Origin of the sequence: Micromonospora sp. MW-13 (genome assembly GCF_003434305.1) — a bacterium.
In the GTDB taxonomy this organism is placed as follows: domain Bacteria; phylum Actinomycetota; class Actinomycetes; order Mycobacteriales; family Micromonosporaceae; genus Micromonospora.
Genome location: NZ_QKKX01000083.1, coordinates 1 through 48,228, shown reverse-complemented (window position 1 = coordinate 48,228; position 48,228 = coordinate 1). Strand labels below are relative to the sequence as shown.

Below are 48,228 nucleotides of genomic sequence, written 5' to 3'. Positions count from 1 at the left end.
ATCGTCGCCACCCTCTTGGCCAAGGCAGCCTCACCAGCCGCAGCTCGGCCCAGCGAAGTGTCGGCAGCTTCCTCGCTGTCGCCCGATCTCTTCCGGACGGACGAGCGCGGAGCCCTTGCGAGACTCGCCATGGCCAAGGCAAGCCAGCCACAGGCACTCGCCCCCATCGTCTACGCCGACATCGCCTGCCACATCCTTCCGACGAGGTACGTTCAGGACAAGGGGTGGGGCGTGGACGCCCAACCCAACAGGCAGTTGCACATCTACCGCGACCTGTTCATCAACGGCCAGTGGTGGAAGACCACCGAGAACTGGCCCTACGCGTCGTCGAGCGGATCATGGAGCACTCCGACCGGTGACCATGCAAGTCTGCTCAGCGGTACCTTCATGTTGTGGGTGACCGCCTACTACAACTCGGATGATGCCTACATCGGTCGCGCGACCGACACCTGCGCCGCCTGACCGCCGGCAGCGGCCACCGCCGTGGAGGCATGGGTAGCCCTGGAGTGGTGATGATCGACGAGAACCCCGCCAACGACCCGACCCGTGAGTGGATCACGGGCAGGCCCGACGTCGCGTTCGACGCTCGCGCCTTGCTCCGCAAGATCGACAGCAACGGCCAGGGCCTCGTGCGCTATCTCGCCGAGCGGGCTGGCCAGCCGGTTGCCACCCACACGATCGCCACTGATCTAGGCGTCTCGACGCAATCGATCGAGGATTGCCTCGCCTGGATCAACAAGCTCGCCGAAGCCTTGGGCTACGTACCGCTCGTAATCTGGTCGGATGTCGGGCTACTCATCACCACTGACGCAGCTGTTGTCACACGTCAGGGGCTGATCGACGCCCAGCGTTGACGGATCCAGGGGCGGTGGGCTCAGTCGAGTCCACCGCCCCTGGTCTGTCGGTTCCGCCTCGCGGTAAGCCTGCGCCGGATCGCACCAAACGCCCATAACGCCGCCAGTAGCAGTGCAGCGGGTATCAACAGGCCAAAGGCGGATCTCAGCAGCGTGGGGAAGTCCATCGTCACCCCCGCTCTCGAAGCCCTCGTGGACGCTACGTTTCAGGCTACCCGTCGATGCGGTTATGGCGTCATACCTCGCAGCACTGACAGGCGTTGTCGACCGCCTGTCCGCCCACAGACCAACCGGCGCCAGCAAAAGAGATCAGTTTCGGTGAGAAGAAGACACCGTAGCGCTTTTCACCGAATCTGATCCGCTGCTGGTCAGCGCACTGCCCCGGATCACCTTGGCTGAGAACCCACAGCCGGCCAGGACGACGGCGGTGACCGCCTCCCCGGCGGGAGCGGTCGGCTGCGCGCGCATCGCGCCGCTGGCACCGGCCGGGTTCGCCGTACACCGTCACCCGTCAGCCGGCGAACTCGTACCCGGGGAACCCGGCGACCCCGGGCCGGACGCGGAACAGCGCCCCGGCCGGGGCGCGGTCACCCGGCGGCAGGCCCTCCCGGGAGGTGGTGACGTACAGGTCGGCGTACCCGGGGCCGCCGAAGGTGCACGCCGTCGGGCGGGCCACGGGCAGTTCCACCACGGCGGTGAGCGCACCGTCGGGGGCGTACCGGTGCACCGCGCCGCCGTCCCACAGCGCCACCCAGATCCCGCCCTCGGTGTCGACGCAGAGCCCGTCGGGGACGCCGCGCCGCGCCGGCACGCTCACCACCGGCCGCCGGTCCCCCAGCTCACCGGTGGCCGGGTCGTACGCGAACGCGTCGATCCGGCCGGTGGCCGAGTCGACGTAGTAGGCGGTGTCGCCCGCCCGGTTCCAGGCCAGCCCGTTGGAGACCGTCACGCCGGTGAGGACGGTGTGAACCGCGCCGTCCGGGTCCAGCCGGTAGACCGCCGCCCGTCCGGGAGCCGCGTCGTACGCCATCGAGCCGCACCAGAACCGGCCCAGCGGGTCGCAGCCGCCGTCGTTCATCCGTACCGTCGGGTCGGACCACAGCTCCGGCAGCGGCTGCACCGCGTCGTCGGTGAGCAGCGCGAAGCCCCTCTCGACGGCGGCCACGAGGCCGCCGCCCGCGCGGGGGCGCAGCGCGGCGAGCACCGGCGCGACGTGCCGGCGGGTGACCAACCCGGTCGCCGGGTCGTACGCGAGCAGGTCCCCGGCCAACATGTCGACCCAGCGCAGCCGGCCGTCGGCCGGGCACCACACGGGCCCTTCGCCGTGCCCCGCCACCGGCGGGGTGATCTGCTTGGCCCGGCTCACAGGTAGTCACCCGGCCAGTGGAACGCGCCGGGCGCGGCGGTGACCCGGGCCAGCCGCTGCGGGTCGGCGCGCACCGGGCGGACCATCCCGGTGTCGTCGGTGGCGAACTCCGGGTCGCGCAGCAGCCATGGCAGCGCCCGGGTGATCGCCGGGTCGGCGGGCAGCCGGGCCTCGCAGCGGGTGAGGCCCGCCGCGTCGGCGTCGCGGGCGACGGTGGCGAACAGGGCGGCCAGGGCGTCCTCGGCGCCGGGCCGGACGGCGACCTCCAGCACCCGGACCCGGTCGGCGTCGCGGCGCGTTACCAGGTACCCGTCGACCTCGCCGGCGCCGCGGTCCGCGCCGGCCGCCGCGCCGTCGAGGCGGGCGAGGTCCCGGTCCGCGCCGCCCGGCGGCGGGTCCGCGCGGCGGGCGAGCAGCAGCCGGGCGGGCGGGGCGTACCAGACCGGCACCCGGCGGGCCCAGTCGTCGGCGGCGCGGACGGTGCTCAACGGCCGGTCGGCGTCGAACGCGTCGTGGACGCCGGCCAGCGCTGGCCAGTCGGCCGGTGACCCCGGGGTCACCGCCCAGCCCGGGGGCGGCGCAGCCGGCCGGGCCGGGCGCCCGACCGGGTACCGCAGCGCGAAGGTGCGGAAGCCGCTGCCGGCGTACACGGCTGGGGTGCCGGTGAACAGCAGCGACCAGGCGCAGCCGTCGGCGTCCATCGCGGCGAGGGCCAGCTCCAGCAGCCGCCGCACGTGCCCCCGGCCCCGGGCCGCCGGCAGGGTGGCCACGTTGGCCAGCCCGCCGACCAGGTCGACGCCGCCGGCACCGTCGCGCACCCGCCGGGGCAGATAGTAGACGGAGGCGAGGACGGTGCCGGCCGCCACCGCGACGAACGTGCGCGCGAGGCGACCGGGGTCGCCGTCCCACAGCGCCGGGACGTGCGGCTCGCCGAACGCGGTGTCCCACAGGGCGTGCAGCGCCGGCCCGTCCGTCGGCCCGGCCGGCCGGTACGCGGCGTCGCCGCCCGGGCCGCCACCGCGTCCGGGACGGGCCCCGCCGCCGGCCTCGCCGGTCACGCCGGGGACAGCACAGTGCGCTGCCGGCCGAGCCCGCCGATCTCGACCTCGACGACATCCCCGGCGGACAGGTACGGGAACCGGCCGGACAGCGCCACCCCCTGCGGGGTGCCGGTGTTCAGCACGTCCCCGGGCTCCAGGACGGTGAACTGGGACAGGTGCCAGATCAGGTACGCCACCTCGAAGATCATGTCCGCGGTGCCGGAGTCCTGGCGCGGCTGGCCGTTGACCCGGGAGCGCAGCCGCAGCGCCTGCGGGTCGGCCACCTCGTCGGCGGTGACCAGGCACGGGCCGAGCGGGTTGAACGTCTCGCAGGACTTGCCCCTGGCCCACTGCCCGCCCGGGTCGGCGAACTGCCATTCCCGCTCGGTGACGTCGTTGCTGACCGCGTACCCGGCGACGTGGGCGAGCGCGTCGGCCGGGGAGTCGAGGTAGCGCACCCGCGCCCCGATCACCACGGCCAGCTCCACCTCCCAGTCCGTCTTCACCGACCCGCGCGGGATCAGCACGTCGTCGTACGGGCCGACGACCGTGTTCGGGGACTTGTGGAACAGGATCGGCTGGGCGGGCGGGGCGACGCCCGACTCCCGGGCGTGCGCGGCGTAGTTCTGCCCGATGCACAGCACCGCGCCGGGGCGGGCGATCGGGGCGCCGACCCGCTGGCCGGTAACGTCGACGCGGGGCAGCGCCCCGGCGGCCCGGACCCGACCGACCGGGTCGGCGGCGAGGAACGCCCCGTCGATGTCGGCGGTGACGCCGCTCAGGTCGTAGTGCGCGTCGCCGTCGACGAGCACCGGCCGCTCGGCACCGACCGGCCCGATCCGCATGAAACGCATGATGTTCCTTCCTCGTTCGCTACTCGTCCCGGCCCCGGTCAGCCCATCCGGGCGAGCAGGTCCGGGGTCACCGCGTGGGCGAGGGGCCGCCCTGCGGCGTACCGGGCGATCTCGTCGACGACGATCTCGCCCTGCCTGCGGCGACCCTGCACCGTCGCGGCGGCCTGGTGCGGGGTGAGCAGCGCGTTCGGCAGCCCACGCAGCGGGTGCCGCTCGGGCAGCGGCTCGTCGTCGAACACGTCCAGCGCCGCGTCGATGCGGCGGGTGGCCAGCTCGGCCACCAGCGCCGCCTCGTCCACCAGCCAGGACCGGGCGGTGTTCACCAGCCCCGCCCCGTCGGGTAGCAGGGCCAGCTCCCGGGCGCCGATCAGGTGCCGGGTCTCCGGCAGCGTCGGGGCGTGCAGCGCGACGATCCGGCTGCCGGCCAGCAGCTCGTCCAGGCTCACCAGGCGGGCGCCGAGGGCGGCGGCGTCCGCCGGGGTCAGCGTCGGGTCCGCCACCGCGACCTCCGCGCCCAGCGCGCGCACCAGTTCCAGGTACGCCCGTCCGGTGCGGGACGCCCCGACCACCCCGATCGGGCAACCGAGGATCTCGTGCCGGGGCGGGGCCTGCTCGGCGACGTACCAGTCCACTCCGAGGTGCAGGGCGTGGTCGAAGCGCGGCACCCGGTGCAGCAGGGCCAGGGTGAAGGCGAGGGCGACCTCGGCCACCGACCGGGCCATGCCCTGCCCGGCCTGGGTGACGGCGACGCCCCGGGCGAAGACCTCGTCGGTGACGAACGGCTTGACCGTCGCCCCGGTGTGCGCGACCAGCCGCAGCGCCGGGGCCCGGTCCAGCAGCGCGGCGTCGAGCCGGGGCACACCCCAGGAGGTGACCAGCACCTCGGCCCGGGCCAGCACCGGCGCGAGGGCGCCCCCGGTGAGCGCGTCGTGGGAGTCGACGAGGTGGCAGTCGACGGTCGCGGCCAGCCGCTCGCCGACCGGGCCGGGGAAGAACTGGGCGCGCAGCGCGGGCGGCACCGACACCACGGCGACCTGCCGCCGCGCCGGGTCAGCGGAGCCAGTCATCGCGGTGCTCGGCGACGAAGTCGTCGTCGGTCAGCCACGGGTACGCGGCGGCGACCCGGCTCAGCTCCGCGGCCTGCCCGGGGGAAAGCCCCTCGTTGGTGTCGAGGCACCACACGCCGTCGAGCAGCCCCTGCCGGCGCAGCACCTCGTGCACCCCGGCGATGCAGCCGTGGAAGTCGTGTGCGGCGTCGAAGACCGCCGCGTTGGCATCGGTGACGGCCGCCGCCCGGTCGGTCAGCTCGGCCAGCGCCGCCGCGTCGCCGCCCCGGGCCGCCCGGGCCCGCTCGAACAGCGCGACGGCCGCGCGGGTCCACACCGCCCACTGGCCGAGCAGGCCGCCGGCGAACCGCCGCCCAGCGAACTCGCCGAGCAGGTCGCCGACGATGTGGTCGTCGTTGCCGGTGTACAGAGCCACCTCGGAGCCCCGGTCGGCGGCGGCGATCCCGCGCACCGCCTCCAGGGTGCGGTACCGGTCGAACGGGGCGAGCTTCACCGCGACCACCGACGGCAGGTCGGCGAACGCCCGCCAGAACGCCGTCGACAGCCGGGGCCCGCCGATGGCCGGCTGCAGGTAGAAGCCGATCACCGGCAGCACCTCGCCGACGGCCCGGGCCCGGTCCAGCAGGTACGCCTCGTCGGTGCCGGGCACGACGGGGGACAGCAGCACCGCGTGGTAGCCCAGCCCGGCGGCGAGTTCGGCCTCGGCGACGGCCTGCGCGGTGTCACCGCACGCCCCGGCGACCTTCACCACCGGCCGGCCCGCCTCCGCGTCGACGGTCTCGGCGGCCAGGGCGAGCACCGGCCGCAGCAGCCCGGCCTCGCGGATGGCGAACTGGGTGGTGTGCACGCCGACGGCCAGCCCGCCGGCCCCGGCGGCCAGGTAGTAGCGGGTCAGCGCCCGCTGCCGGCGCTCGTCGAGGCGGCGCCCGGCGGTCAGCGCGAGCGGGTGCGCGGGGAGCACCGTCCCGGCGCGCAGCAGATCCAGGGACACGGTCAGAACCTTCCGTCGCGGACGGCGAACTTCGTCGGTTTGCCGGAGGTGGGCAGGCCGGCGGCCAGCCAGTCGGCCTGCCAGTCGACCAGGGTGCCCAGCGGCACGTCCGGGTAGCCGAACAGCGCGTGGCAGCGGGTGGCGTCGTTGAGCAGCGCGGTCGGCGCCTCCGTGCCGGCGTACGTCACCGGCCTGCCCAGCCGTGCGCCGAACCGGGCGGCGATCCGGCGCACCGGGGCGGTCTCCGGGCCGGTCAGGTTCAGCGTGCACACGTCGGCGCAGGCGTGCCGCAGCGACCGTAGCGCGACCTCGTTGGCGTAGCCCTGCCACACCACGTTGACGTGGCCGGTGGTGACGTCGACCGGGTCGCCGGCCAGCACCGCCTGCCCGATGTCGGCGAGCACCCCGTAGCGCAGGTCGACGGCGTAGTTGAGCCGCAGCACCGCGACCGGGGTGCCCCGGGTGGCGGCGGCGTGCGCGAAGACCTGCTCGCGGCCGAGGCAGCTCATCGCGTAGTCGCCGACCGGGCCGGTCGGGTCGGTCTCCGCGCAGCCGCCGGAGGTCACCGGCACCATCGGGTAGACGTTGCCGGTGGAGAACGCGGCGATCCGGGCGGCCGGGTACCGGCGGGCCACCGCGGCGGGCAGCACCGCGTTGACCACCCACGCCAGGTACGGGGCGGTGGCGGTGCCGAACTTCGCGCCCACCATGAAGATCACGTCGCTGGCGTCGGGCAGCCCGCCCAGGTCGGCGTCGCCGAGCAGGTCGAACGTGACCGGCTGCACCCCGTCGGCGGCCAGCGCGTCGGCCGCCGCCCGGTCCGACCAGCGCGACACGGCGTACACCCGGTCGCCGGTGCGGCCGGCGGCGTCGAGCCCCCGGCGGGCCAGCCGGCACAGCGACGGGCCCATCTTGCCCCCGGCGCCGAGCACCACCAGGTCGCCGGAGCCGCCGGCCAGGTCGGCGACGAGCGCCGCCGACGGCCGGGCGAGCCGCTCCTCCAACTCGGACTCACTGTTGAACACTGAACTCATCCCTTGATTCCGGACATCGTGACGCCCTCGGTGAAGTACCGCTGGCCGACGAGGTACGCGGCGAAGATCGGCACGAACGCGACGACCGAGCCGGCGAGCATGACATTGAGCGGCACCTGCTCCTGCTGGAGGGAGGCGATGCCGACGGTGAGCGTGCGCATGTCCCCGCTCTGCCCGATGATCAGCGGCCAGAGCAGGTCGTTCCAGTGCCACAGGAAGACGAACACGCCGAGGGTGGCCAGGATCGGCTTGCACAGCGGCAGCACGATCCGCACGAACATCCGCCACTCCGACGCGCCGTCGATCTTCGCCGCCTCGAACAACTCGTCGGGCAGGCCCTGGATGAACTGCCGCATCAGGAACACCGCCTGCGCGTTGGCCAGGGTCGGCAGGATCAACCCCCAGTAGGTGTCCACCCCGCCGACCTTCGCAATCAGGATGAAGGTGGGGATGAGGGTGACGTGGTACGGCACCATCACCATCGCCAGGAACGACCAGAACATCGTCTCCCGGCCGGGGAAGCGCTTCTTCGCGAACGCGTACCCGGCCATCGCGGCGAGCGCCAGCACCGCCACGACGCTGACCACCGAGTAGATGGTGGTGTTCAGCAGCCAGCGCAGGATGCTCCGCGAGTCGAGCACCGTCGCGTACGCGTCGAGGTTCACCGGCCAGGGCAGCAGGCTGCCGGGGAACTCGACGGCGGCGGCGGGCTTGAGGCTCAGCACCACCATCGCGTAGAACGGGAACAGCGTGACCACGCTGGCCACGGTGAGTAGCACGTAGCGCAGCACGGTGCCGCCCGGTCCCGGCTGCAACGCCCGGTACGACCGCCGCCGCCTCGTCGGCGGGGGTGGCGTGCTGGGCGCGGACGTGGGGGCGGTGGTCGTGGTGGTCACTTGTCTCTCCCGAGGGCCAGCCGCTGGATCAGGGCGACGACCAGCGTCATCGCGAACAGGGCCGCCCCGATCGCGCTGGCGTAGCCGAGGTCGAAGTACTTGAATCCCTGGTCGTACAGGGCCATGACGAGGGTGTAGCTGGCCCGGGCCGGGCCGCCGCCGGTCATCGCGTACACCAGATCGAAGACCTGGAACGAGGCGGTGGTCTCGATCACCAGCAGGAAGAACAGCACCGGCTTGAGCTGCGGCAGCACGATCCACCGGAACCGCTGCCAGGGGCCGGCGCCGTCGGTGAGGGCCGCCTCCTCCTGCTCGCGGGGCAGGTCCTGGAGCCGGGCCAGCACGATCAGCATGCCGTACCCGAAGTGCGACCAGACCCCGACCAGCGCGAGCGCCGGCAGCACCAGCGTGCTGGAGGCGAGCCACGAGTCGTCGGGCAGGCCGAGCCAGCCGAGGATCCGCGACCAGGGGCCGGCGGAGGAGAACACCCAGGAGAAGATCGTGGCGACCAGCACCAGGCTGGTGACCACCGGCAGGAAGAACACCGACCGGAAGAAGCCCACCCCGCGGAAGCCGCGCCGCACCAGCAGCGCCAGCCCGACCGACGCGGCCACGGTCAGCGGCACGTACAGCACGGTGTAGACGACGGTGACCCGCAGCGACTGCCAGAACACCGGGTCGTCGGCCAGCCGGCGGGCGTTGTCCAGGCCGGTCCACTCGGCGTCGCCGCCGATCGTGTACTCCATGAACCCGAGCACCAGCCCGGCGATCGCCGGGCCGAAACGGAACGCCAGGAACAGCAGGAACGCGGGGAGGACGAAGAGCAGACCCCATCGCGCCTCGCGCCGGGCGATCACCCGCCGGGCCCGCCGGGCCGGCAACTGAGCTGATACGGCCATCTCGCCATCCTCTTCGCAGGTTCGGCACCGGCCCTGGGCCGGCGCTGGGGGTGCCTGGCCCGCCGCCGGGTCGCGACGGCAGGCCGGCGTGCGTCAGAGCAGCGCGTCGGCGGCCTTGGCCGCGTCGGCGAGAGCCTGCTCAGGGGTCTTCTTGCCGATCAGCGCGGCCTGGATCTCGGGGGCCAGGACCCCCATCACCTCGCGGCTGGATTCGTTCAGCGACCCGACCGTCATGCTCGGCAGGGTCTTCTCCATCTCGCTGTTGACCGGGTCCTGGGCGTAGAGCGAGCCGGCGGACTTCTTGGTGGAGAAGTAGCCGCCCGCCGTGTCGTACGCGGTGGCCACCGACGGCTGGGTGGCGAAGCTGATCCACTCACCGGCGGCCTTCTTGGCCTTGCTGCCCTTGAGCATCGCCAGGCTGCCCACCGCGCCGTAGCCGACGCTCTTGACGTCGGACAGCGGCGGGAAGATCTTGATGTTCTCCTTGCCCCAGAACGTCTCCACGTCGGCCGGGACGTGCTGCCAGGTGCAGGCGACCTTGTTCTTGGCGACGTTGGTCTGCTCGAACGCGGGGATGCTGGTGAGCAGGTCCTTCTCCACGAAACCGCCGTCGGCGAGCTGCTTGAGGAAGGTCAGCGCCCGGACGCCTTCGGGGCCGTCGAACGCCACCGACTTGCCGTCGGTGCCGAACACGTCCCCGCCGGCCTGCCACAGCAGCGGGTAGAAGGACTGGTTCAGGGTGGCGGTCGGGTCGGCGTAGTAGTTGGTCACGTCGAAGCCCTTGGCCTTGAACGTCGGTGCGAGGGCGAGCAGGTCCGCCCAGGTCTTCGGGTACTCGCTCACCCCGGCGGCGGCGAACACCTTGGCGTTGCACATCAGCGGGTTGGTGCTGGTCAGGATCGGCGCGCCGAGCATCTTGCCGTCCTGGGTGACGGCCTCGCGGAGGTTGTCCAGGTAGTCGGCCTTCGCGTCGGCCGGCAGGTACTCGTCCACGGGCTCGATCATCTTGCCGAACTTGCCGAGCTGGTCGGGGATCAGGTAGACCACGTCCGGGCCCTTGCCGCCGGCGATCGCCGTGGTCAGCGACTCCTCCCGCTTGGCCCACGGGAAGATCTCGACCTTGACGTCGGTGTTCGGGTGGTCCGCCTTGAAGGCGGTGACCTGCTTGTCCCAGAAGCCCCGGTGGGTGGCCTCGTCGGGGATCACCGGGTAGATCCACATCGTGACGGTCTGCTTGTCGTCGCCGGCGTCGGACCCGCCGCCGCACGCGGTGAGCAGCCCGGCCGCCAGCGCGGCGACCGCGACCGGCGCGAACCTGCGAACTCGCATGTATCCGTTCCTCTCTGAGTGGTTCACTGCGCGGGCACGGTGACGACCGTGCCGGTGTGCCGGGCCGCCTCGGCGGCGAAGACCGCGAGGTGGCTGGCGAGGGTCTCGTCCAGTCCGGACCGGATGTGCCGGCCGTCACCGGTGGCGACGGCCCGGACGAAGGCGTCCATCAGCCCGGTGTCGCCGCCGCCGTGGTCGTCGGCGGCGGTGGATCCGCCGACCGTGCCGGCGTCGAGGGTCTCGATCCGGTCGGTGCGGAAGTCGTGCACCCGGACCCGCTCGCCGTCGCCGGACAGCGAGCCGTGGGTGCCGAACAGTTGGGTCTGGCGGTGGGTCTGTTCGGTGAAGGCGGCCATGGTGAAGGTGGCGGTGACGCCGCCGGTCAGTTCCATCGCCACCACCTGGTGGTCGACGACGTCGTTGTCGCCGGCGTAGACGCAGCGCCCGTACGGGCCGGTGCGCAGCGCCTCGACCAGCGCGGCCTCGTCGGTGCCGTCGGTGACCACGCTGACCGGCCAGATCGGCCCGTGTTCGCGCAGCACCGGCAGGTACAGCTTCGGCGCCGAGTACGGGCAGCCCGGCTCGGCCGGGCAGTCCAGGCACCGCTGCGCGGCCCCGGCCGGGGCCTGGCCGGGCCGGAAGTGGCGCAGGCCGCCGAAGCTGGCCACCCGCTCGACGCGCCGGCCGGTGACGTAGCCGATCCAGTCCAGGTCGTGGCTGGACTTGGCCAGCAGCATCGGGGTGGCCAGGTCCTCCCGCCGCCACGGCCCCCGCACGTAGGAGTGGGCGTAGTGCCACCAGCCGACCGGTTCGAGGTGCTGGACGCTGACGATCTCGCCCAGCACCCCGCTGTCCACCACCCGCTTCACCAGGTCGGTGTAGGGGGTGTACCGCAGCACGTGGCAGACGGCGAACAGCACGCCGGTGGCGCGTACCGCGTCGACGATCTCGCGGCACTGCTCGGCGGTCGGGGCGAGCGGCTTCTCCACCAGCAGGTGCCGGCCGGCCTTGGCGAACTCCACGGCCGGCTGCACGTGCATCCGGTCCTGGGTGGCCACGACGACCGCGTCGGCCGGCACGTCCGCCGCGAGGAGGTCGCGCCAGTCGGCGTACGCCGCCGCGCCGGGGTGGGCGGCGGTGATCAGCCCGCGCTGGTGGGGGCGGGGGTCGGCAACCGCGACGAGGCGGGCACGACCGGGGTTGGCGGCCACCCACCGGGCGTACGTCTGGCCCCGGTTGCCGGCACCCACCAGCGCCACCGTCACCGGCCGGTCCTGCTGTTCCACCTGTTCCTCGCTTCCTCTCGCCGCTGCGTGGTCAGACCGTCAGGTTCCCGGCGTCGCGCACCCGGGGTGAGGCGGCGGGCAGTTCCCGGGCCACGCCCTCCTCGACGCACCCGGTGTGGTGCAGGTACGACCCCGCCCCGAAGCCCCCGTCGGCCAGCCGCAGCTTCCCGCCGGTGAACTGGGCGCCGACGGCCGAGTACCGGTTGGTGCCGGCGTCGACGCTGACGTGGGCGGTGCCGGCGTCGGCGGTGGAGCTGAGGTAGCCGCCCAGCTCCCACCGCACGACACCGGCGGTCCCGGCGCGCGACAGCAGCGCCCTCGCCGCGTTCGTCCCGCTGAGCACGGCCCCGCCGCCGATGCTGATCCGCTGGTCGGCGGCCCCGGCAAGGCGGATGCCGGTGTCGGTGAGGGTGCCGCCGTCGACGCGCACGTCGGCGGACTTCACGGTGACCGGGGCGGCGCCGGGGGCGCCGAGCAGCGTCACGTCGGTCAGGTGCAGCGGGCCGGTGCCGTTGAACGCGTGCCCGTTGACCCCGCGGACGGTGGTGCGGACCAGGTGCACCGGCGTGGTGACGCTGGCCTGCACCACCTCCGTGCCGGCGGTGGCGAGGGTGAAGGAGCAGCCCTCGATGACGTTCGGCCGCCCGGAGCGGGTGGACTGCTGGGAAATGATCAATGTGTCGTCGGCCGAGCAGCCGCGGAGCTGCACGCCGTCGGCGTTGACCCAGATCATCCCGGAGCCGGCCAGGCCGGCCTTGCGGATCACCTGGACGTCCTCCAGGGTCAGGTCGGTGACCTTCACCCGGGCCACGAACCAGGAGCAGACGTGCTTGCGTACGGTGATCCGCTTGGCCGCGGAGCCCCACGCCGCGCCGGAGTTGGCGAAGGTCATCAGCCCGGAGTTGCCGGTGTAGACGAGGTCGTGTTCGTACTGCCCGTGGGTGACGAACGGGCCCTGGTCGTCGCCGTCGCCGTGGCAGTTGGTGACGTAACCGTACGCCGAGGCGGTCCAGTCGTTGAGGTGCCGGGCATTGGAGGTCCGGCAGTCCTCGACGTGCCCGTACAGGCAGTAGATCTGCTGGGTGAGGTAGCCCGCGCCGCCCCAGGTCACCGAGGTCGGGTTCGTCAGGGTGCACCGGGCGGTGTGGAAGTACGTGCACCAGCGCCGCATGATCACCGGCCAGAAGGTGCCGGTGGCGTCGACGTCGGCGACGTCGCAGTGCACCGCGTACTCGTAGGCGATCGGGTGGGAGCCGGTGTACTGGTCGGCGCCGTTGCCGGTGAAGACCAGGTTGCGCACGTGCACCCGACTGACCGGCTCGACCCGGGTCCAGGTGAGGACGCGTCCGGCGGCCAGCTCCCAGCCGTTCTTGTAGTTGACCCGGATGTGCGTGCCGTCGACGATCTGGGTGACCTGGACGAGCTTCTGCAGCTCCCGCTCCCAGCCGCCGGCGAGCCGGTTGACCTCCACGGCGTACCACTGGCCGACGGTGAACGCGCCGGAGTCGGCGACCTGGAACGAGTCCCAGCCCTCCTGCACCACCTCGGTCAGGGTGTGGGTACGCACGTCGTCGGTGACCTTGCCGCGGAAGAACAGCACGGCGGCGAACGGGTCGTCGCGGCCGGCGTCGGCGATGCCGTCGGTGGACATGGTGTGCCCGCCGAAGTCCAGCACCAGGTCGCTGCGGGTGAACGTGTGCCGCTTGACGAAGTGCAGGTCGGAGTGGGCCTCGATGCGGTGGATCGCCGGGTCGGCGACCATCGCGTCGAGTGCGGCGTCGGCGGGGGTCCTCGCGTCGAAGATGCCGAAGTGCCGGAACTCCACCACGCCGTCGTGCAGGTGCAGCCAGCGGCCGGGCCGGTCGCCGTCGGGGGCGAGCACGGTGCCGCCGTTGCCGGGAGCGGTGCTGGCCGGGTCCCAGCGGAGCATGCGGGCGGCGCCGTCGCCGGCGGCGTGGTAGCCGTCGACGTGCACGACCTGCCCGGCGCGCAGGGTGTTGGTCGGCACGCCGAGCAGGGCGGCGACGGTGCCGACGTGCAGCACCGCGTCCCGGCCGGGGGCGAGCGGCTGCGCCGCGGTGTCTGGCTCGGGGGCGGCGGACGCGGCGGTGCCGGGGGCCAGGGCGAGAGCGGTGCCGGCCAGCGCGAGCCCGCCGAGCCCGGAGGCGCGCAGCAGCGTGCGGCGGGAGGTCGGTTCGGAGCGGTCCATGGGGGGTGTCTCCTCTTCCAGGGCCGGGCGGTCAGAGAACGAGGTTGTCGGTGGTGCTGACCCGGGCGGAGTCGACGGGCAACTCGCGGGCGACCCCCTCCTCGACGCACCCGGTGTGCAGCAGGGTGGACGCGGCGCCGAAGGCCGCGTCGGCGAGCGTCAGCCGGCCCCCGGAGAACCGGGCGCCGGCGGCGCGGTACCGGTTGACCCCGGTGTCGAGCCGCACGTGCGCGGTCTGCGCGTCGGCCGCCGTGCTGCGGTAGTCGCCCAGCTCGACGCGGACCGCGCCGGTGCCGGCGGCCCGGGTCAGCAGCGCCCGGCGGGCGTTGGTGCCGGTGACCACCGCGCCGCCGTCGACGACGAGGCGCTGGTCGCGCACGGCCGACAGTTCGATGCCGGTGTCGGTCAGCGTGCCGCCGCGCACCACCACCTCGGCCGCCCCGACCAGCAGGGGTGCCGCCCCGGGGGTGCCGGTCAGCGTGCAGTCGGTGAAGTGCACCGGCCCGGCGCCGCGCAGGATCGCGCCGTCCAGGCCGCGGAAGGTGGTCCGGACGAAGTGCACCGGGTTGCTGACCGGGGTCTGCACGACCACCGTGCCGGCGGGCTGGTCGAAGTCGCAGTCGGTGATGGTCGTGGGCCGGCCCGAGCGGGCCGAGCGCTGGGCGATGCTCAGCGTCCGCGCCGAGCATCCGCGAAGCTGCGCCCCGTCGGCGTTGACCTGGAGCGTGCCGGCCGGGTCGAAGGTCGAGCGGGCGATGACCCGCACGTCCTCCAGGGTCAGATCGGTGATCTTGGTGCCGGCGACGAACCAGGAGCAGACGTGCCGGCGGACGGTGATCCGCTTGGCGCTGATCCCCCACTGGCCACCGCTGTTGGCGATGTCCATCAGGCCGGAGTTGCCGGTGAAGACGAGGTCGTGCTCGTACTGCCCGTGGGTGGTGAACGGGTTGCCCCCGGCGTCGTCGCCGTCGCCGTGGCAGTTCTCCACGGTGCAGTACGCCGAGGCGGTGAGGTCGTTGAGGTGCCGGGCGTTGGAGCTGCGGCAGTCCACGACGTGCCCGTACAGGCAGTAGATCTGCTGGGTGAGGTAACCGGCGCCGCCGTACATGACGGTCGGCGGGTTCTTCAGGGTGCAGTTCGCGGTGGTGAAGTGGGTGCACCAGCGCCGCATGATCACCGGCCACCAGGTGCCGGTGGCGTCGATGCCGGAGACGTCGCAGCGCACCGCGTACTCGTAGGCGACCGGGTGGGAGCCGCTGTACTCGCGGTCGTCCGGCCCGGAGCCGGGGTACTCGCCGGTGAAGGCGACGTGGCCGAGGAAGACCATGTTGCGTACGTGGGCGCGGCGGACCGGTTCGACCCGCCGCCAGGTGATCGTGCGGCCGGGCTCCAGGGCCCAGCCGTTGAGGTAGCCGACCCGGATGTGCGTGCGGTCGACGATCTGGGTGACCTGGACCATCTTCTGCAGCTCGCGCTCGTCGGCGCCGGTCAGGGCGTTGCTGGTGGCGGTCCACCACTGGCCGACGGCGAACCTCCCCGAGTCCGGCACCTGGAACACGTCGGTCAGCTCGGGGACGGTCTCGGTGAGGGTGTGGGTGATCACCGTGTCGGTGGTGGCGCCCCGGAAGTAGAGCACCGCGCCGAACGGGTTGTCGTGGGTGTTGCGCTCGATGCCGTCGGTGTGCACGGTGTGCCCACCGAAGTCCAGCTCGACGTCGCTACGGCCGAAGGTGTGCCGCTTGACGAAGCGCAGGTCGGTGTGGGCCTCGACGCGGTGGATCGCCGGGTCGGTCACCATCGCGTCGAGCGCGGCGTCGGCGGGGGTGTCGCGGCCGAAGACGCCGAACATCCGGAAGTCGCCGATCCCGTCGTGCACGGCCAGCCACCGGCCGCGCCGGTTGCCGCGCCCGGCCGGGTACGGGTCGTGCACGGTGCCGCCGTTGCCGGCGGCGGTGCTGGTGGGGTCCCAGCGCAGCAGGCTGCCGCCGCCGTCGCCGGGGGTGCGGTAGCCGGCGACCCGCACGAGCGTGCGGGCCGTCAGCGCGGCGGGGGTGAGGGCGGCCAGGTCGGCGACCGTGTTGACGCGCAGTAACTGGTCGTGGGGGAGGTTCGCGGACGTGCCAAGTAGACCCATGGAGAGCCTCAACCTTCGCGGTCCAGCCGGACGGCGGGGCGCCGGACGGCGGTGCTGGGGGCCTGCCGGCGCCACGGGGCGTCGCAGGGCGGGGGGAAGGTCGGGCAAACGCGCGAGGCGCGCAGGCGGCGGAGCTGCTGACCGGAACGCCCGGCGCCGGGGCTGCGGCGCGACGGGAGTCAGCTGTTCGCCCGAGACGGCCGCGGCCGGGGGCCGCGACCCGCCACGGCCTGGGCTGTGACGTTGGCGGGAACGTTAAACAGCAGGTGAACCGGCTGTCAAGAGGTCACCTCCGGCGGGATGTGGCCGAGCCGCACGGAGATGCCCTCGGCGGCCTGCCGCACCTGACGGCCCAGTTCCTGGTACCGCCAGCTGGGCAGACCCAGTTTCAGCCCGGTCACGCTGATGGCGCCGCAACAACCGCCGGTGTGGTCGCGCAGGGCGCTGCCGATGCAGAAGACCCCGTCGGCGTCCTCCTCGTCGTCGAGGGCGTAGCCGGCCTTGCGGACGTCGTCCAGGTGGGCCAGCAGTGAGTCCAGGTCGCAGATGGTGTGGTCGGTGCGCCGGGGCAGCCCGACCCGCCCGATCAGCTCGGTGACCTGCAGCGGGGTCATCTCGGCCAGCAGGGCCTTGCCCAGCCCGGTGCAGTGCGGCAGCTCGCGGGTGCCCATCCGCAGCTCGATCTGGATCCGTTCACCGTTGCTGACCTGGTCGATGACGACCGCGTGGGACCCCTCGGGCACGGCCAGCCGGGAGCTGAGCCCGGTCTCGCGGGTCAGCTGGCCCAGCACGGGGCGGGCGATGTCGCGCAGCGAGAGTTGTTCCTGGGCCCGGACGCCGAGGCGGGCCAGCGCCATCCCGAGCCGGTAGCGCCGGTTCATCCCCTCGCCGTCGTCGGCGGCCAGCCCGTGGTGGCACAGGGTGTGCAGGGTGGCGAACGCGGCGCTCTTGGACAGGCCGCAGGCGCGGGCGACGTCGGTGACGCTCAGCCCCCCGCCGGGGTCGGCGGTGGAGAGCGTCTCCAGCACCTCGGCCGCGCGGCTGACGCTGCGCACCAGGTAGCGGGAGGTGTCCCCGTCTTCGGTGGTGGTCATGGTCCTTCTTTCGGTCGAGCCGGCAATCTGTTCGCCAAGACCGAACAGCCTAACAAATCTGTTCGGAATTCGGCGCGCCGACGTGTTGACCTCCGCGATCAGGCGTGCCTAATATGCCGAACATCGTTTGGCAATGCCGAACAATGTTCCGGAAATTTGGCAAGTTCCTCCTGCGGCGGACAACACCGCGGCGCTGCGACCGGGCTGGGTCGCCGCGCCGCACCGATGAGGAGTTAGGTGTGAATCCACGATCGGCCCCGTCCGGTGCCACCCTCGCCGAGCGGGCGCGCCGGGTCATCCCGGGCGGCGTCAACAGCGGGCAGCGCAGCATCCCCGGCCTCACCGAGCTGGTGATCGCCCGGGCCTCCGGCGCGCACTTCTGGGACGCCGACGGACGCCAGTACACCGACTACCACGCGGCCTTCGGGCCACCCCTGCTCGGTCACAACGACCCCGACGTCAACGCCGCCGTCACCGAGGCCGGCAAGCGGCTGGACCTGTGCGGCGTGGCCGTCACCGACGGCGAGGTACAGCTCGCCGAGACGCTCGCCGAGCTGGTCCCCAGCATCGACAAGGTGCTGCTCACCAGCACCGGCAGCGAGGCCACCTTCCACGCCCTGCGGGTCGCCCGCGCCGCCACCGGCCGGCGCCTGGTGGTCAAGTTCCAGGGCTGCTACCACGGCTGGCACGACTCGGTCAGCCTCAACGTCATCTCCGCCCCGGACAGGGTGGGCACGGTCGACCCGATCTCCACCGGCATCCTGCCCGAGGTCCTCGACGCCACCCTCGTGCTGCGCTTCAACGACGCCGCCGCCGTCCGGGCCGCCTTCGCGGAGCACGGCGACGACATTGCCGCCGTCATCGTCGAGCCGGTGCCGCACAACATCGGCTGCGTCCTGCCCGAGCAGGAGTTCCTCCGGGCCCTGCGCGACGAGTGCACCCGGGCCGGCAGCGTCCTGGTCTTCGACGAGGTGATCACCGGTTTCCGGCACGACCTCGGCGGCTGGCAGAAGATCAGCGGGGTCACCCCCGACCTGACCACCCTCGGCAAGGCCATCGCCAACGGCTACCCGATCGGGGCGCTGGGCGGCCGGGCCGACCTGATGGACCTGTTCAGCACCCGTCCCGGCGCGCCCGCGTTCTTCGCCGGCACTTACAACGGCCACCCGGCCGTGGTCGCCGCCGCCATCGCCACCCTCGGCAAGCTGCGCGCCGAGCCGGTGCACGAGCACGTCTACCGGCTCGGCGAGCGGACCCGCGCCGGCATCACCGACGCCCTCGCCGACCTCGGCGTCCCCGCCGTGGTCGCCGGGCACGGCTCCGTCTTCGTGACGTACTTCATGCCCGGACCCGCCCCGCGCAACTACGACGACCTGCTGCGCAACGATGCCGGCATGTTCATCGGCTACCGTCGGCGGATGCCCGAGCACGGCATCTTCGAGCTGCCGCTGAACCTCAAGCGCAACCACATCTCGTACGCCCACACCGACGCCGACATCGACCACCTGGTCGAGGCGACCCGGGCGGCCGTGCGGGACACCCTCGCCGCCGGCGGGGTGACCGAGCTGGCCGGCACCGCCACCATGGGCGGCGCGGCCCCCGTCCGGGGAGGACGGCGCTGATGCTGACCGTCGACAGGACGCGTCCCGTCGGCCCGGCCGGGCGGATCAGCCGGGTGGAGACCCGCACCCTCGGCACCGCCTGGCGGGACTTCTCCTACGTCCGGGTGCACACCGACGCCGGGCTGACCGGCGTCGGCGAGATCACCCACCCGTACCGGGGGCGGGAGACCTGCCAGCTCGCCGAGGCGATGGCCGGCCGGCACCTGATCGGCGCCGACCCGTTCGACGTCGAGGAGATCTGGCTACGGATGTACCAGGGCGACTTCCTGCGCGGTGGCGACGTCGGCGGGATCGTCGTCTCCGGCGTCGACCAGGCCCTCTACGACCTGATGGGCAAGGCGCTGGGCGTGCCCGCGTACCGGCTCACCGGCGGTGCCTGCCGCGACCGGGTCCAGGTGTACGCCAACGGCTGGTACACCGGCGACCGGGAGCCCGCTGCGTTCGCCGAACGGGCCGTGGCCACCGTCGCCAAGGGGTACTCGGCGCTGAAGTTCGACCCGTTCGGGGCCGGCCTGGGCGAACTCTCCCGCACCGAGCTGCGCCGCTCCGTCGACATCGTCGCCGCCGTGCGGGCCGCCGTCGGCGCCGACGTGGAGCTGTTCGTCGAGGGGCACGCCCGGTTCGCCATGCATACCGCCGCCCGGCTCGTCCGGGAGCTGGAGCCGTTCGACCTCGGCTGGTTCGAGGAGCCGCTGCCGTGGACCCACATCGAGCGGTACGCCGAGCTGCGCGCCCGCGCCAGTATGCCGATCTCCGGCGGCGAGCACTTCCACAACCGCTACGAGTACGCCCGGCTGTTCGCCACCGGCGCGGTCGACATCATCCAGCCGGACCTGTCGATGGCCGGCGGGTTCACCGAGGTGCGCAAGCTGGCCGCCATCGCCGACCAACACGCCATGGTCGTCGCCCCACACAACTCCAACTCGCCGCTGTGCACCACCGCCTCGGTGCACGCCGTCCTCGGAATGCCCAACTTCAAGATCCTGGAGACGTTCGACGGCCTGCTGGAGGACTACGTCTTCGACGCGGTGCGCGGCGCCCTGCCGGTGATCGACGGGCACATCGCTCTGCCCACCGCCCCCGGCCTCGGCGTCACCCTGGTCGACGAGGTGTTCGTCGAGCACCCGCCGAGCCACGGCTTCTGGAACATGTTCGCCGAGGGGTGGGAGAAGCGGGACCGCCGATGATCATCGACGTGCACTCGCACCTGTTCGACTGCCCGGACCACGTCGGCGACCCGTTCGCCGCCGAGGCGGCCCGGGCGCACGGCGGCGAGGTCGACCTGACGGTGCGGTGGTCGCAGTACGCGGCCACCGCGCCGGCGGACACCCGCACCATCGTCGTCGGCGGCAAGGCCCGCCGCTCCGGGCTCTGGGTCGACGACGCCGCGGTGGCCGCGTACGTGGCCGCCCGGCCGGACCGGCTGATCGGCTACCTCGCCCTGGACCCCACCCAGCCCGGCTGGCGCGACGAACTGGAGCACGGCCACCGCGACCTCGGCCTGCGCGGCATCAAGCTGATGCCGATGTACGCCGGCTTCGACCCGGCCGACCCCGCCTACGACGACCTGTACGCGTACGCCGAGCGGCACGGCCTGCCGCTGCTGGTGCACACCGGCACCACGTTCGTCTCCGCCGCGCCGCTGCGCTACGCCCTGCCGGTGCACCTCGACGAGGTGGCCATCCGCCGCCCCGGGCTGCGCATGGTGCTCGCCCACCTCGGCCACCCGTACGAGGGGGAGTGCATCGCGGTGATCCGCAAGCACCGGCACGTCTACGCGGACGTCTCGGCGCTGCACTACCGGCCGTTCCAGCTCTGGCACAGCCTGCGCCTCGCGCAGGACTACGGGGTCTGGGACAAGCTGCTCTTCGGCAGCGACTACCCGTTCACCACCGTCGACGCCTCGATCGAGGGGCTGCGCGCAGTGGGCCGGGTGCCCGGCATTCCCGGCCTCGACCCGCTCGACGTCGACGAGGTCGAACGGCTGATCCACCGCCCGTCGCTCGACCTGCTGGGGCTGGCATGACCACCGACCTGACCTCGTTCGACCTGACCGGCCGGCTGGCCGTGGTGACCGGCGCCGCGCGCGGGCTCGGGATGGCCTTCGCCACCGGGCTCGCCGCCGCCGGCGCCGACGTCGTGGCCGTCGACCGGCCCGGCGTCGACCTCAGCCCGGTCGCCGCCGCCATCACCGACCAGGGCCGGGCCTGCCACCGGTACGCCTTCGACCTGGCCGACACCGAGGCCATCGCCGGATGGGTCGACGACCTGCGCCGGGCCCACGGCCCGGTGCACGTGCTGGTCAACAACGCCGGGGTGGCCCGGCTGGAGCACTTCAACGAGATCACCGTCGCCGGCTGGCGGGAGCTGATGCGGGTCAACGTCGACGCCGTCTTCTTCCTCGCCCAGCGGATCGCCGAGCACATGATCGCCGACGGGGTGGCCGGCCGGATCGTCAACGTCTCCTCCAAGAACGGCCTGGTGGCCGAGGCCGGCCTGGCCCACTACAACGCCTCCAAGGGCGCGGTGGAACTGCTCACCCGGTCACTCGCCGCCGAGCTGGGGCCGCACGGGATCACCGCCAACACCATCGCCCCCGGCATGATCGCCACCGGCATCGACGGGGAGTTCCCGTTCGACCGGGAGGCGTTCGAGGCGGCCTGGGAGCGGCGCATCCCGCTGCGTGGCGGGTACGGCACACCGGCCGACTGCGTCGGCGCGCTGCTGCTGCTGGCCTCGGACGCAGGCCGGTACATCACCGGCACCCACCTGGTGGTCGACGGCGGGGTGCTCGCCGACCAGATGCCCCGGCTGCGCTTCATGCCCCCGTACCGGGGCACCGTCTAGCCACCGACCGTTCCTGGCCGCGCCACCGGGGCCTGGCGGCAGGGGCCCCCGAGCGGAGGGGACCCCGCGCCGCCGGCGTCCGATCCCCCGCCGCCGCCGTGGGCGTTGAGAGCGTTGCCCGACGTCGCCTCCCCCGGCCTACGGGTCGCCTCCCATGGCGGGTCAGTGACGGTGGTCGAGCAGCGCGTCGGCGAGCTTTTCGGGGTCGATCCCGTTGACCGCCCGGAGCTGGTCGAACAGGTCCCGGGGAATGGCGGACAGCCCGCTGACCGCGCCGGCCATCCCGGTCGCGATCGCGCCGATGGTGTCGGTGTCCCCGCCCAGGTTCGCCGCCAGCACGGCGCAGCGCAACGGGTCCGCGCCCGAGCGGACCAGCAGACCAATCGCGGCGGGCACCGACTCGGCAGTCGCCACGCCGCCACCGACCAGGTCGTAGAGGTCGGCGAGGAAGTCGGCGTCGTCCCCGGGTTGCCGCGCCAGGTCGGCGGCCCACCGGGCGCGGCGGACCACCGAAGGGCTGACCACCTGCTCGCCCCGGGTCGCGCCGAGCCGGCCCGCCTCGTACCCGACCTCCAGCGCCTCGGCCAGCCGGGTGGGCCGGTCGGCCGAGCCGGGCGCCTCGACGGCGGCGCTGATGGTGCCCGCGACGAGGCTGGCGCCACTGATTGCCACGCTGGTGTGGTGGGACATCAGCGAGGCGGCCACCACCCCGTCGACCAGCGCGTCAAGTCGGTCGCTGCGGTGCAGCAGGCCGACCGGGGCGATCCGCATGGCGGCGCCGTTGGTCTCCCCGCCCTTGCCGGTCTCCGCCGGGTCGGCCCCCTCCCGGAGCCGCCGGATCGCCTGGGCCGAACTGGGGCCGAGGAAATTGCCCTCGCTCGCCCCCACCCGGTCGGCCCACTCGACGAGGTGTCGGGCTACCACGGCGGTGTCCACAGTGCCGCCCGCGGCGAGGATCGCCTCGGCAAGCATGTACGTCTGCTGCGTGTCGTCGGTAACCTGGCCGGCGACGAAGCCGTCCACCACGAAGTGGCCGTCCGGGCCGGGGAGGAAACGGTCGATCCAGCCGAAGGTCGACACGACCCGCTGGCGTGGCCACAGCTCGCCGGGCATGCCCATGGCGTCGCCGAGCGATACCCCGGCCAGGCAGCCCCGTGCCCGATCCGCCGTGGTCACGGTGTCCAGCGTCGCTCGGTCGGTCATGTCGGTACTCCATTCATCGGTTCTACAGTGGTCACAACGATCCCCATCCCGTCAGCCGGGCCCAGACGACCACGCCGACCACCACGGCGGTCACCACGGCGATGGCAGGATCACGCCAAGTCGGACGCAGGATGGTCAGCGCGGTGGGTTGCCGGGTGATGCCGTAGCCGCGGTTCAGCATCGCGGCGGCCAACTCCTCGGACATCCGGATGCCGGTGGAGAAGAGCGGCACCATGATGGTGGTGTAGGCGCGAATCGCACCGATCATCCCACCGTCGATCTTTGCGCCCCGGGCCCGCTGGGCGTCGAGTACCTGGTTGGCCCGGTGCTGCATGGTCGGGACGAACCGCAGGGCGGTCATCACGATGAAGACCACCGGAAACGGCAGCCGGGCCATGCGCATCAGGGCGACGAAGTGCTCCACTGGCGTACTGACGATCAGCGCGGCGGTCAGGCACACCATGGTGAGGATCCGCAGGCCCAGGTTGGTGCCGTGGGCCAGGCCGCCGACGGTCAGCGGCAGGCCGTCACCGAACCAGAGGTGCACCAGCACCCGGGCGGAGGAGGATGAGCCGAAGTCACCGGGGCCCCGGCTGAGCGCCGCGAAGACCAGAATCAGGACGACGACCGGGGTCAAGGGCGCCAGTAGCTTGCCCACCTGCCGCCTCGGCACGCCAAGCGCGGGCAGGAGCAGCAGCGAGCCGACGGCCAGCAGTGCGTTGGGCAGCGGGTGGGCGAACTGGAAGGTCAACACCACCGCGACCACGAAGACGAGGAGCTTGGTGCGGACGTCCATCCGGTGAAGAAGGCTCGTGCCGGGCCGGTACTCGAGGAACATCAGGCCTCCTCCCACAGTTCGACGAACGCTTCCACGGTGGTGACCGGGGGCAGCCCGAGCCGCCGGGCCAGGCGGGTCACCTGGGGTGCGACGAGTTGGGTCCCGGCGAGCAGGTCCTCGTCGGCGAAGAGGTCGGCCACCGGGAGGTCGGCGCGGAGGCGCCCGGCGTCGAACACCAGCGCCCGATGTGCGTACTCGGCGACCAGGGGCATGTCGTGGGTGACCATCAGGATGGTCCGGCCGGCCCGGTTCAGCTCGCGGACCAGATCCATGATCGCCCGCGCGCCGCGCCAGTCCTGGCCGGTCGTCGGCTCGTCAACGATGAGGATCCGGGGTTCCAGGGCCAGGACGCTGGCCACCGCCAGGCGCTGCCGCTGCCCCTTACCCAGCCGGAACGGATGGTGGTCGAGGTGGGCGTGCATGCCCACCAGGTCGAGCACCTCGCGTACCTTCTCCTCGATCCGGTCGTCCGCCCAGCCCGCGTTGCGCAGCCCGAACGCGACCTCGTCGCGGACGGTCGGGGCGAAGATCTGGTGGTCCGGATTCTGGAAGACGTACCCAACGTCGGTGGACAGGTCGCTGACCGAGCGGTCGCCGGTGGGGTTGCCGTACACCCGCAACTGGCCGGCGGTGGGACGGAGCAGGCCGTTGAGGTGCCGGGCGAAGGTTGTCTTCCCGGCACCGTTACGGCCGAGCAGGGCGACGAACTCGCCCTCCCGGACCCGGACGTCCACGTCGGACAGGGCCTGGACCCCGGAGGGGTAGCGGTGGCCGAGGCCGGTCGCCTCGATCACGACGGCCGCGTCCGCCGGAACCGCCGGCTGCGGGGCACGGGCGCTGGCGCGTACCCGGGCGGTGACCGGCAGCCGGTCCTGGAGCATGGCGACCGCCTCGTCCAGGGTCACCGCCGTCCGGTCGGCGGGCAGCCGGCCGGCCTGCTGGAGCGCGTGGCAGACGGTGGTCACGTGCGGTGGTCGCAGCCCCACCGCCTCGGCCCGCTTCGCGGCGGCGAAGAACTCCGCCGGTGGGCCGTCGTGTACGAGGGCACCGTCGTGCAGGACGATCAGCCGGTCGGCCCACTGCGCCACGAGTTCCGGCTCGTGCTCGACCAGGACCACGGTCCGGTCCCGGTCGGCGGCGACCTGCTCCACCACCGCGAACACCTGGGCCGTACCGGCCGGGTCCAGTTCGCTGGTCGGTTCGTCGAGCACGAGGATCTCCGGAGCCATGGCCAGGATGCCGGCGATGGCCAGCCGCTGCTGCTGCCCACCGGACATCTGCCCGGTGTCCCGGTCGGCCAGCTCGCCGAGGCCGACCGCGTCGAGGGCCCGGCGGGCCCGGTCGAGCACCTCGGCGCGGGGCAGCCCGAGGTTTGCCGGGCCGACCGCCGCGTCGTCCAGCGCGATCCGGCCGGTGATCTGCGACTCCGGGTCCTGCATGACCAAGCCGACGTGCCGGACCAGGTCGACCACGTCGTGTTCGACGGTGTCCAGGCCGACCGCGGTCAGGTACCCATGCATCTCACCGTCGTGGTGGTGCGGGACGAGCCCGTTGAACATCATCAACAAGGTGGTCTTCCCGGCCCCGGTGGCGCCCATGACGGCGACCCGCTCGCCGCGCCGGATCTGGAAGGAGATGTCGGTGAGCTGGCGCTCGGTGGCCGACCGGTACCGGAAGCTGACGCCGTCGGCGCGCAGCACGGCGTCTTTGTCGTCGGTGCCCCGCGGCTCGCCGCCGGCGGCTCGGGTCAGTCCCCGGGTGGTCATGGTGCCTCCTCGGTCAGGTCGGCGACCACGTTCACCGGCAGCGCATCGGGGAAGGCGGCACGGACCGTGGTCAGGTCAGTCGGGCGGCAGCTCACCAGGACGCAGGCCGACGGGCCGGCGGAGCGGTCGACCGGTACGGGATGGTCGGTCCGCCAGTCGACGGTGAGCCCGGCGCTGGCCGCGAGCTGCGGCACCTCCCAGGCCAGGCCCTTGGAGCCCACCGGGAGCGCGTCGTGGACGACGCCGCTGGCGAGTAGGGCCCGCAGGTCGGCGAGGGCGACCAGGTCCGGGTGGCCGGGGACGACCCGGTCCCGGGGTGCCGAGCGGGGCAGACCCAGGCAGACCACCACGTCCCCCGGGCGGGAGGCCCCGGGGCGCAACGCCCCGTGAGCCGCCTCGCCGAGGACGGTCACCCCGACGCCGGTGGCGACGGTGGGAACGTTGTCCTCGGTCGTACCGGTGACCCGGTCGGCGTCGAGGCCGACCTCGGCGGCGAGCGCGACGACCGCGCCGATCATCTCCCGGCCCTGCGGGTCGGCCTCCACGCAGAGCGTGTTGACCACGAGCGTCGGGGTGGCTCCGGCACAGAGCACCTCCAACAACGGCACGCGGGTGGCGAAGTGCGCGACGGTCGACGCCGGTACGGCCACCGTGTCGTGCGGCTTCGGGCCGATGCCGCCCACGGAGTCGCAGGCGACAACCAGGCAGCCGTCGGTGAGGTCGAGTACGGTGAGGTCCCGGACTCGCCGGACGCCGCGTACCGCGCCGGTCATCTGGTCCCCTCCTCTGCGAGGCCGGCGGAGCGCAGGGCCCGGGTCGCGGCGGCGGCGACCAGGATGTTGATCGCCGACCCGACGGTGAGCGGCAGCACGAGCGCGGCGAAGAGCCCGACGCCGCCGATCGGGATCATGATGGCGGCGCCGCCGACCCCGTTGAGCACGATGCCGACGACGATCGCGAGCCAGATGTTCACCCGGCGGGCCAGCAGGCCGAAGATCGCCACGAAGACGGCCATCTCGGCCGCGACCAGCAGGTGGACGGGGAGGCCGAGCGGGAAGCCGGTGGTCAGGGCGGAGAGCAGGTGCCCGAGCGCCCCGACGATGGACCCTTCGAGCGGGCTGAACGCGGCGCCAGCGAGGAAGGCGGGCGCGGAGTCGAGCGCCACCGTGCCGGTCGGGCTGGGCAGCTTGATGAACGCGCCGACGGCGCTGAGCGCGACGAGGATGGCGATGCGGGCGATCCGGCGGGGGGTGAAAAAGCGCGCGGCACCGCGACGGCGCTCGACCCTCCGAGCTTCGGCATTGCTCGTGCCGGTTCCTTCCTGCGCTCGGAAACCGTCACGAGGCTCATCCGGACCGTGCTTGATGTTTCGCTCGCTGCGCTCGCTCATGGGGGAACCTCCGGTCAGCTTTCGGTGGTGGGGGGTGTGTGAGGGGAACCGGCCGCCTCGAGGTCGAGGTCCGTGCGGATGGTGAACCGGTCGGCGCGCAGGACGCTCTTGACGTACTCGACTGCGCGATCGGCGGCGTCGTAGGTGACCCGTTCGACCAGGAAGGCGGGGGTGCCGGCCCGCTGGTCGAGGCAGGTCGCCTCGAAGTCGTCGAGGACGGTGGCGGTGAGCTGCTCATGCCCGCGTACCGGCTGGACGCCGAAGGCGCGCAGCGAGTCGTAGAGCGACCGGTCGTTCAGGTCGACGCCGAGCAGGGGGGCGCACCGGTCGGCGGAGAGCCACACCGTCTCCAGCGACACCGGGCTGCCATCGAGGGAACGGACCCGGCGCAGCTCGATCACCGTGTCCGGGCCGTCGGCGACCCGGAGGACCTCGCAGAGCCGGGCGGAGGGACGGACGGTGCCCATAGCGAGGACCTTCGAGCGGACCCGGTGCCCGCGCCGGGCCAACTCGGCGGAGAACCCGTGCAGGAACCGCATGTCGTGCTCGACCCGGGGTTCGGCCACGTACGTGCCGTCGCCCTGCCGCCGGTTGACGAGCCCATCGCGTTCGAGCCGGGTCAGCGCCTCGCGGACCGTGGCCCGGCTCATGCCCAACTGCTCGGCCATGGCCCGTTCCGTGGGCAGCCGGCTGCCCGGGGGGAGGTCAGGGCCGCCGAGCCGCTGCCGCAACGCCTCGTAGACCTGGTAGTACGCGGGTACCGGCCGGGTCTCGTCGACGACGACATCGCTGATGTCGGCGGGCTCGTACATGATCACCTCGGAGCATTGGGCGGCTATTGGTCCTGGACGGTAGACCAATAACCGCCCAATGACAATGGCCTGGTCACGCTGCATCTTGGGGTGACCCCCGCAATGGGCTCCCGGACGCATCCGAGTGGGCGAGGTCGCGGCGGGCGACGGCGGGCAGCGCCGACACTCGTCGCCGCGGGGCCGCGTCACCGTCTTCGACAGCTTGCCCCGGCAGCTCGAACAGGACGAGTCGGTCGCCCGGCGGGACGGGCTGAAGCCGCGCACCGTCCTCGGCGACATGCGCGACCTGTCGACGTTCCCGAACTGCTCGTTCGACCTGGTCGAGCGGGGTCAGGGTGCGAGCACGAACCGGTACCGGGCTTGTCCGTTCCGCAGCCGGTCGACCGCGAGGCCGGCCCGGCCGAGCGGCAAATGTTCGGTGCGTGGCCGGACGCCGTGGGCGGCGGCGAAACGCATGGCATCCTCGATGTCGACGGGGGTGCCGGTGAGGTGACCGGTGATGATCTGGGCGTTCATCACCAACTGCGCCACGGGCACCTGTAGGGCTCCGCCGTCGACGCCGATCAGGGTGAGCCGGCCGCGCAGGCGCAACCCGGGCAGCAACGCGCTGAGCGGCCCGGACGTGGGCACCGTGCCCAGGATCAGGTCGGCGCCGCCGAGTTCGGCCAGCGCCCGGCCGGGGTCGCCGGCGGTGGCGTCGAGGTAGTGGTGTGCCCCGAACACGGTGGCGTCGTGCTGCCGGTCGGTGCCGCGGGCGATCGCGACGACCTCGTGTCCCATTCGGGCGGCGAACTGCACGGCCAGGTGGCCGAGACCGCCGAGGCCGTACACCGCGACCCGAGATCCCGGTGGCAGGTGCGCCTCACGCAGCGCGTTGAACGTGGTCACGCCGGCGCATCCCATCGGCGCCGCGTCGGCCGGGCTCAGCTCGTCGGGGATCCGGGCCAGGGCCTCGGCGGGAACTGTCACCATCTCGGCCCAGCCTCCCGGGTAGGACAGGCCCGGGATGCGCCGGTGCGGGCAGTGAACCTGGTCGCCGGCGCGGCAGCTGCGGCAGTGGCCGCAGCTACCGCCGAACCAGCCGACGGCGACGCGATCCCCGGGCTGCCAGCCGGCGACCTGCGCGCCGACCGCGTCGATCACGCCCGCGATCTCATGCCCTGGCGTGATAGGGAAGCCGCCGGCGGGCGTGGCGTCGCTGACGGTGCCGAGGTCGGAACCCGTGGCCTACCTTCAGATCAGCCTCGACGTCAGCGCGGACAACCGTCCCGCCGCAGCCGGCGTCTACCGGCAGTACAAGCAGCCGTTCCTGGAGACCGTCGGGGGCGCCACGAGCAAGGAACTGCTGGTCCGTGACGAGGATGTGCAGGTACTGCACGGCTTCGCCACCGCCGCAGACACGCAGGCGTACCTGTCCAGCGACCTGTTCACGAAGGACGTCGTCACCGCCCTGCAGCCCTACCTCAACGGGGCCCCGGACGTGCGTATCTACGAGACCCCCTGACCCTGTCGCCAGAGACGCCGTGGTGGCGTCGGTTGCCGTGCCGGCGTCACCACATGGCGCAGCCGGACGCCGCCCTCTCGCCGGACGCGCTGGCTTCCCCGCCGGCCTCGACAACGCCCTGGCCCCCGACCCTGATCCGGTTCCTCCGCCAGGTCCCTGTCCCGCCTTGGCCGCGAACCCGTCGCGCAGACAAGGACTGCTGTGCCCGAGCTTGAACACCCCGTCAGCACCGGCCTCGTCTCCCTCAGGCCGACCCAGCCGGCCGTCGACGCCGTCCAGCGGCGCACCATGACCGTGCTGGTCATCGCACAGATCATCGGCACCGTGGGCGTGGGCGTCGCACCCTCGATCGGCGTGCTGCTGGCCGGAGCGGTCACCGACAGCGAAGCCTGGGCGGGTCTGGCCCGCACCGGGAGCACGCTCGGCGCGGCGCTGGTGGGCCTGCCACTGGGCAACCTCGCAGCACGCCGCGGACGCCGGGTCGCGCTGGCCACCGGCTGGTGGACGGCCGCCGCCGGTGGCCTGCTGCTGGTCGCCGCGGCGCAGTGGAGCATGATCGTTCCGCTGTTCGCCGGTCTGCTGCTGATCGGCGTCGGCCTGGCGGTGAGCCTGCAATCCCGCTTCGCGGCCACCGACCCTCGCGCAGCCGCACCAGAAGGCCCGCTCGCTGGCCCTGGTGGTCTGGGTGGGCACGCTCGGCTCCGTGCTCGGCCCGAACCTCGGCGCGCCCGGTGAGGTCATCGGCGCCGGTACCGGGCTCACGGTGTACGCCAGCGCGTTCCTCATCGCCGCGGTCTGCCTGGCCATCGCCGGTCTGATCGTGTTCGTCTGGCTGCGTCCCGACCCGCTGTTGTTCCTCGGGCCTGGCACGCCCGCCCTGCCGGCAGGTCCCGGGGGCAAGCAGCCGGGCCGCATCCGCAAGGTGATCGCCGAGCTGCGTGTCAATCAGCGGGGCCGGGTGGCGGTGATCGCGGTCCTCACCGCGCAGGTGGTGATGGTCGCGATCATGACCATGACGCCGGTGCACATCGCCCACGAGGGCGGCTCGATCACCATCATCGGCATCACGATCAGCCTGCACATCGCCGGCATGTACGGCCCGTCCCCGCTCGTGGGTATGCTCGCCGACCGCTACGGCCACCGGGCGGCGATCGTCGCCGGGATCGGCATCTTCCTCGCCTCGCTGCTGATCGGCGCCGCCAAACCCGACAACACCGGGTGGATCATCGGGTCGCTGATCCTGCTGGGAATCGGCTGGTCCTTCATGAACGTCGCCGGATCCGCGCTGTTCAGCCTGGTCGTCTCCGCCGAGACCCGCGCCTCGTCCCAGGGCAGGGTCGACGCGCTGGCCAACCTCTGCGGTGCGACCGCCGCGTTCCTGTCCGGCCCGCTGCTCGCCGCCACCAGCTTCTCCGTGCTGTCCCTGCTGGCAGTGGTCACGCTCATTCCGCTGATCGCCGTGCTGGCCGGCCGGCCCCTCACCCGGCGGACCAGGTAGCCCCACCAGGGCGCAGACGCCGACGTCCACCCGCGTGATGTCCCCTCATCCCCCCAAGACGGAGATGCCCATGTCGCCTGTCCACCCTTCGCACGACGTCGTCGTGGTCGGGGCCGGCGCGGCCGGCCTCACCACGACGGCCGCCCTGCACGCGGCCGGACTCGACACGGTGTGCCTGGAGGCACGCGACCGCACCGGCGGCCGGCTGGCGACCACCAGCGACGAACTCGATCTGGGTGCCACCTGGTTCTGGGACGGCGAACCACGGGTTGCCGCGCTCACCGTCCGGCTCGGCATCGCCGTCTTCGAACAGCATCGTGCCGGTGATGCGATCGCGGAGAGGCCCACCGGTATGCAACGGGTCGCCGGCAACCCGATCGACGTGCCCGCCTACCGGTACCGGCCGGGCGCCGCAGCGCTGACCGCCGGCCTTGCCGCCCAACTCCCGGACCGGGTGTTGCGGCTGTCGACCCCGGTCACGGCCATCCGCTCGGACGACGACACGGTCGAAGTGCACACGGACGCCGGACGCCTGCACGCCGGTCATGTCGTGCTGGCGATCCCGCCGGCGCTTGCCGTGGCGGGTATCGACTTCCACGGTGCGCTGGAGCCGCAGCTGGTGCGTCTCGCCGAGGCCACCCCGGTCTGGATGGGTGGCGTCGTCAAGGTCGTCGCCACCTATCACGCCCCGTTCTGGCGGGCCGCGGGCCTGGCCGGAGCCGCGATCAGCTGGACCGGCCCGCTGCGGGAGATCCACGACATGTCCGGGCCGGACGGCATGCCAGCCGCCCTGTTCGGGTTCGCCCCCGCCGCTGCCGCCGGTCCCGGATTCGCCACGGCCGTGACCACCCAGCCGGCCCGGCTGTTCGGACGGCAGGCGGCACAACCCGAAACACTGCATGTGCAGGACTGGAGCGCCGAACGGTGGACCTCACCGCCCGGAACGCAGCACCTGATGGACTACGGCCTGTTCGGGCATCCGGTTTACCAGCAGGCCGCCCTGGCCGGCCGGCTGCACTGGGCGTCGACCGAGACCGCCACCGTCCACGCCGGACACGTCGAAGGTGCTCTCCTCGCCGGCGAGCGAGCTGCCCACGCCGTCCTCGCTGCCTGTTCCGCGCAGCGAGCCGGCATGGGACCGGCGGCCGCCGCTCCACCACCAAGTTCTCGCTCTCCGTCGACGGGGTCTGGCAGGGCCGTAGCCAGTTGGAAGGCGCCACCGGCCCGGCAAACCGGCGGCAACTTCGGTCCAGGTGACGCACCCACACCGAACTGACAGGAAACTACGGACTCAGGACCCTAGGGGAGTTTGTGCAGCTCGGTGGCGTAGGTGTCGGCCAGATGCGCGCGCAGCGCCTCGGCGAACCCGGACGCGTCGCCGATACGCAGCCGTTCGACCAGCGTCTCGTGCTCGGCGATGATGTCACCGCATCGCGCCAACAGCCTGTCGCCGCAACTGAACAGCAGAAAACGCTGTCGATCGGCCAGCCGGTCGTTCAACTCCAGCAGCACGCTGTTGCCCGTGGCCTCGACGAAGGCGCGATGGAACTCGATCGTCAGCTCGATGAAATGCCGGACGTCATCATCGCGGAACGCCTCACGCTGCGCCTCGATCGACCGGCCCAGCCGCTCGGCGAGCAGCTTGCGGGCGTCCGCGCTCGCCCGGGCGGGCGCGGCGGACTCCAACAGCAGGCGCGCGTCCGCCAGGTCGGCCACCGCCCGCTCACTGAGCCCCTGCACCAGCGCCCCGCGCTTCGGGTAGATGGTGATCCACCCCTCGTCCTGCAACCGGGCGAGCGCCGTCCGCACCGGGGTACGGCTGACCCCGATCTCGGCCGCGAGGGACTCCTCGCCGAGCATGGCCCCCGTCGGATGCACACCGTTGAGGATCCCGTCACGGATCACCTGATATGCGTGCTCGGCTGCACTCGCGCTGCTTGCCAACGCCTCTCCCACCCATCACACGGCCCGCACCCGCCGGCGCGGCTACGACAAGTATCCATTTCGCCCCCGAGCCGGCCTGCCGCTAGGGCGAACTACACCACATCTGGCACACGTGGTGGGTGCGGCGGGCGCTAGCGGCTCCGACGGACCGCCGACCTGACCCCAGCTACGTGCACTTTCACCCACCCAACCCTATTGGATGCATGTTGTATACTAGTTTGATGAAGAGGTCGAACCGAACCACGCGGGCGACGCCACGCCGATCCCCGGCGATCGCTCTCGCCGCGCTCGTCGTCTTCCTCGGCGTGGTGCTCGTCGCTCAGCTGACACCCGGCCGGGACCCCCTGGCCGCGCCGTCACCCAGCACGGGCGCAGCCAGCACAGGCGCGGTGGACGAGTTCGCGTTCGTCCGCCGCGACCAGGACGATCCGATGGCGCTCGGATCCGTAGCCGCGCCGGTCGTGCTGGTGCAGTGGACCGACATGCGCTGCCCGTACTGCGCGGTGTTCAACCGGGACACCCTGCCCGTCCTGACGAAGGACTACGTCGACACCGGCAAGGTGCGCATCGAGATCCACGATGTGGCGTACTTCGGTGAGCAGTCCGAGGGCGCCGCCGTGGCGGCACGCGCCGCCGGCAGGCAGGGCAAGTACTTCGAGTACCTGCGAGCGGTCTACGCGGACGCCCCCGAGCACAAGCACCCCGATCTGCCCCGCGAGAAGCTGATCGCTCTCGCGCGCAAGGCCGACGTGGCCGACATCAGCCGGTTCACTGCGGACCTGGACGACCCCCGACTACGCGCCGAAGTCCAGGACAACACCACCTCAGCCCAGCAGCTGGGCGTCAGCAGCGTTCCCTTCTTCGTCGCCGGCAAGACCGCCCTGTCCGGCGCCCAGCCCCTGGACGTGTTCCGCGCCTTCCTCGACGACGCTCTGACTAAGGCGCGGTAGCCCGTGCAACTCGGACTTCTCGCGGCACTGCTCGGCGGCCTGCTGACCCTGCTCAGCCCCTGCTCGGCCATGCTCCTGCCGGCATTCTTCTCCTACGCGTTCACCAACCCGACGACGCTGATCGCCCGCACCGGCGTCTTCTACCTGGGACTGATCACCACCCTCGTCCCGCTGGGAGTGCTCGCCGGCACGCTGGGAGCATTCGCCAACGCACACCGCGACGCCGTCGTCACCACGGCAGCGATCATCGTGATCACCCTCGGCCTGGTCATGCTCGTCAACATCCCGATCCCGCTACTGTCGCGCAGCGGCGGAATGGAGGGGACCTTCGCGGCATCCGTCTACGCCCTCGGCACCGTCTACGGCCTCGCCGGCGTCTGCGCCGGTCCGCTACTGGGCGCGGTGCTGACGGTGGCCGCCGTCGGCGGCAACGCCCTGTACGGCGGCACCGTCCTGCTCGTCTTCGCCGCCGGCATGACCCTTCCCCTGCTGGCGCTCGCCCTGCTGTGGGCCCGGTTCCCCTTCGTCAAACACCTCGTGCGCCCGCGCGGGCTGACCATCGGCCGGTGGCACAACACCTGGACGGGCCTCATCAGCGGCACCTTCACCGTCGCCGTGGGCACTCTGCTGCTGGTCACCGACGGCACCACCTCACTCGGCGGCATCCTCGGCGCAACCAAGCAGGCACGCCTGGAAAGCGCCGTCCTTCACGGCACAAACAGTGTTCCCGATCTGCTCGTCGCAGGCGTCGCCATCACCATCGCACTAGCTGCATGGGCCTACGTCCGCGTACGCGGCAGACACGCGAACTCCCACCTCGAAACGGCCGCCCCGTCAGAGCCGAGCCAAGAACATCCCCCGATTTGACCGGTCGATCTTGATCCGCGCCAGGTATTCACAGGGTTCTGATATCCCACATCGTCAGCAGACATCACCCGCGCAATACGGCCACTGCCGGCCGGTGTGATCCTGAATGGTGAGTTGGTGGGGTAGCGAGCCCGTGCGGATGCGATGTCGGACGCCACCGATTTGGAGCCGGTGGTTCCTCATCGGTCACGCGTCGCCGTCTGGGCGAAAGACTTCCTCGATCGTCCGGTTGAAGACACGTGCGATTCGGAAGGCGAGCGGAAGGCTCGGGTCGAAGCGGCCGCGCTCGATCGAGATGACGGTCTGCCGTGAAACACCGAGCTCCTCTGCGAGACGCACCTGGGACCATCCGCGCTCGGAACGCAGAGACGCGAGCTCGTTGTCCATCAGCGGCCCCGTCGCTTCTCGACGAGGTATCGCACGCCGGTGTCGACCAGCATGAGCACAAGGACTCCGCCCAGGGCCGCGGTTCCACTGATGTCCAGGCCCGTGACGGCGATGGCGGCGAGCGCGATCCCGCAGGCCGCGAAAGTGTCGGTACCTGCCCCGCTGGTGGCGTTCGTGATCCAGAGGTTCTCGACGTTCTCCCCGGCATGACGGTCGAGCGAGACCGTGTAGCGAGAGACGAGGAGGAGCCACGACAGGGACAGGGCCGGCCCCAACGCCACAGCAGTGAAAACCCCGAAGGAGAGCACCCTGCTCTCCTCGCGGAACAGTGCTGCTGCAACGCCGAAGGCTGTCGCCAGGGCTACTCCCACCACGACCGTGAGGATGTAGGCGCGGATGGGAACCTTCCGCTTACCCGTTGCGGTGTTAAGTGTGCTCGACATAGCAGCGAGTCAAGCACGCTTGACGTTGAGATGTCAAGCAGACTTGACTGTCATCGGATTCCTTCCGGCGCCCGATCTACAGGCACACCCATCGAACTCCAGCCATGATCACGAATGGCGCTCGCGCTAAACGCCTCGGAGAAGCGACCCACCCGCGAACAGCAAGAGCCCGGGCGACGCCCGCATGTCATCGAGAGATATCAATGGAGGCGAGTGCGCCGCGACCTACCCGGGCAACTTCATGTGGTGGGGGTGCCGGTCGAGGTTCTGGCGGGCCCGGTAGTAGCGCATCGTGGCTCGGCGTGGCGGGCGGCGATCTGCACGTCGCGCAGGCGGAGGCCAGCGTCGAGCATCGGCGTCACGAACGTGTGGGGACGCATCCTCGGCATCCGGATCCCCCACGGCCTGGGCCAGGTGCTTGAGCCGGCGGGCGGCAGCCCCATCCCCGATATCGATCGCTGCCGACCGGACGGCGCATCCGGACGGCGCGTTTCGCTAGAGACCAAGACCCGGGCTACGCTGCGGTGCGTATGCGGGGTTTACACATCTGCTATGGAGGAGTGATCGTGTCGCAGGGTCGCCCGACCGAGGCAACCGAGCAGGAGTGGGCGCCGCCCGGGATCGACACCAGCGTGCCGCACTCGGCGCGAATGTACGACTGGTGGATCGGTGGGAAGGACAACTTCGCCGCCGACCGGGAGATGGGGGCCATGTTCGAGCAGGTCATCCCTGGCATGCGCATGATGGCCCGGGAGAACCGCAACTTCATGGAACGCGCGGTCCGCCACCTGGCTACCCAGGCGGGCATCCGCCAGTTCCTCGACATCGGCACCGGCCTCCCGACCAGCCCGAACGTGCACGAGATCGCGCAGGGCATCAACCCCGACACCAACGTCGTGTACGTCGACAGCGACCCGATCGTACTGGTCCACGCCCGCGCGCTGCTGGTCAGCGGGGAGCACGGCCGCACCTCCTACATCGACGCCGACGTCCGCGAACCGGAGAAGATCCTCACCGACACCGATCTGCTGGCGACCCTGGACCTCGATCGACCGGTCGGGCTGCTCATAATCGCGACCCTTATGCTCGTGGCCGACGAAGACGATCCATGGAACAAAGCCCGCGCCCTGATGGATGCCCTCCCGTCGGGTAGCTACGTCGCGATCACCCACCCTGGCCAGGACTTCAATCCCGAAGCGCTGGCCGCCGCGACCGCCGCCGCTACCCAAGGCGGCATGACCCTCGTCCCTCGCACACGAGCTGACGTAGCCCGCTTCTTCGCCGACTGGGAACTCGTCGAACCCGGCGTCGTACCGGTCATGACCTGGCGCCCCGACGGTGACCCGCCCGCTGACCCGAACGCCGCCTACTATTGGGCCGGCATCGCACGCAAACCATAGGCGTCAGACCTAATGGCAGAGCGCCGAGGTACGAGCCCTTCGCCGAAGGTACAGGCTGACGTGGCGCGGGTTTGACATGGTGCCGGGGATGAGGATGAGGTCGCCGGGAAGCAGGAGCGCCGGATCGGCCACGGGCTTGCCGGCGTTGACCTGATCGGTGGTGACGCGCGGGATGGAGATGCCGGCCGCCCGGTACGCCGACTGCATCAGCGACAAGCAGTCGCACTGCTTGTCGGGGTCTAGGAGGCCATGGTCCCGTCGGTCCATCTTTCGAAGATCACCACGTGACCCTCGCTGTTCGGCGCAGGGTTGATCAGCAAGTCCCCCGCCACAAGCGCGGCTTTCGGAATCGGGGGCGACCGGGCGGCTAGCCCTGCCGTGTTCAACCCGGACCCGGAAGTCCCAACGCCATCGAGGCATATCCGGAGCAATCGCGCCGATGCCCGTGGGACCAGGTCGATGCATCGCCGCTCGACAGGTACGGCACCGGACCACCGCCCAAGCGGTCAGCCACGTCGCGGCACGCGCCAACACCGCCATGGCCGCCACACATCCGCTGTCCGAACCCGGGCTCCCGGAACTGGTCGTCACCTGCACGCAAGTGCTCACACCCTGCTCAAGGCTTCCCGGAATTGCCCATCCGTTCGCGGAACCTACATCCTCCACCAGGTTCAACGCGTCGTCGGTCCACTTCGCGACCTGATCCACTTCGTCACGGCGCAACTGCGCGGCGGCCAGGTTGAGCAAGGTCCATGGCCAGCTGATGCTCTTCCTCGCATACCCCAGCCGAGGTTGGGGTCAGGTTCAGTTCTCCTGGGCACGCGGCACCTGACCCCGGCCGGTCGGAAGGGCTGAACCGGCCGGACTCACTCGTTAATGGTCGCGATCCCGGTTCTGAGGGCGTAGAGGACGAGCTGGACGCGGTCGCGGGAGTGGGTCTTTGCGAGCAGGTTGCCAATGTGGGTCTTGATCGTGGGCATGGACAGCCAGAGGCGGTCGCATATTTCGGAGTTCGTGAGGCCTTTGGCGATGAGCGTGAGCACGTCGCGTTCTCGGATGGTGAGGTAACCGGGCGAGTCACCTGCTGGTGACCTTGATGGGTCGATGCCGGATGGCCGGGTGCGGTAACTCGCGAAGAGTCGGCGGGTGGGGCCCGGTGAGATGACGGCGTCGCCGCGGTGGACCGTGTGGATCGCCTCGATGAGCCGGTCGGGCGGGGTGTTCTTCACGAGGAACCCTGCGGCGCCGGTTTCGATGGCGGTGAGGACGTACTCGTCGGCGTCGAAGGTGGTAAGGATGACGATCCGGCTGGGGCTGTCGTCGGCGATGAGCTGCCGGGTAACGGCGAGTCCGTCGGTGCCAGGCATCTGGATGTCGAGCAGGAGAACGTCGGGTTGCGCGTGCTGGTGCCGGCGGATCGCGTCGGCGCCGTCAATGGCCTGCCAGAGGATGCGCATGTCAGGCTGGGCGTCGAGGATCATCGCGAGCCCGGCGGTGAAGAGGGGCTCGTCGTCGGCGAGTCCGAGGGTGATCATCGGCGGCTCCAGGGCAGGTGGGCGGTCACACGCCAACCGCCAGTGGCCGGGTCTGGGCCGGCGTCGAGGGTGCCACCGAGCGCGAGGACCCGTTCCCGCATCCCGATCAGCCCGTGCCCGGAACCCGGTCGGGTGCCCGTGTGGTTCGGGCGGCCGTTGGAAACGAGCACATCGAGGCTGTGGTCATCGATGGTGGTTCGGACGACGACGGGTGCGCCGTCGGCGTGGGTGATCGCGTTCGTGAGGCTTTCCTGGATGATCCGGTACGCGGCGAGCCCGACGTGGCCGGGAACATCGTTCACCTCGCCGTCGATCCGGAGCCGGATCGGAGTGCCGGCACGTTGGAGGGTGCCGATCAGGCTGGGAAGGTCCCGGAGCGTCGGTGTCGGTTGGGTGGTCGCGGGATCGTTCTCGGTGCGGAGCACGTCGATGAGGTCGCGCACCTCGTTGACCGCGGCGCGGCTGAGCTGCCCGATGTCCGCCAGAGCGCGGTCCGCCCGGTCCGGGTCGGTATGGAGGGCGTAGCGGGCTCCTTCGGCCTGCACGGCGATTGTGTTCAGCGAGTGGCCGAGGATGTCGTGCATCTCCCGAGCGATCCGGGCGCGTTCCTCCACGGCAGCGAGGCGCTGCTCGCTGGCCTGTTGTGCCTCCAGGGCCCGGGCTCGTTCGACCGCGAGGTCGTAGCGGTCGCGGGCGTTCCTGCGCACGACTCCGGTGAGCGCAGCGACGGTGAGAGCGGTACCGACCGCCGCGATCATGAGCCCGCGGGATCGCCAGTCCTCGCCGAGGCCCGGGATCGGCGACATGGCGACTCCGACCGTCGCGCCGACGTAGGTGCCGGCGAGGACGCCCCACCGCCAGGGACCTGCGAGCTGGGTCTGGGTCGTATAGGCGGCGATGAGGCAGATGACGCCGGGGAACAGGCCAGGCCTGGCGACGATCAGCAGATGCACTGCGAGCAGTACCGCCATGATCGACAGCGCCAGGATCGGGCGTGAGCGGCGCAACAGCACCGCCAGGCTGCACCCCGCCACGACGATCGCGTAGACGACCTGCGCGGGGGCCGCGAACGAGATCGTCGGCGCGCTGACGGCCCCGATCAGCACGACGATCACCGCGCAGCCGGCATCCGCCAGGCGCGGATGGCCTCGGAGGACAGGCCGGAGCCCGTCTACGGGCGACGACGGCGCACGGGCTTCCATGTCTCTGCACGGTAGCCGGACTGCCGGTACCGGAGTTCATGCCGCGGTATGAAGTCGATCGGTCTGCGGGTTCGTACCGCGGCACGATCTTCCCGGCGCGGGTTCTCAGGATCGTGGGTGGCATGAGGATTCATGCGGCGAGGCGCCGATGAGCGCCGTCATCACGACCCGGGGCCTGACCAAGACGTTCAAGAGCCACACGGCGGTCGATTCGCTCGACCTGCGGGTGCCGCAGGGGGTGGTCTACGGCTTCCTCGGTCCGAACGGGTCCGGCAAGTCCACGACCATGAAGATGTTGCTCGGGCTCACCCGCCCGACGCGCGGCGAGATCGAGGTGTTCGGCGAACCGCTCACCCCGCAGTCACGGACCCGGCTACTGCCGTCGATCGGATCGATGATCGAAGCGCCGCCCGGATACGGGCACCTCACCGGGGCGGAGAACATGCGCATCGTCGCCGACATGCTCGACCTGTCTTCTCACCAGGTTGATCGCGCCCTGGCGACGGTGCGGCTGACCGAGCACAAGGACAAGCTCGTCCGCAATTACTCGCTGGGTATGAAGCAGCGCCTCGGGATCGCAATGGCGTTGGCACGGGACCCGTCGCTGCTCATCCTGGACGAGCCGACCAACGGGCTCGACCCGGCCGGCATCGAGGAGATCCGCACCCTGCTCGTCCAACTCGCCGGACAGGGCATCACCGTGATGGTTTCCAGCCACCTGCTGGACGAGATCGACAAGATGGCCGACGTGCTCGGCATCCTCTCGGCCGGTCGGATGATCTTCCAAGGGACCCGTGACGACCTGTTCCAGCACTCCATTCCCGACCTGCTGATCGAGACCCCGGACCCGGCCGCCGCGCTCGCGCTGGGAATCACCGCCACCCCCGTCACCGGCGGTATTCGCATCAGCGGTACCGACAAGGACCAGACCGCTGAGATCGTGCGCCGGCTAGCTGTCGCAGGCGTCCCGATCCACGAAGTGCGCCGCATCCAGCAGAGCCTGGAAGACGTCTTCATGGACCTCACCGGACGCGGAGGCCTGCTGTGAGACGCGCCGTCCTGTTGGAGTTCCGCAAGATGCGGCGCCTGCGTACCTTGCCCATCGTCCTGGTCATGGTCGTCGCGGTCGCCGCGCTCAGCAGCGCCTCGCTGTTCGCCGGCAGCACCCAAACCACCTTCGAAGACCCAGCAGCCCACCCCTGGGCCGGGCTGCTGCTCAGCTACACGCTGATGGCCGCAATGACCTCGCCGATCCTCGCCGCGGTCCTCGCCAGCCGGCAAACCGACATCGAACACGCCGGCACCGGCTGGACGCTTGCCTCCATCGCGGGGTTCACGCCCGGCACCCTGTGCCGGGCCAAGCTGGCCGCGCTCAGCGGCATTCTGCTCGCCGCCGTCCTCATCCAGACACTCCTCGTCGTTGGTGCCGGCATGCTGGCTGGCATCCGCGTCCCACTCGACGCCGGCCCGTGGATCGGCTACACCCTGCTGCTGTTCCTTGTGGACGTCGCGCTCGTCGCCTTGCACATCTGGCTGGCCGCGACCGTGGAGAACCAACTCATCAGCGTCGGGGTCGGCATGCTCGGCGCCTTCCTGGCCGTGTTCACCCTCCTCGCGCCCGGAGCCGCGTTCTGGATCGCCCCGTGGGGCGCCTACGCCCTGATCTCGCACGTCGCCCAGACCGCCGGCGAGGTCGGCTACGTCACCCCGCCCTACCCGTGGATCATCGGGCTCCTCGCCCTCGTCGGCATCACCTTCACCCTGGCCACCCGCCGATTCAACCGACTCGAAAGGTAACCGCACGTGTTCCGCGCCGAACTCATCAAACTCAAGCGATCCAGCACCTGGCTGATCGCGCTCATCCTGCCGCTGCTGGCCGTGACCACCGGAACGGTCAACCTCGCCAACAACACCGACATGCTCGACGCCGGCTGGGCATCCTTCACCTCCCAGGTCGTCCTGTTCTACGGCCTGCTGTTCTACTCCATGGGCATCGGGCTGCTCGCCACGACCGTGTGGCGCATGGAACACCGCGGCACGAACTGGAACCTGTTGCTTACCACCACAAGACAGCCGGTCCGGCTCGTGCTCGCGAAGATCGCCGTTATCGCCGTCCCGGTCGCCTTCATGCAGGCCGTCCTCGTCGTCGCGACCCTCATCTCGGGAGTCTTCGTGCTGCACCTGGATGGAGCAATCCCGTGGCAGTTCGCCCTCGTCGGCGCGCTCGCGGTCATCGCAGCGCTGCCGCTGGTCGCCATCCAGTCCCTGCTGTCGATGCTGCTCAGATCGTTCGCCGCACCCGTCGCGATCTGCCTCGTCGGATGTGTGATCGGGGTCGCCACCGTCACCTCGATCGCGCTGCGCCCCCTCAGCTACGTCCTTCCACAGGCGATCAACACCCGCGCGCTCAACCTCGGTTCGACCGCCATCGCGGAGTCCGGTGGCCTCACCGTGCCCGATGCGCTGCCGATCCTGCTGACCGCGGTCGCTCTTGCGACGATCTTCACGATCGCGAGCGTTGCAGCCCTCCGGGGCATCAAGCTCCGCTAGCTCTCCCGAGCGAGAGTTGCTGACACCTCGAAGCGTTCATGCCGATGCGAGTCCCAGGCGGTGCTGGGATCGTTGGCGCTGCCGGCGAATCGTGCCGCCTCCTCGAAGAACACCGCAGCCGGCAGGTCACGCCGCGGGGACCCGGTCCGCAGCTTCCACAAGATCCCGTTAACGACCTGACGGTGATCGCGCCACCGCCCACGCACCCCGCATGCCGTTGACCTCTGACGACATCACCACCGACACCGACCAGGATCCGCTCGCCCCGGTTGAGTTCCCGACCCGCACGGTCACCATCTCCGGATCGGATGAAACGCGATTGTGGTGACTCCGCGCTCCTGGCTGTGCGGGGATTGCTGTACTGCCGCGCCCTGGAAGTGGTGTTACGGGTCTCGGCGGATGAATCGCGTGGCGCCGGTGGCGGCGATGAGGACGATCCAGGCGAGTGCGACGAGCAGCCCAGTGCCGGCGGTAAGCATCGTGTCGTGCGGGTCGTAGACCTGCGCGGCGGCGCGGTCGGGCAGCCAGCGGGCGTGCTCGGTGAGGCCGGCGAGCAGGGGCGAGAGGATCAGGATTAGGCCGAGCACACTCACGAGAGCCGGGATCAGGTGGCGCACGAGCACGGCGGCGGCGTGGGAGATCAGCCCGATGAGCGTCAGGTAGCAGGTCGTGCCGGCCAGGTGCCAGAGGTCATCAGCCGTCATTTCTCGAAATGCCCCGAGCGAGCGGAGGGTGAGCGCTGCGGCGGCCGTGCTCGCGGCCCCGGTGACGGCGGCGGTGAGCACGAGCGTCAGCGCGGTTGCGGTGATCTTGCCGGCGAGAAGGATGCTGCGGCGTGGGATCGCGGAGAGGGTGACTCGGATCTGGCGGCCGGTGTATTCGTGGGCCATCGGGAGGATGCCGAGAAGGACGAAGCCGACCTGTACGAACGGCACGGAACGGAGCGTGACGGTCGTTGCGGTCGCCTCCACGTGCTGGTCGGCCGCTGCTAAGGCAGCGGCGAGGAGGATGCCGGTGAGGATCGTGCCGAGGGCGGTGAGGGTTGCGGCGGGCAGGGTGCGGAGCTTGTCGAGTTCCGCGGCGATGACGTTTCCGATGCGCACGAGGTTCACGCATCCCGCCGTCGGAGCACGACCGCCGCGATCGTGAGCAGCAGAATCGCCCAGCCGGTCATGACGAGCGCGCCAGGGAGGGCGTCGAGACCGCCTTCTACGGTGTGGAGGCCGCCGAAGAGCCGGCGTCCGGCCATGTCGGGCAGCCAGTGGGCTAGTGGCGTGAGGTTGGTCAGGAGCAGCGAGACTGACACAAGGGAGTTACTCACGATGAGTACGATGAGCGGGATGATCCCGGAGCGCGTGAGAACGGTGATCGCGAGTGCGATGAGCCCGGTGAGGGCCCAGTAGACGGCGCCACCCAGACAGCGCTCGACTGCATCATCGAGCGGCACGGTCTCCGCACCGGCGGAGCCGATCACGAGCCGGGCGATGCCGACCGTCACCGGCATGGTGATGGCGGCGAGGATTACAACGAGCAGGATCGTCACGGTCGCCTTGGCTGCGAGGACGGTGTGGCGGTGCGGGATCGCGGCGAGGGTGGCGGTGATCTGTCGGCCTCCGCCGACCTCGACGCTGTGTGCCGTGTACTCGCTGCTGAAGATTACGACGCCGATGACGACCGCGCCGACGGTTCCCAGCGGCATCGCGGCGAACGCGGTCTCGAACGGCGAGGTGAACGCTCGGGCCTCCGGGTGCCCGGCGTCGAGCGCGGCGCGGGTGGAGAACGCGTTGATCAGCGTGATCGCGGCCGACCCGAACAGCGCCACGGCGATACCCGCCCAGACCGCGGGGAGAGTGGTGGCCTTGCGCAGCTCGGCAGCGACGGTGTTGAAAGGCCTCATCGTTCTTCCCCCGCGCCAGGGCCGCCGGTGAGCCCGAAGAACGCGTCCTCGAGCGTCGCGTACCCTGCGGTCACGTGGGCAACCGGGCCGGCCGCGACGACCTGCCCGCCGCTGATGACCACAAGGTCGTCGGCGATCGCGGCGACCTCGCTCATCAGGTGGCTGGAGAGCAGGACGGTGCCGCCCGCATCCGTGTGGCCACGCAGCAGCGTGCGTATCCAGCGGATGCCCTCAGGGTCCAGGCCATTCACCGGCTCGTCGAGCACCAGCGCCTCCGGTTCCCCGAGGAGCGCGGCGGCGAGCCCGAGTCGTTGCCCCATGCCGAGGGAGAAGCGGCCGACGCGGGTGCGGGCGGCGCCCGCGAGCCCCACCTGTTCGAGGACGTAACCCACGCGGTGTTTCGGGATGCCGTTGCTGCGGGCGACCCAGCCGAGATGGCCGCGGGCGGTGCGGGAACGGTGCGCGCCAGAGCCGTCGAGCATCGACCCGACCGTGCGCAGCGGGGTGCGCAGACTCGGATACGGACGCCCTCCGATCAGGGCGGAGCCTGCGGTCGGGCGATCCAGGCCGAGCAGGATGCGCAGGGTTGAGGACTTCCCCGCCCCGTTCGGGCCGAGGAACCCCGTCACCCGACCGGGGAGAGCATGGAAACTCACGTCGGAAAGCACGGTGCGGGAGCCGTGGCGTTTGCTGAGGCCGTCGATCTGGATCATGACCCCATGCAAGCCGACACGAACGCGGCAGTCATCGGACCCGAGCCCGGATCTTGCCCCGCCCGCTCGGGCCCGGGTCGCTCAGACCTAGGTCCGATGCCCGCGCAAGGCCTGAAACCTAGACTTGGCATGTGGAAAACGATCGACCGACCTGGCGCTCACGCGTATGGCTCGCGGTCGGCATCGTGATCCTCGGCCTCGCTCTGCTGCTCATGACCATCGGCGTTGACGACTCCACCGCGACATGGAGCGTCGCACTCGTAGCCGCCGGAGTCACCGCCGCGACGGTGGGCTGGGCACTGGCACAAACGAGGGGGCAGCGCCGGCAATACGAAGCGCAGCTGGCGGAGTGGGCGGCGGAACGGGCACGCCAGACCGAACGCCTGCGGATCGCCGGTGACCTGCACGACCTCGTCTCCCACGGCCTCGGACTCATCACCGTTCGCGCCACCACAGCTCGCACCGCAGCCGGATCGGAAGGAGAAGCTGATCGCACGGAGGCGTTAGCCGACATCGAACGCGTCAGCCGCGAGACCACCACCGAACTGCGCCGTATGCTCACGGTGCTCCGCACTCCCGGCACCGCGCCGCTGCGACCAGCCGACACCCTCGACGACCTCCCCGAGATCGTGCAGGCCGCGAACGCCGCAGGCCTCGACGCGGCACTCGGCATCGACGAACTCGGCGAGGCGTCGCCTGGCGCTCAACTCACCATCTGCGCAGTCGTCCGCGAAGCCCTGAACAACACCCTCCGGCACGTCGGCCCCACCCAGGCACGCATCGACATACACCGCGAGCGGGAAGCGATCGTCGTGAACGTTCAGGACGCCGGACCTGCAGGGCCTTGGCACCCCCATCCCGGCGCCGGTCACGGCCTCGACGGACTACGCGAACGCGTCACCACCCTCGGCGGTGAGCTTCACACCGGAACCGAGGGGCGCGGGTTCACGGTCACCGCCCGCATCCCCGACCGGGAGGGATCGTGATCGCCCAGCCCTCGACACCTCTCATCCGTGTGCTCATCGCGGACGACCAGCCCCTGCTGCGCCGCAGCCTCGCCATCCTCATCAACAGCACCGCAGACCTCACCGTCATCGGTGAGGCGGAAAACGGGAGCGGGGCGGTGGCGCTCGCACGCGAGCTCGCGCCCGACGTGATCCTGATGGACATCCGCATGCCGGAAAGCGACGGCATCGAAGCAACTCGCACCATCACCGCCGACCCCGCCTTTCGCGCCTGCCGGGTGCTTGTGCTCAGCATGTTCGAGCTCGACGAGTACGTCTACGCCGCCCTGCGCGCAGGCGCCAGCGGATTCCTCCTCAAAGACGCTTACCCCGAGCAGCTCATCGACGCGATCCGCCGCACCAAGGCCGGGGAGTCGCTGTTCGCACCCCAGATCCTCACCCGCCTCATCGAGCACTACGTCAGCCGCCCCGCCGCAGTGCCTCGGAGCGGGCTGGGCGCGCTCACCGAGCGGGAGACCGAGGTGCTGGCCCTCGTCGCGCGCGGCCTCTCCAACGACGAAATCGCCGCCGCGCTTACCATCTCGATCAAGACCGTCAAGACCCACATCGGCAACTTGCTCGCGAAGCTGCACGCCCGCGACCGCGCGCAACTCGTCATCACCGCCTACGAGACCGGCCTCGTCCACCCCGGATAGTGCTCAAGCTTCCAGCGCCTCCACCGGTCTGGCCCGGGGGCGAAGCTGGTCACCAGGTAGGCGGAGGTTGCGGCGTTAACCAGCCCGGTGCCCCAGCCGGCGAGGACGTGCCGCTGCCCCCCACCCGGGGCGCCACGACCAGGCCACGGTCAGCGCCGCGACCAGGGCGGCGCTGCCGGCTGGGCCACCACCCGCGCCCAGGCTAGGTGTGCTGAGGAGACGACAAGGTGGCCGCGGCGTGTACTCCGTCGCGGTGTACCAGGCAGCGATCCTGTGCTCCCAGCGCCCTGAGACGTCGCCGGAATCGGTGGCCCAGCACGTGCTGTCGGGTGTTCGGCGCTGGCGGCGTATCCCGGACGCGACCATCCTTCTGACGGGGGACTTCGAGGAGTGCGCGCGGCGCTTCGCCGACCGCATCGGGCTGCCGCTCCCACCGGCGGACCTGCAGCTGCTCGAACAGATCGACACCCTGTACCGGATGGCGGCAGCCGACGATCCCCGACGGGCCAGGGGCCGGGTGTCAAGCCGGCCCCTGGGTAAACGTGGCTCAGATTCCGCAGCTGGGTGCACTCCACCACTGGCTGCCCTGGTTTGCCACATGGATGTGGTCGTAGTGGCCGGGATAGCCGGGCCCGAGGATTTGCTCGAAGCCGGCATACCTGGCTGCCTGCGCAATCGTGCACAGCGACGGGCTGCCGATGATGTCGGCGGCGGACCCGTATAGGTGGTTGCTGTCGGAGGCACCGCCTTCGCTGCTATTGCAGGAGTAGCTGCGGAACCCGTCGCTGAGGTTGAGTGGCCATCCGCCGAGCTTGTGTCGCAGCGCCTCCAGTTGCCACATTACCCGCAGCGCGTTCTCTCTGGCGGTCGCTGCGGATACCGCACCACCCTCGTAGTTGTATGCTCCGCAATTCTGGCTCGTCTCCGAGTGGCTAAAGTGGAGGGGCGTGCAGTCATCGCTCTGCAGTTCATACAGCTTGTTGTACGTCTGTGGCCCGGCGACCCCGTCAGCGGTCAGGCCGTAGCCGGCCTGGAATCGACTCAGCGCTGCAGTCGTGGCCGGCCCGAATTCGCCGTCGATGGTCAGGTTTTCTCCGTAAGAGACCCAGCCGGCGATGCGCTTCTGCAGTTCGGCGACGTCACCGCCGTTGGCCCCGGAACTCAGCGATCGGGTCCAGGTGTAGCAGGCGTCGGCCGCTGCGGGACCGGCGGTGGCCACGTTGACCGTGAATACGGCAGCGATCATCAACAGTACCGCTGCCAGCGAGGTGGCTTTCCTACCGCGCATATTTCCTCCTTAACTAGTAGCCGGCGGCGAGTAAACATCGCCGCCGTTCGCAAGATATGAGCAGTTCTGCTAAGAACTGATCAGCCCTGCGGTCTGCAGGCTCCGCGCCACGGTGGGCGGACTTGATCCGGTCCGGGATCTTCGGGGCGGCAGTCGAACTCCGGTACGGTTGCCGGAGTGACGTGGGCCCTGCCGTATACGTTGCCAACTCGCGTGCTTGCAGGCCCGGACCAGGCCCGCGAGCAGACCGGCTCGAACGGTTCCACGGTCGATGGCACCGCAGGTGCGGGCCTCGGCACACATCCGCAGTGACGACCGGTTGGTAACGAGTAGCCGGATGGTGGTTTCGAGGGGAGCGTCGTGGTCGTGGTCGAACACGGAAACCGCGACCGCTCCGGCGGCCAGTGCTGACAGGAGGCAAGCCGTCAGCTCGGTCAGCGGGCGTGCCCGGGCGGAACTCCGTGCCCATCGGAGCCTCCTTTCGAACGTCAGCCCATCACGTTCAGAATGGACTGGAAGTCGGACGGGCTCGGGTAGCTGTTTGTCGAGTTGTTGCAGCCGTAGCCCACGATCGTCCCCCTGCTATTCGGAGTCCGATGGCAGGGGACTGTTCCCTGCCTACGTCGTTGCGGGGTTGTCGCCTTGTCTGTACTGCTGAGGTTGTCGTGTTAGACGCGGGTGATGCGGATTGGGTCGGCGATCACGTGGCCGGTGCTGCCGGACCACCGACTGATGCCCACTTGTTGGTGTCTCCGGCGGTCAGGGTGAAGGTGCCCAGTGAGCGCCATCCACCGCCGTTGGCTGTCTGGTTCACGGTGACCGTTTGGTTGCCGTTGCTGATTACCACGATGTATGGGGT

Annotated in this window: 48 protein-coding genes and 2 pseudogenes; 18 read left to right on the top strand and 32 right to left on the bottom strand. The window is 71.1% G+C overall.

Translation table 11 applies throughout. The features are described from left to right. Together C5N14_RS29805 and C5N14_RS29800 are read left to right on the top strand one after the other, a co-directional pair. Window positions 1-462, top strand: a 462-nt coding sequence (locus C5N14_RS29805; protein ID WP_207892938.1) for a hypothetical protein, incomplete at its 5' end; no start/stop codon positions are given. A 50-nt stretch (window positions 463-512) separates the two neighbouring features. Further along, window positions 513-854 carry a hypothetical protein gene (locus C5N14_RS29800; protein ID WP_128763698.1) on the top strand — a complete coding sequence of 114 codons (342 nt, stop codon included), beginning with the start codon at window positions 513-515 and terminating at the stop codon, window positions 852-854. Window positions 855-1,365: 511 nt separating this feature from the next. Here the strand turns inward: C5N14_RS29800 and C5N14_RS29795 are convergent. From C5N14_RS29795 to C5N14_RS29735, 13 genes are all read right to left on the bottom strand, one after another. After that, window positions 1,366-2,220 carry an SMP-30/gluconolactonase/LRE family protein gene (locus tag C5N14_RS29795; RefSeq protein ID WP_117672972.1) on the bottom strand — a complete coding sequence of 285 codons (855 nt, stop codon included), beginning with the start codon at window positions 2,218-2,220 and terminating at the stop codon, window positions 1,366-1,368. Next, window positions 2,217-3,278: a GNAT family N-acetyltransferase gene (locus C5N14_RS29790; protein WP_117672971.1), complete on the bottom strand. Its 1,062-nt coding sequence runs from the start codon at window positions 3,276-3,278 to the stop codon at window positions 2,217-2,219. Before C5N14_RS29790 ends, C5N14_RS29795 begins: the two co-directional genes overlap by 4 nt. Then, window positions 3,275-4,114, bottom strand: a complete 840-nt coding sequence (locus tag C5N14_RS29785; RefSeq protein WP_117672970.1) for a fumarylacetoacetate hydrolase family protein — start codon at window positions 4,112-4,114, stop codon at window positions 3,275-3,277. Before C5N14_RS29785 ends, C5N14_RS29790 begins: the two co-directional genes overlap by 4 nt. A gap of 38 nt (window positions 4,115-4,152) precedes the next feature. Continuing rightward, window positions 4,153-5,181 carry a hydroxyacid dehydrogenase gene (locus C5N14_RS29780; RefSeq protein ID WP_117672969.1) on the bottom strand — a complete coding sequence of 343 codons (1,029 nt, stop codon included), beginning with the start codon at window positions 5,179-5,181 and terminating at the stop codon, window positions 4,153-4,155. Further along, on the bottom strand, window positions 5,165-6,172 hold the full coding sequence (locus tag C5N14_RS29775; protein ID WP_207892937.1) for a dihydrodipicolinate synthase family protein: 1,008 nt from the start codon (window positions 6,170-6,172) through the stop codon (window positions 5,165-5,167). The genes C5N14_RS29780 and C5N14_RS29775 overlap by 17 nt, the downstream gene beginning before the upstream one ends. Before the next feature lie 2 nt (window positions 6,173-6,174). Further along, entirely contained in the window at window positions 6,175-7,197 is a 1,023-nt protein-coding gene (locus tag C5N14_RS29770) for an NAD(P)-dependent oxidoreductase (RefSeq protein WP_207892936.1), read from the bottom strand. A 5-nt stretch (window positions 7,198-7,202) separates the two neighbouring features. Next, the gene (locus C5N14_RS29765) at window positions 7,203-8,102 is read right to left on the bottom strand and encodes a carbohydrate ABC transporter permease (RefSeq protein WP_117672967.1); all 900 of its coding nucleotides are present in this window, start codon (window positions 8,100-8,102) and stop codon (window positions 7,203-7,205) included. Next, window positions 8,099-9,001: a carbohydrate ABC transporter permease gene (locus C5N14_RS29760; protein ID WP_117672966.1), complete on the bottom strand. Its 903-nt coding sequence runs from the start codon at window positions 8,999-9,001 to the stop codon at window positions 8,099-8,101. Before C5N14_RS29760 ends, C5N14_RS29765 begins: the two co-directional genes overlap by 4 nt. Window positions 9,002-9,094: 93 nt before the next feature. After that, the gene (locus tag C5N14_RS29755; RefSeq protein ID WP_117672965.1) at window positions 9,095-10,330 is read right to left on the bottom strand and encodes an ABC transporter substrate-binding protein; all 1,236 of its coding nucleotides are present in this window, start codon (window positions 10,328-10,330) and stop codon (window positions 9,095-9,097) included. Between the two features lie 23 nt (window positions 10,331-10,353). Next, window positions 10,354-11,616: a Gfo/Idh/MocA family protein gene (locus C5N14_RS29750; protein ID WP_243640219.1), complete on the bottom strand. Its 1,263-nt coding sequence runs from the start codon at window positions 11,614-11,616 to the stop codon at window positions 10,354-10,356. Window positions 11,617-11,647: 31 nt separating this feature from the next. Then, window positions 11,648-13,825 carry a hypothetical protein gene (locus C5N14_RS29745; RefSeq protein WP_207892935.1) on the bottom strand — a complete coding sequence of 726 codons (2,178 nt, stop codon included), beginning with the start codon at window positions 13,823-13,825 and terminating at the stop codon, window positions 11,648-11,650. 31 nt (window positions 13,826-13,856) lie between these two features. After that, complete coding sequence (locus C5N14_RS29740) at window positions 13,857-15,959, bottom strand: hypothetical protein (RefSeq protein WP_207892934.1); 2,103 nt, start codon at window positions 15,957-15,959, stop codon at window positions 13,857-13,859. A 278-nt stretch (window positions 15,960-16,237) separates the two neighbouring features. After that, window positions 16,238-17,053 (bottom strand): IclR family transcriptional regulator, encoded by an 816-nt coding sequence (locus C5N14_RS29735; RefSeq protein ID WP_117672964.1) that lies wholly within the window; start codon window positions 17,051-17,053, stop codon window positions 16,238-16,240. Window positions 17,054-17,292: 239 nt separating this feature from the next. On the opposite strand from C5N14_RS29735, the gene C5N14_RS29730 reads away from it, so the two are divergent. Genes C5N14_RS29730 through C5N14_RS29715 form a run of 4 tightly spaced genes read left to right on the top strand, consistent with a single transcriptional unit; the run spans window position 17,293 to window position 21,522 of the window. Continuing rightward, window positions 17,293-18,675, top strand: coding sequence for an aspartate aminotransferase family protein (locus C5N14_RS29730; protein ID WP_207892933.1), 1,383 nt, complete (start codon window positions 17,293-17,295; stop codon window positions 18,673-18,675). Continuing rightward, a complete protein-coding gene (locus C5N14_RS29725) occupies window positions 18,675-19,862 on the top strand; it encodes a mandelate racemase/muconate lactonizing enzyme family protein (protein ID WP_117672960.1) in 1,188 nt (395 codons plus the stop codon). Before C5N14_RS29730 ends, C5N14_RS29725 begins: the two co-directional genes overlap by 1 nt. Then, the gene (locus tag C5N14_RS29720) at window positions 19,859-20,701 is read left to right on the top strand and encodes an amidohydrolase family protein (RefSeq protein ID WP_117672958.1); all 843 of its coding nucleotides are present in this window, start codon (window positions 19,859-19,861) and stop codon (window positions 20,699-20,701) included. The genes C5N14_RS29725 and C5N14_RS29720 overlap by 4 nt, the downstream gene beginning before the upstream one ends. Further along, the gene (locus tag C5N14_RS29715; protein WP_207892932.1) at window positions 20,698-21,522 is read left to right on the top strand and encodes an SDR family NAD(P)-dependent oxidoreductase; all 825 of its coding nucleotides are present in this window, start codon (window positions 20,698-20,700) and stop codon (window positions 21,520-21,522) included. The genes C5N14_RS29720 and C5N14_RS29715 overlap by 4 nt, the downstream gene beginning before the upstream one ends. Window positions 21,523-21,684: 162 nt before the next feature. On the opposite strand, the gene C5N14_RS29710 is transcribed toward C5N14_RS29715, so the two are convergent. From C5N14_RS29710 to C5N14_RS33880, 8 genes and pseudogenes are all read right to left on the bottom strand, one after another. Then, on the bottom strand, window positions 21,685-22,725 hold the full coding sequence (locus tag C5N14_RS29710) for an ADP-ribosylglycohydrolase family protein (RefSeq protein WP_117672957.1): 1,041 nt from the start codon (window positions 22,723-22,725) through the stop codon (window positions 21,685-21,687). Between the two features lie 31 nt (window positions 22,726-22,756). After that, complete coding sequence (locus C5N14_RS29705) at window positions 22,757-23,563, bottom strand: energy-coupling factor transporter transmembrane protein EcfT (protein ID WP_117672955.1); 807 nt, start codon at window positions 23,561-23,563, stop codon at window positions 22,757-22,759. Beyond that, window positions 23,563-25,329, bottom strand: coding sequence for an ABC transporter ATP-binding protein (locus tag C5N14_RS29700; RefSeq protein ID WP_117672954.1), 1,767 nt, complete (start codon window positions 25,327-25,329; stop codon window positions 23,563-23,565). Before C5N14_RS29700 ends, C5N14_RS29705 begins: the two co-directional genes overlap by 1 nt. After that, on the bottom strand, window positions 25,326-26,102 hold the full coding sequence (locus C5N14_RS29695; protein WP_117672952.1) for a transcriptional regulator: 777 nt from the start codon (window positions 26,100-26,102) through the stop codon (window positions 25,326-25,328). Before C5N14_RS29695 ends, C5N14_RS29700 begins: the two co-directional genes overlap by 4 nt. Beyond that, window positions 26,099-26,719: an ECF transporter S component gene (locus tag C5N14_RS29690; protein ID WP_117672950.1), complete on the bottom strand. Its 621-nt coding sequence runs from the start codon at window positions 26,717-26,719 to the stop codon at window positions 26,099-26,101. Before C5N14_RS29690 ends, C5N14_RS29695 begins: the two co-directional genes overlap by 4 nt. A 14-nt stretch (window positions 26,720-26,733) precedes the next feature. Continuing rightward, on the bottom strand, window positions 26,734-27,531 hold the full coding sequence (locus tag C5N14_RS29685; RefSeq protein WP_243640227.1) for a GntR family transcriptional regulator: 798 nt from the start codon (window positions 27,529-27,531) through the stop codon (window positions 26,734-26,736). 330 nt (window positions 27,532-27,861) lie between these two features. Continuing rightward, window positions 27,862-28,500, bottom strand: coding sequence for a zinc-binding dehydrogenase (locus tag C5N14_RS29675; protein WP_371685935.1), 639 nt, complete (start codon window positions 28,498-28,500; stop codon window positions 27,862-27,864). Continuing rightward, window positions 28,474-28,740: pseudogene (locus C5N14_RS33880) on the bottom strand (alcohol dehydrogenase catalytic domain-containing protein); the annotation flags it as partial. The gene C5N14_RS29675 and the pseudogene C5N14_RS33880, both read right to left, overlap by 27 nt. A gap of 13 nt (window positions 28,741-28,753) precedes the next feature. Between C5N14_RS33880 and C5N14_RS29670 the strand changes: the two are divergent. The 4 genes from C5N14_RS29670 (at window position 28,754) to C5N14_RS29660 (ending at window position 31,809) form a co-directional block, all read left to right on the top strand. Continuing rightward, window positions 28,754-29,035 (top strand): hypothetical protein, encoded by a 282-nt coding sequence (locus tag C5N14_RS29670; RefSeq protein ID WP_117672946.1) that lies wholly within the window; start codon window positions 28,754-28,756, stop codon window positions 29,033-29,035. Between the two features lie 201 nt (window positions 29,036-29,236). Further along, on the top strand, window positions 29,237-29,770 hold the full coding sequence (locus C5N14_RS32785) for a hypothetical protein (RefSeq protein ID WP_207892930.1): 534 nt from the start codon (window positions 29,237-29,239) through the stop codon (window positions 29,768-29,770). After that, on the top strand, window positions 29,721-30,533 hold the full coding sequence (locus C5N14_RS29665; protein WP_207892929.1) for an MFS transporter: 813 nt from the start codon (window positions 29,721-29,723) through the stop codon (window positions 30,531-30,533). Before C5N14_RS32785 ends, C5N14_RS29665 begins: the two co-directional genes overlap by 50 nt. 70 nt (window positions 30,534-30,603) lie before the next feature. Continuing rightward, the gene (locus tag C5N14_RS29660) at window positions 30,604-31,809 is read left to right on the top strand and encodes an NAD(P)/FAD-dependent oxidoreductase (protein WP_117672944.1); all 1,206 of its coding nucleotides are present in this window, start codon (window positions 30,604-30,606) and stop codon (window positions 31,807-31,809) included. A 23-nt stretch (window positions 31,810-31,832) separates the two neighbouring features. Here the strand turns inward: C5N14_RS29660 and C5N14_RS29655 are convergent, their stop codons facing one another. Then, on the bottom strand, window positions 31,833-32,489 hold the full coding sequence (locus C5N14_RS29655; protein WP_256371574.1) for a GntR family transcriptional regulator: 657 nt from the start codon (window positions 32,487-32,489) through the stop codon (window positions 31,833-31,835). Between the two features lie 209 nt (window positions 32,490-32,698). Between C5N14_RS29655 and C5N14_RS29650 the strand changes: the two genes are divergently transcribed. After that, entirely contained in the window at window positions 32,699-33,427 is a 729-nt protein-coding gene (locus tag C5N14_RS29650) for a thioredoxin domain-containing protein (RefSeq protein WP_117672942.1), read from the top strand. A gap of 3 nt (window positions 33,428-33,430) precedes the next feature. Further along, entirely contained in the window at window positions 33,431-34,294 is an 864-nt protein-coding gene (locus C5N14_RS29645) for a cytochrome c biogenesis CcdA family protein (RefSeq protein ID WP_117672940.1), read from the top strand. A 186-nt stretch (window positions 34,295-34,480) separates the two neighbouring features. On the opposite strand, the gene C5N14_RS29640 is transcribed toward C5N14_RS29645, so the two are convergent. Both C5N14_RS29640 and C5N14_RS29635 read right to left on the bottom strand, forming a co-directional pair. Beyond that, window positions 34,481-34,681, bottom strand: coding sequence for a helix-turn-helix transcriptional regulator (locus C5N14_RS29640; protein ID WP_117672938.1), 201 nt, complete (start codon window positions 34,679-34,681; stop codon window positions 34,481-34,483). Further along, window positions 34,681-35,124: a hypothetical protein gene (locus C5N14_RS29635; RefSeq protein ID WP_117672936.1), complete on the bottom strand. Its 444-nt coding sequence runs from the start codon at window positions 35,122-35,124 to the stop codon at window positions 34,681-34,683. The genes C5N14_RS29640 and C5N14_RS29635 overlap by 1 nt, the downstream gene beginning before the upstream one ends. 566 nt (window positions 35,125-35,690) lie before the next feature. Between C5N14_RS29635 and C5N14_RS29625 the strand changes: the two genes are divergently transcribed. Further along, a complete protein-coding gene (locus tag C5N14_RS29625; RefSeq protein WP_256371573.1) occupies window positions 35,691-36,524 on the top strand; it encodes an SAM-dependent methyltransferase in 834 nt (277 codons plus the stop codon). Between the two features lie 9 nt (window positions 36,525-36,533). Here C5N14_RS29625 and C5N14_RS29620 read toward each other — a convergent pair whose 3' ends face one another. The 3 genes from C5N14_RS29620 to C5N14_RS29610 form a co-directional block, all read right to left on the bottom strand. Then, a complete protein-coding gene (locus C5N14_RS29620) occupies window positions 36,534-36,731 on the bottom strand; it encodes an NlpC/P60 family protein (RefSeq protein WP_243640223.1) in 198 nt (65 codons plus the stop codon). Window positions 36,732-37,390: 659 nt separating this feature from the next. Continuing rightward, a complete protein-coding gene (locus C5N14_RS29615; protein ID WP_117672932.1) occupies window positions 37,391-38,059 on the bottom strand; it encodes a response regulator transcription factor in 669 nt (222 codons plus the stop codon). Further along, window positions 38,056-39,261: a sensor histidine kinase gene (locus C5N14_RS29610; protein ID WP_117672930.1), complete on the bottom strand. Its 1,206-nt coding sequence runs from the start codon at window positions 39,259-39,261 to the stop codon at window positions 38,056-38,058. Before C5N14_RS29610 ends, C5N14_RS29615 begins: the two co-directional genes overlap by 4 nt. A 148-nt stretch (window positions 39,262-39,409) precedes the next feature. Between C5N14_RS29610 and C5N14_RS29605 the strand changes: the two genes are divergently transcribed. From C5N14_RS29605 to C5N14_RS29595, 3 genes are read left to right on the top strand one after another with little or no spacing between them, the layout of a single operon-like run. After that, window positions 39,410-40,309, top strand: a complete 900-nt coding sequence (locus C5N14_RS29605) for an ABC transporter ATP-binding protein (RefSeq protein WP_117672928.1) — start codon at window positions 39,410-39,412, stop codon at window positions 40,307-40,309. A 14-nt stretch (window positions 40,310-40,323) separates the two neighbouring features. Further along, entirely contained in the window at window positions 40,324-41,058 is a 735-nt protein-coding gene (locus C5N14_RS29600) for an ABC transporter permease (RefSeq protein WP_207892928.1), read from the top strand. A gap of 6 nt (window positions 41,059-41,064) precedes the next feature. After that, the gene (locus C5N14_RS29595) at window positions 41,065-41,811 is read left to right on the top strand and encodes an ABC transporter permease (RefSeq protein WP_117672924.1); all 747 of its coding nucleotides are present in this window, start codon (window positions 41,065-41,067) and stop codon (window positions 41,809-41,811) included. Window positions 41,812-41,930: 119 nt separating this feature from the next. Here the strand turns inward: C5N14_RS29595 and C5N14_RS29590 are convergent. From C5N14_RS29590 to C5N14_RS29575, 4 genes and pseudogenes are all read right to left on the bottom strand, one after another. Then, a pseudogene (locus C5N14_RS29590) lies at window positions 41,931-42,020 on the bottom strand (IS5/IS1182 family transposase); the annotation flags it as partial. Window positions 42,021-42,194: 174 nt separating this feature from the next. Continuing rightward, on the bottom strand, window positions 42,195-42,923 hold the full coding sequence (locus C5N14_RS29585) for an ABC transporter permease (protein WP_117672922.1): 729 nt from the start codon (window positions 42,921-42,923) through the stop codon (window positions 42,195-42,197). After that, entirely contained in the window at window positions 42,920-43,708 is a 789-nt protein-coding gene (locus C5N14_RS29580; RefSeq protein ID WP_117672921.1) for an ABC transporter permease, read from the bottom strand. Before C5N14_RS29580 ends, C5N14_RS29585 begins: the two co-directional genes overlap by 4 nt. After that, window positions 43,705-44,421: an ABC transporter ATP-binding protein gene (locus C5N14_RS29575; RefSeq protein WP_117672919.1), complete on the bottom strand. Its 717-nt coding sequence runs from the start codon at window positions 44,419-44,421 to the stop codon at window positions 43,705-43,707. The genes C5N14_RS29580 and C5N14_RS29575 overlap by 4 nt, the downstream gene beginning before the upstream one ends. Before the next feature lie 131 nt (window positions 44,422-44,552). Here C5N14_RS29575 and C5N14_RS29570 point away from each other — a divergent pair, with 131 nt between their 5' ends. Both C5N14_RS29570 and C5N14_RS29565 read left to right on the top strand, forming a co-directional pair. Continuing rightward, complete coding sequence (locus C5N14_RS29570; RefSeq protein ID WP_117672917.1) at window positions 44,553-45,407, top strand: sensor histidine kinase; 855 nt, start codon at window positions 44,553-44,555, stop codon at window positions 45,405-45,407. A gap of 35 nt (window positions 45,408-45,442) precedes the next feature. Further along, complete coding sequence (locus tag C5N14_RS29565) at window positions 45,443-46,081, top strand: response regulator transcription factor (protein WP_256371575.1); 639 nt, start codon at window positions 45,443-45,445, stop codon at window positions 46,079-46,081. A 547-nt stretch (window positions 46,082-46,628) separates the two neighbouring features. Here C5N14_RS29565 and C5N14_RS29560 read toward each other — a convergent pair. Continuing rightward, window positions 46,629-47,369: a M15 family metallopeptidase gene (locus C5N14_RS29560; protein ID WP_117672915.1), complete on the bottom strand. Its 741-nt coding sequence runs from the start codon at window positions 47,367-47,369 to the stop codon at window positions 46,629-46,631. Window positions 47,370-48,228 lie beyond the last annotated feature (859 nt).

What these genes read in the sequence shown, in the direction of transcription:
- C5N14_RS29800 (WP_128763698.1), top strand. Translation starts at nt 513, where the DNA reads ATGATCGACGAGAACCCCGCCAACGACCCGACCCGTGAGTGGATCACG.
- C5N14_RS29785 (WP_117672970.1), bottom strand. Translation starts at nt 4,114, where the DNA reads ATGCGTTTCATGCGGATCGGGCCGGTCGGTGCCGAGCGGCCGGTGCTC.
- C5N14_RS29780 (WP_117672969.1), bottom strand. Translation starts at nt 5,181, where the DNA reads ATGACTGGCTCCGCTGACCCGGCGCGGCGGCAGGTCGCCGTGGTGTCG.
- C5N14_RS29760 (WP_117672966.1), bottom strand. Translation starts at nt 9,001, where the DNA reads ATGGCCGTATCAGCTCAGTTGCCGGCCCGGCGGGCCCGGCGGGTGATC.
- C5N14_RS29755 (WP_117672965.1), bottom strand. Translation starts at nt 10,330, where the DNA reads ATGCGAGTTCGCAGGTTCGCGCCGGTCGCGGTCGCCGCGCTGGCGGCC.
- C5N14_RS29745 (WP_207892935.1), bottom strand. Translation starts at nt 13,825, where the DNA reads ATGGACCGCTCCGAACCGACCTCCCGCCGCACGCTGCTGCGCGCCTCC.
- C5N14_RS29740 (WP_207892934.1), bottom strand. Translation starts at nt 15,959, where the DNA reads ATGGGTCTACTTGGCACGTCCGCGAACCTCCCCCACGACCAGTTACTG.
- C5N14_RS29735 (WP_117672964.1), bottom strand. Translation starts at nt 17,053, where the DNA reads ATGACCACCACCGAAGACGGGGACACCTCCCGCTACCTGGTGCGCAGC.
- C5N14_RS29725 (WP_117672960.1), top strand. Translation starts at nt 18,675, where the DNA reads ATGCTGACCGTCGACAGGACGCGTCCCGTCGGCCCGGCCGGGCGGATC.
- C5N14_RS29720 (WP_117672958.1), top strand. Translation starts at nt 19,859, where the DNA reads ATGATCATCGACGTGCACTCGCACCTGTTCGACTGCCCGGACCACGTC.
- C5N14_RS29715 (WP_207892932.1), top strand. Translation starts at nt 20,698, where the DNA reads ATGACCACCGACCTGACCTCGTTCGACCTGACCGGCCGGCTGGCCGTG.
- C5N14_RS29710 (WP_117672957.1), bottom strand. Translation starts at nt 22,725, where the DNA reads ATGACCGACCGAGCGACGCTGGACACCGTGACCACGGCGGATCGGGCA.
- C5N14_RS29705 (WP_117672955.1), bottom strand. Translation starts at nt 23,563, where the DNA reads ATGTTCCTCGAGTACCGGCCCGGCACGAGCCTTCTTCACCGGATGGAC.
- C5N14_RS29700 (WP_117672954.1), bottom strand. Translation starts at nt 25,329, where the DNA reads ATGACCACCCGGGGACTGACCCGAGCCGCCGGCGGCGAGCCGCGGGGC.
- C5N14_RS29695 (WP_117672952.1), bottom strand. Translation starts at nt 26,102, where the DNA reads ATGACCGGCGCGGTACGCGGCGTCCGGCGAGTCCGGGACCTCACCGTA.
- C5N14_RS29690 (WP_117672950.1), bottom strand. Translation starts at nt 26,719, where the DNA reads ATGAGCGAGCGCAGCGAGCGAAACATCAAGCACGGTCCGGATGAGCCT.
- C5N14_RS29685 (WP_243640227.1), bottom strand. Translation starts at nt 27,531, where the DNA reads ATGTACGAGCCCGCCGACATCAGCGATGTCGTCGTCGACGAGACCCGG.
- C5N14_RS29660 (WP_117672944.1), top strand. Translation starts at nt 30,604, where the DNA reads ATGTCGCCTGTCCACCCTTCGCACGACGTCGTCGTGGTCGGGGCCGGC.
- C5N14_RS29650 (WP_117672942.1), top strand. Translation starts at nt 32,699, where the DNA reads ATGAAGAGGTCGAACCGAACCACGCGGGCGACGCCACGCCGATCCCCG.
- C5N14_RS29640 (WP_117672938.1), bottom strand. Translation starts at nt 34,681, where the DNA reads ATGGACAACGAGCTCGCGTCTCTGCGTTCCGAGCGCGGATGGTCCCAG.
- C5N14_RS29635 (WP_117672936.1), bottom strand. Translation starts at nt 35,124, where the DNA reads ATGTCGAGCACACTTAACACCGCAACGGGTAAGCGGAAGGTTCCCATC.
- C5N14_RS29620 (WP_243640223.1), bottom strand. Translation starts at nt 36,731, where the DNA reads ATGCAGTCGGCGTACCGGGCGGCCGGCATCTCCATCCCGCGCGTCACC.
- C5N14_RS29615 (WP_117672932.1), bottom strand. Translation starts at nt 38,059, where the DNA reads ATGATCACCCTCGGACTCGCCGACGACGAGCCCCTCTTCACCGCCGGG.
- C5N14_RS29610 (WP_117672930.1), bottom strand. Translation starts at nt 39,261, where the DNA reads ATGGAAGCCCGTGCGCCGTCGTCGCCCGTAGACGGGCTCCGGCCTGTC.
- C5N14_RS29605 (WP_117672928.1), top strand. Translation starts at nt 39,410, where the DNA reads ATGAGCGCCGTCATCACGACCCGGGGCCTGACCAAGACGTTCAAGAGC.
- C5N14_RS29580 (WP_117672921.1), bottom strand. Translation starts at nt 43,708, where the DNA reads ATGAGGCCTTTCAACACCGTCGCTGCCGAGCTGCGCAAGGCCACCACT.
- C5N14_RS29575 (WP_117672919.1), bottom strand. Translation starts at nt 44,421, where the DNA reads ATGATCCAGATCGACGGCCTCAGCAAACGCCACGGCTCCCGCACCGTG.
- C5N14_RS29560 (WP_117672915.1), bottom strand. Translation starts at nt 47,369, where the DNA reads ATGCGCGGTAGGAAAGCCACCTCGCTGGCAGCGGTACTGTTGATGATC.